Origin of the sequence: Blautia sp. OM07-19 (assembly GCF_003481595.1) — a bacterium.
Classification (GTDB): domain Bacteria; phylum Bacillota; class Clostridia; order Lachnospirales; family Lachnospiraceae; genus Blautia_A; species Blautia_A intestinihominis.
This window is the reverse complement of sequence record NZ_QULA01000023.1, coordinates 1-57,671: the sequence shown is the minus strand read 5'-3', so window position 1 is coordinate 57,671 and position 57,671 is coordinate 1. Positions and strand designations below refer to the sequence as shown.

49 protein-coding genes, 7 tRNA genes, 2 pseudogenes and 1 riboswitch (1 of these 59 running past the window's edge) are annotated in these 57,671 nt (G+C 45.3%); of the genes and pseudogenes, 15 read left to right on the top strand and 43 right to left on the bottom strand.

Annotation, left to right across the window (positions count from 1 at the left end; translation table 11 throughout):
• From DXC01_RS14435 to DXC01_RS14390, 11 genes are all read right to left on the bottom strand, one after another.
• On the bottom strand, positions 1–1,720 hold the 5' portion of the coding sequence (locus tag DXC01_RS14435) for a DNA internalization-related competence protein ComEC/Rec2 (RefSeq protein ID WP_227222804.1). The gene continues 473 nt to the left of window position 1, outside the view; the window shows 1,720 of its 2,193 coding nt (coding positions 1–1,720); it begins with the start codon at positions 1,718–1,720; its stop codon lies beyond the left edge, outside the window.
• 66 nt (positions 1,721–1,786) lie between these two features.
• Positions 1,787–2,731, bottom strand: coding sequence for a GerMN domain-containing protein (locus tag DXC01_RS14430; RefSeq protein ID WP_118699143.1), 945 nt, complete (start codon positions 2,729–2,731; stop codon positions 1,787–1,789).
• Positions 2,732–2,741: 10 nt separating this feature from the next.
• Positions 2,742–4,169 (bottom strand): sensor histidine kinase, encoded by a 1,428-nt coding sequence (locus DXC01_RS14425; RefSeq protein WP_022213617.1) that lies wholly within the window; start codon positions 4,167–4,169, stop codon positions 2,742–2,744.
• A 3-nt stretch (positions 4,170–4,172) separates the two neighbouring features.
• Positions 4,173–4,862 (bottom strand): response regulator transcription factor, encoded by a 690-nt coding sequence (locus DXC01_RS14420; RefSeq protein WP_022213616.1) that lies wholly within the window; start codon positions 4,860–4,862, stop codon positions 4,173–4,175.
• Positions 4,863–4,872: 10 nt separating this feature from the next.
• A complete protein-coding gene (locus DXC01_RS14415; RefSeq protein ID WP_227222800.1) occupies positions 4,873–5,496 on the bottom strand; it encodes a helix-hairpin-helix domain-containing protein in 624 nt (207 codons plus the stop codon).
• A 153-nt stretch (positions 5,497–5,649) separates the two neighbouring features.
• A complete protein-coding gene (locus DXC01_RS14410; protein ID WP_022213614.1) occupies positions 5,650–6,084 on the bottom strand; it encodes a DMT family transporter in 435 nt (144 codons plus the stop codon).
• Between the two features lie 125 nt (positions 6,085–6,209).
• Positions 6,210–6,359, bottom strand: coding sequence for a hypothetical protein (locus tag DXC01_RS20330; RefSeq protein ID WP_022213613.1), 150 nt, complete (start codon positions 6,357–6,359; stop codon positions 6,210–6,212).
• Positions 6,360–6,369: 10 nt separating this feature from the next.
• The gene (locus tag DXC01_RS14405; RefSeq protein ID WP_022213612.1) at positions 6,370–6,567 is read right to left on the bottom strand and encodes a FeoB-associated Cys-rich membrane protein; all 198 of its coding nucleotides are present in this window, start codon (positions 6,565–6,567) and stop codon (positions 6,370–6,372) included.
• Between the two features lie 98 nt (positions 6,568–6,665).
• Positions 6,666–8,846 carry a ferrous iron transport protein B gene (gene feoB, locus DXC01_RS14400; protein ID WP_022213611.1) on the bottom strand — a complete coding sequence of 727 codons (2,181 nt, stop codon included), beginning with the start codon at positions 8,844–8,846 and terminating at the stop codon, positions 6,666–6,668.
• Positions 8,847–8,950: 104 nt separating this feature from the next.
• Complete coding sequence (locus DXC01_RS14395; protein WP_022213610.1) at positions 8,951–9,169, bottom strand: FeoA family protein; 219 nt, start codon at positions 9,167–9,169, stop codon at positions 8,951–8,953.
• Between the two features lie 213 nt (positions 9,170–9,382).
• Positions 9,383–9,592, bottom strand: coding sequence for a FeoA family protein (locus DXC01_RS14390; RefSeq protein ID WP_118252927.1), 210 nt, complete (start codon positions 9,590–9,592; stop codon positions 9,383–9,385).
• Positions 9,593–10,049: 457 nt separating this feature from the next.
• Here DXC01_RS14390 and DXC01_RS14385 point away from each other — a divergent pair, with 457 nt between their 5' ends.
• Complete coding sequence (locus tag DXC01_RS14385) at positions 10,050–10,424, top strand: metal-dependent transcriptional regulator (protein ID WP_022213608.1); 375 nt, start codon at positions 10,050–10,052, stop codon at positions 10,422–10,424.
• A gap of 58 nt (positions 10,425–10,482) precedes the next feature.
• Here the strand turns inward: DXC01_RS14385 and DXC01_RS14380 are convergent, their stop codons facing one another.
• The 4 genes from DXC01_RS14380 to argC are packed head-to-tail and all read right to left on the bottom strand — an operon-like array spanning position 10,483 to position 14,896.
• Positions 10,483–11,679 (bottom strand): aspartate aminotransferase family protein, encoded by a 1,197-nt coding sequence (locus DXC01_RS14380; protein WP_118699142.1) that lies wholly within the window; start codon positions 11,677–11,679, stop codon positions 10,483–10,485.
• The gene (argB, locus tag DXC01_RS14375) at positions 11,666–12,562 is read right to left on the bottom strand and encodes an acetylglutamate kinase (RefSeq protein ID WP_118252904.1); all 897 of its coding nucleotides are present in this window, start codon (positions 12,560–12,562) and stop codon (positions 11,666–11,668) included. Before argB ends, DXC01_RS14380 begins: the two co-directional genes overlap by 14 nt.
• A 29-nt stretch (positions 12,563–12,591) precedes the next feature.
• A complete protein-coding gene (gene argJ / locus DXC01_RS14370; protein ID WP_022213605.1) occupies positions 12,592–13,815 on the bottom strand; it encodes a bifunctional glutamate N-acetyltransferase/amino-acid acetyltransferase ArgJ in 1,224 nt (407 codons plus the stop codon).
• Positions 13,816–13,855: 40 nt separating this feature from the next.
• A complete protein-coding gene (gene argC / locus DXC01_RS14365) occupies positions 13,856–14,896 on the bottom strand; it encodes an N-acetyl-gamma-glutamyl-phosphate reductase (protein ID WP_022213604.1) in 1,041 nt (346 codons plus the stop codon).
• A 387-nt stretch (positions 14,897–15,283) separates the two neighbouring features.
• Here argC and DXC01_RS14360 point away from each other — a divergent pair, with 387 nt between their 5' ends.
• The 4 genes from DXC01_RS14360 to DXC01_RS14345 all read left to right on the top strand — a co-directional run bounded on the left by DXC01_RS14360 (position 15,284) and on the right by DXC01_RS14345 (position 20,714).
• Complete coding sequence (locus tag DXC01_RS14360) at positions 15,284–16,516, top strand: argininosuccinate synthase (RefSeq protein ID WP_022213603.1); 1,233 nt, start codon at positions 15,284–15,286, stop codon at positions 16,514–16,516.
• Positions 16,517–16,659: 143 nt separating this feature from the next.
• Positions 16,660–16,755, top strand: a riboswitch (purine riboswitch).
• A 79-nt stretch (positions 16,756–16,834) separates the two neighbouring features.
• On the top strand, positions 16,835–18,115 hold the full coding sequence (locus DXC01_RS14355; protein WP_118699141.1) for an amidohydrolase family protein: 1,281 nt from the start codon (positions 16,835–16,837) through the stop codon (positions 18,113–18,115).
• A gap of 36 nt (positions 18,116–18,151) precedes the next feature.
• Positions 18,152–19,528, top strand: a complete 1,377-nt coding sequence (locus DXC01_RS14350; protein WP_022213601.1) for an NCS2 family permease — start codon at positions 18,152–18,154, stop codon at positions 19,526–19,528.
• A gap of 283 nt (positions 19,529–19,811) precedes the next feature.
• A complete protein-coding gene (locus DXC01_RS14345; RefSeq protein ID WP_118252906.1) occupies positions 19,812–20,714 on the top strand; it encodes a DMT family transporter in 903 nt (300 codons plus the stop codon).
• 101 nt (positions 20,715–20,815) lie between these two features.
• Here the strand turns inward: DXC01_RS14345 and DXC01_RS14340 are convergent, their stop codons facing one another.
• Together DXC01_RS14340 and DXC01_RS14335 are read right to left on the bottom strand one after the other, a co-directional pair.
• A complete protein-coding gene (locus tag DXC01_RS14340) occupies positions 20,816–21,190 on the bottom strand; it encodes a metal-dependent transcriptional regulator (protein WP_022213599.1) in 375 nt (124 codons plus the stop codon).
• Between the two features lie 180 nt (positions 21,191–21,370).
• Positions 21,371–22,105: an RNA polymerase sigma factor region1.1 domain-containing protein gene (locus DXC01_RS14335; protein ID WP_118699140.1), complete on the bottom strand. Its 735-nt coding sequence runs from the start codon at positions 22,103–22,105 to the stop codon at positions 21,371–21,373.
• 308 nt (positions 22,106–22,413) lie between these two features.
• Between DXC01_RS14335 and DXC01_RS14330 the strand changes: the two genes are divergently transcribed.
• The 7 genes from DXC01_RS14330 to DXC01_RS14300 all read left to right on the top strand — a co-directional run bounded on the left by DXC01_RS14330 (position 22,414) and on the right by DXC01_RS14300 (position 23,086).
• A tRNA-Pro gene (locus DXC01_RS14330) sits at positions 22,414–22,488 on the top strand.
• 33 nt (positions 22,489–22,521) lie between these two features.
• Positions 22,522–22,592 (top strand) — tRNA-Gly (locus tag DXC01_RS14325).
• 24 nt (positions 22,593–22,616) lie between these two features.
• Positions 22,617–22,690: transfer RNA gene (locus tag DXC01_RS14320), tRNA-Arg, on the top strand.
• Between the two features lie 5 nt (positions 22,691–22,695).
• Positions 22,696–22,769: transfer RNA gene (locus DXC01_RS14315), tRNA-His, on the top strand.
• Positions 22,770–22,779: 10 nt separating this feature from the next.
• A tRNA-Gln gene (locus DXC01_RS14310) sits at positions 22,780–22,851 on the top strand.
• An 11-nt stretch (positions 22,852–22,862) separates the two neighbouring features.
• Positions 22,863–22,935 (top strand) — tRNA-Lys (locus DXC01_RS14305).
• 69 nt (positions 22,936–23,004) lie between these two features.
• A tRNA-Leu gene (locus tag DXC01_RS14300) sits at positions 23,005–23,086 on the top strand.
• Between the two features lie 293 nt (positions 23,087–23,379).
• Here the strand turns inward: DXC01_RS14300 and DXC01_RS14295 are convergent.
• The 8 genes and pseudogenes from DXC01_RS14295 to DXC01_RS14260 form a co-directional block, all read right to left on the bottom strand.
• The gene (locus tag DXC01_RS14295) at positions 23,380–23,859 is read right to left on the bottom strand and encodes a metallophosphoesterase family protein (protein ID WP_118252908.1); all 480 of its coding nucleotides are present in this window, start codon (positions 23,857–23,859) and stop codon (positions 23,380–23,382) included.
• A complete protein-coding gene (locus DXC01_RS14290; RefSeq protein ID WP_118252909.1) occupies positions 23,856–24,440 on the bottom strand; it encodes an XTP/dITP diphosphatase in 585 nt (194 codons plus the stop codon). Before DXC01_RS14290 ends, DXC01_RS14295 begins: the two co-directional genes overlap by 4 nt.
• Positions 24,437–25,591 (bottom strand): THUMP domain-containing class I SAM-dependent RNA methyltransferase, encoded by a 1,155-nt coding sequence (locus tag DXC01_RS14285; protein ID WP_118252910.1) that lies wholly within the window; start codon positions 25,589–25,591, stop codon positions 24,437–24,439. The genes DXC01_RS14290 and DXC01_RS14285 overlap by 4 nt, the downstream gene beginning before the upstream one ends.
• Positions 25,588–26,133, bottom strand: a complete 546-nt coding sequence (gene yfcE, locus DXC01_RS14280) for a phosphodiesterase (protein ID WP_118252911.1) — start codon at positions 26,131–26,133, stop codon at positions 25,588–25,590. Before yfcE ends, DXC01_RS14285 begins: the two co-directional genes overlap by 4 nt.
• 162 nt (positions 26,134–26,295) lie before the next feature.
• The gene (gene tnpB / locus DXC01_RS14275; protein ID WP_022213669.1) at positions 26,296–27,399 is read right to left on the bottom strand and encodes an IS200/IS605 family element RNA-guided endonuclease TnpB; all 1,104 of its coding nucleotides are present in this window, start codon (positions 27,397–27,399) and stop codon (positions 26,296–26,298) included.
• A gap of 18 nt (positions 27,400–27,417) precedes the next feature.
• A pseudogene (gene tnpA / locus DXC01_RS21500) lies at positions 27,418–27,707 on the bottom strand (IS200/IS605 family transposase); the annotation flags it as partial.
• A 108-nt stretch (positions 27,708–27,815) separates the two neighbouring features.
• Positions 27,816–28,127 carry a rhodanese-like domain-containing protein gene (locus DXC01_RS14265; protein ID WP_022213667.1) on the bottom strand — a complete coding sequence of 104 codons (312 nt, stop codon included), beginning with the start codon at positions 28,125–28,127 and terminating at the stop codon, positions 27,816–27,818.
• A gap of 169 nt (positions 28,128–28,296) precedes the next feature.
• Positions 28,297–28,485 carry a hypothetical protein gene (locus tag DXC01_RS14260; protein WP_118252912.1) on the bottom strand — a complete coding sequence of 63 codons (189 nt, stop codon included), beginning with the start codon at positions 28,483–28,485 and terminating at the stop codon, positions 28,297–28,299.
• Positions 28,486–28,901: 416 nt separating this feature from the next.
• On the opposite strand from DXC01_RS14260, the gene DXC01_RS14255 reads away from it, so the two are divergent.
• A complete protein-coding gene (locus DXC01_RS14255; protein WP_118699139.1) occupies positions 28,902–31,310 on the top strand; it encodes a CDP-glycerol glycerophosphotransferase family protein in 2,409 nt (802 codons plus the stop codon).
• Between the two features lie 42 nt (positions 31,311–31,352).
• On the top strand, positions 31,353–33,485 hold the full coding sequence (locus DXC01_RS14250; protein WP_022213664.1) for a glycogen debranching protein: 2,133 nt from the start codon (positions 31,353–31,355) through the stop codon (positions 33,483–33,485).
• 82 nt (positions 33,486–33,567) lie between these two features.
• Here DXC01_RS14250 and DXC01_RS14245 read toward each other — a convergent pair whose 3' ends face one another.
• The 17 genes from DXC01_RS14245 to DXC01_RS14165 form a co-directional block, all read right to left on the bottom strand.
• The gene (locus DXC01_RS14245) at positions 33,568–34,263 is read right to left on the bottom strand and encodes an L-ribulose-5-phosphate 4-epimerase (protein ID WP_022213663.1); all 696 of its coding nucleotides are present in this window, start codon (positions 34,261–34,263) and stop codon (positions 33,568–33,570) included.
• A 67-nt stretch (positions 34,264–34,330) separates the two neighbouring features.
• Complete coding sequence (locus tag DXC01_RS14240; RefSeq protein WP_118699138.1) at positions 34,331–35,929, bottom strand: xylulokinase; 1,599 nt, start codon at positions 35,927–35,929, stop codon at positions 34,331–34,333.
• A 39-nt stretch (positions 35,930–35,968) separates the two neighbouring features.
• A complete protein-coding gene (araA, locus tag DXC01_RS14235) occupies positions 35,969–37,468 on the bottom strand; it encodes an L-arabinose isomerase (protein WP_118699137.1) in 1,500 nt (499 codons plus the stop codon).
• Positions 37,469–37,516: 48 nt separating this feature from the next.
• On the bottom strand, positions 37,517–38,527 hold the full coding sequence (locus tag DXC01_RS14230; protein ID WP_022213660.1) for an ABC transporter permease subunit: 1,011 nt from the start codon (positions 38,525–38,527) through the stop codon (positions 37,517–37,519).
• Positions 38,527–39,585, bottom strand: coding sequence for an ABC transporter permease (locus DXC01_RS14225; RefSeq protein WP_022213659.1), 1,059 nt, complete (start codon positions 39,583–39,585; stop codon positions 38,527–38,529). Before DXC01_RS14225 ends, DXC01_RS14230 begins: the two co-directional genes overlap by 1 nt.
• Complete coding sequence (locus DXC01_RS14220) at positions 39,582–41,105, bottom strand: sugar ABC transporter ATP-binding protein (RefSeq protein ID WP_022213658.1); 1,524 nt, start codon at positions 41,103–41,105, stop codon at positions 39,582–39,584. Before DXC01_RS14220 ends, DXC01_RS14225 begins: the two co-directional genes overlap by 4 nt.
• A gap of 156 nt (positions 41,106–41,261) precedes the next feature.
• Positions 41,262–42,305 (bottom strand): ABC transporter substrate-binding protein, encoded by a 1,044-nt coding sequence (locus DXC01_RS14215; protein WP_022213657.1) that lies wholly within the window; start codon positions 42,303–42,305, stop codon positions 41,262–41,264.
• Positions 42,306–42,454: 149 nt separating this feature from the next.
• Positions 42,455–43,882: a sensor histidine kinase gene (locus tag DXC01_RS14210; RefSeq protein WP_118699136.1), complete on the bottom strand. Its 1,428-nt coding sequence runs from the start codon at positions 43,880–43,882 to the stop codon at positions 42,455–42,457.
• On the bottom strand, positions 43,879–45,522 hold the full coding sequence (locus DXC01_RS14205) for a response regulator (protein WP_118699135.1): 1,644 nt from the start codon (positions 45,520–45,522) through the stop codon (positions 43,879–43,881). The genes DXC01_RS14210 and DXC01_RS14205 overlap by 4 nt, the downstream gene beginning before the upstream one ends.
• Positions 45,523–45,684: 162 nt before the next feature.
• A complete protein-coding gene (locus DXC01_RS14200) occupies positions 45,685–46,119 on the bottom strand; it encodes a DUF1700 domain-containing protein (RefSeq protein ID WP_118252919.1) in 435 nt (144 codons plus the stop codon).
• A 97-nt stretch (positions 46,120–46,216) separates the two neighbouring features.
• Complete coding sequence (locus DXC01_RS14195; protein WP_022213653.1) at positions 46,217–47,176, bottom strand: ABC transporter permease; 960 nt, start codon at positions 47,174–47,176, stop codon at positions 46,217–46,219.
• A gap of 12 nt (positions 47,177–47,188) precedes the next feature.
• On the bottom strand, positions 47,189–48,685 hold the full coding sequence (locus tag DXC01_RS14190) for a sugar ABC transporter ATP-binding protein (protein ID WP_118252920.1): 1,497 nt from the start codon (positions 48,683–48,685) through the stop codon (positions 47,189–47,191).
• A gap of 10 nt (positions 48,686–48,695) precedes the next feature.
• The gene (locus DXC01_RS14185) at positions 48,696–49,634 is read right to left on the bottom strand and encodes an ABC transporter permease (RefSeq protein WP_022213651.1); all 939 of its coding nucleotides are present in this window, start codon (positions 49,632–49,634) and stop codon (positions 48,696–48,698) included.
• A gap of 152 nt (positions 49,635–49,786) precedes the next feature.
• On the bottom strand, positions 49,787–50,929 hold the full coding sequence (locus DXC01_RS14180) for a sugar ABC transporter substrate-binding protein (protein ID WP_022213650.1): 1,143 nt from the start codon (positions 50,927–50,929) through the stop codon (positions 49,787–49,789).
• A 146-nt stretch (positions 50,930–51,075) separates the two neighbouring features.
• Entirely contained in the window at positions 51,076–52,680 is a 1,605-nt protein-coding gene (locus DXC01_RS14175) for a response regulator transcription factor (protein ID WP_243111628.1), read from the bottom strand.
• Positions 52,670–54,508, bottom strand: a complete 1,839-nt coding sequence (locus DXC01_RS14170; RefSeq protein ID WP_118699133.1) for a cache domain-containing sensor histidine kinase — start codon at positions 54,506–54,508, stop codon at positions 52,670–52,672. The genes DXC01_RS14175 and DXC01_RS14170 overlap by 11 nt, the downstream gene beginning before the upstream one ends.
• A 207-nt stretch (positions 54,509–54,715) precedes the next feature.
• Positions 54,716–55,966 carry a serine hydrolase gene (locus tag DXC01_RS14165; protein ID WP_118699132.1) on the bottom strand — a complete coding sequence of 417 codons (1,251 nt, stop codon included), beginning with the start codon at positions 55,964–55,966 and terminating at the stop codon, positions 54,716–54,718.
• A gap of 257 nt (positions 55,967–56,223) precedes the next feature.
• Between DXC01_RS14165 and DXC01_RS14160 the strand changes: the two are divergent.
• Positions 56,224–56,829, top strand: a pseudogene (locus tag DXC01_RS14160) (transposase); the annotation flags it as partial.
• A gap of 77 nt (positions 56,830–56,906) precedes the next feature.
• Here the strand turns inward: DXC01_RS14160 and DXC01_RS14155 are convergent.
• Positions 56,907–57,416 (bottom strand): alpha-L-rhamnosidase-related protein, encoded by a 510-nt coding sequence (locus DXC01_RS14155; RefSeq protein WP_158583637.1) that lies wholly within the window; start codon positions 57,414–57,416, stop codon positions 56,907–56,909.
• Positions 57,417–57,671 lie beyond the last annotated feature (255 nt).

Here is a 57,671-nt window from a genome sequence, read left to right as displayed (position 1 = left end):
TCTTCGCCTGCTCCTCCAGTTCATAATAGACCTCCTCCGGTGCCTTCCAGTCCGGGAGGAGCAGATTTTTTATACGCAGTGTTGTGAGATGTTTTTCCTTCAACGTCAGCAGTTCCTGTACGCCACTGATATGATCAAGGTCTGTATGTGAGATCAGCATGGCATCCACCACCGAAATCCCCTGATTTTTCAGATATGGAAGGATCTGATACGACGCAACCTTTTTCTTACTGCTGCTTCCACCATCCACCATGACCGTTTTGCCGCCCGGAAGCTGTATCACGATCCCGTCCCCCTGTCCGATATCCAGACAGGTGATCGAAATCAGATTTTTCTGTCGGAATCCCAGAATAAAAATGCTCACACAGACAACAGCAACACAAATCCCTCTCGACAGGACTCTCCACACACGGTACGCTCCTTTTTCCTTCAGGAACAAAGCGATCTGTATCCCGCCAAACAGAAGGACATAATACACCACGCACTGCCATATCTCCGGCGCGCCGCCGATCCATGTACAAAACGGAACGGCCCCTGCCAGCACGCAAAGTTTCTCGTAAAGCATCAGCAGGATTTTTCCCGGAATCAGACAGATCCCGGCAGCGGAAATACTCATAAATCCAACAGCCACACAACACAATCCGCAGATCAGCACCACACTTACCGTAGGAAGCACGGCCAGATTCAAAACGATTCCCAGAACTGATACCTCACCATACATCCGAAGAAGCACCGGCAGCGTTGTAAGCTGCACGGCAAAGGATGACAGAAGTGTTTTGACCCACGCACGCTCACTGCCCACCAGACGGTTCAGGGCAGGTGCCACGATTCCCAGACCTGTCACTGCCCCGAATGAAAGCAGGAAGCTGCTGCTGTACAGGTACGCCGGTGTATCGAGCAGCAAAAGTATCGCAGACACAGCCAGTGCAGTCAGAAAATCATAGCTTCTCCCCAGAATCCGCGCTCCGACTGCCAGCACAAACATGCAGACAGCGCGCATTGCGGACACACTGCTTCCTGTCAGCATCCCATACTGAAGGATCACACTCAGTGAAAGAAATCCTGCCCATCCATTGCCAAATGAAAGCTTCTTGAGTAACGAAAACAGTCCCATTCCGAGTACGCTGATGTGTAGTCCGGAAATAGCCAGGATATGCACCATCCCCGCCATCTGATACCGCAGCCTCACCTCCTCATCCAGACCGCTTTTTTCTCCCAGCAGCATCGCCTGGTAGATTCCCGCATCCTCTCCCGCTGTTTCCTGCAGGATTTCGCCGATTCGCCCCCGAAGTTCTGTCAGGAACTGTCCATACTTTGAATAATTCCTGCCTTTTTTCTGTATAATTCCATTTTTCAGGAAATAATAAATCCCCTGGCAGGCATAGTACTGCTGCGAATCAAATTCGCCTGGATTTCTGGGTGCAGAAACCCGCTCCAGCTCACCACCGACCTGGATAACCATACCTGTTTTCAAATTTTCTTTTGCATTTTTCTCCAAAAACACTCTTATATTTCTGATGGGAATTCGCTCTGACTGACAGAGCAGAAAGACTTGTTTAAGATAGACAGAAAGAGAATATTCCGTGTCCTGGCACCGCTGTACTTCCCCGCAGATCACAGCCGATGGATGTGACTCTATATATTCCCGGACCTCACGCGGCAGCGGATTCCCTCTTATAACAGGAATCCCTGCCAGGTCCAGAATACACAGACACAACATCAGGAACACGCACGCACAACACACTGGTCTTTTACGCATTCCCTGTCCTTTCTGTATAGAAATGCCTTATGATTCCTCGTCCTCATCCGGAATTACAAGGTCTTTGTTTTTTTCATAAAATTTGTAGAGCGGCAGATTCTTCTGGAAGTTTCCTCCACTGTTTCCTTCAATGGAAATCTGTACCTTATCCGCCTCACAGGAATCCACAATGGAATTCACCACCGAATAAACAGAAATATTTTCTGCCACATCCAATGCTGCATCCTGGAACTCACTGTTCAGGTCAAGATAACAGATTCTGTCTGCCGTAATCACATTGATCGCCATAGTATTCTCTGGAATCGTTGCATAATGTCCGTCCTCCAGAGGTCCCTTGGCAAGCTGTTCCAGAACAACACGCTCTTTTGGGAGCGTCCTTCTGTAATAAACATTTCTTGTTTCTTTCAGAAGTCTCTTACCGCTCTTGTCTGCAAAATACAAGGTAAACGTATCGTATCGATAGTTGTCCTCATTTTTCTTTGATACTTCCACAAATGTACTGTCCGTCATATCCCCGATCTCCTGGTTTCTGGAGTCTTTAAGCGGCTGACCTGCCACTGTAAAACGGATCTTCGCAATATCCGGTATCTGCAGAAATGTCTGGACAATTCCATCTCTGGTAAGAACTTCCCTTACTTTGCTCATTTCTGAATATTCTTTGCTGAAATCTATGATCAGCAGATTATCCTGCAGATCATAAGAACTTACAGAAACATTTTCCGGAAGAAGACTGATTCCGTCTTCCGGTACTTCTCCGTTCCCTAATTTCTGTAACAGAGCTTTTACCATGTATTCTTTTGTTTCTTCTTTTGGCTCATAGGGTTCACTCTTGAGCGCAGTCTCATTTGTATTGAGATAATAAAAATTATATTTACTGTCTTCTTTCTTTGACTGTATGGTTTCTATGCTGCATCCTGCAAACAAGGTACAGACCATCAGCGCCAGAAGAAGCACTTTTGATATTCTCTTCATCCGGCACCTCCTACGGAATATATGACAGTGGGACACGAACGGAAAAAGTAGTTCCTTCCCCTTCTTTGCTGAATACCTTGATCACTCCATGATGCATGCCGATCGTACTTCTCGTGATCGCAAGGCCAAGTCCTGTTCCTCCGATCTCTCTGGAATGAGACTTATCCACCCTGTAAAATCTCTCAAAGATACGGCTCAGAGAATCCTCCGGAATACCCATTCCGGAATCAGCAACTGTCACATAGAAGAACTTGTGATCCGCATCCAGCGACACTCTTACCCATCCGTCGTCTACATTGTACTTGATCGCATTTTCTACCAGGTTACTGATCGCAGATGTAAATTTCAGCTCGTCCACATCTGCCTCCACCGGGCGGAAACTGTCAAGAATCAGATCGATGTTTCTCTTGTCCGCGATCGGACGCAGGCGCTTCAGGATATCCTCCAGCAGCTGGTTGATCGACATATGCTGGATCTGAAGATCTGCGTTTTTCTTATCCATCTTGACCAGCGTCAGAAGGTCAGTGATGATCCTGTTCTCACGGTCGATCTCCGCTGTGATGTCACGCATAAACTCCTGATACAGATCCTCCGGGACACCCTGCTGTCCTACCAGGGAATCTGCGAGGACTTTCATGGAAGTCATCGGAGTCTTGAGTTCATGAGAGACATTTGATACAAACTCCGATCGTGACTCATCCAGAACTTTCATTCTGGCAAGCATCTTGTTAAAGGCATCTGTGATAAGTTCTGTCTCTGTATAGTCCGGCACACTGATCTCGTCCTGCTGATAGCCATCTGTCAGGTCTTCAATTGCCTTGGTAACTCTCGCAAGCGGTTTTACCAGGACAGTCGACAGGATATACGCCAGAAACAGCGATAATACAATAATAATACAGATGATCAGGATTCCTTTCTGCTCCAGATCTCCTGCTATGGCAGCGATCTCACTTCCGGAAATATTCACCAGCATGGCTCCCTGAACCTGAGACACATCTGCACTTTTGACCGGAACTACCAGTTCGATCATCTGTCCGATCTTTTTAAACTCGTCAGAATCACCATTCTTAAAACAGCGTATCACCTTGGACGAAACAAGAGTTCTACCCTCTTCCACATGATAGGTATCTCTGACTATCTTGAAATCTCTGTCAACCACAAGGATTCTGCCGCCATAGACATTAGACAATAACTCCAGCTTGCTGTTGACAGCCTCGGAGCTGGAGTCATTGAGATAATTTTCCTTGATGATCTGGTCGCAGAGAATCGCGCATTCTGTGCGTACTGCACTCACACTTACTTCCACTGCCTGATTTTCGTAATAGTGTATCATCAGTTGTGTCACGATAATTCCCGGCACGATTCCCAGAATAATAAGGATAATAAAGATACGAAAACGCAGACTTTTAAAAAATTTTGTCTTTTTTTTCGTTACCATGGGTTATGCCTGGAAATAGTATCCTACGCCCCATTTGGTGTGTACATACTTCGGCTCACTGGGATTCGCCTCAATTTTTTCACGAAGACGGCGGATATGTACATCGACAGTACGGACATCACCCGGATATTCATATCCCCATACGATATTCAGAAGATTCTCACGGCTGTAAACCTTGTTCGGGTTGAATACCAGAAGTTCCAGCACATCAAATTCCTTCGCTGTCAGATTGATCTCTCTGTCTGCAATAAATACACGACGGCTCTCGCAGTCCAGCTTAAGGTCACCTGCCTGGATTGTCTTTGCTTTTTCTTTCTCTTCATGTTCAGAACGGGCACGACGCATAATGGCTTTGATACGTGCCTTGACCTCAAGGATGTTGAACGGTTTGGTGATATAATCATCTGCACCGTAGTCCAGTCCCAGGATCTTGTCCATGTCTTCGCCTTTGGCAGTAAGCATAACGATCGGCACATTGGAAAATTCCCGGATCTGCTGGCATACTTCCAGCCCGTCCATCTTCGGCAGCATCAGGTCCAGAAGGATAATGTCGTATTTATTCTCCTTCGCCTTCTCCACCGCTTCTTCTCCATCGTAAGCACAGTCCACTTCCATTCCGTCCTGTTCCAGATTAAAGCGGATTCCTTTTACGATCAGTTTTTCGTCATCTACTACTAAAACTTTTCTGCTCATTCCATTCTCCTTATTTTACTGCAATCTTATCCTTTATCATTGAAAAGGTACTTTCTTTGATTCCGGGGACCTGCATGATCTCCTCGATGCTGGAAAAACCTCCGTGTTCCTCCCTGTATGCAAGGATCGCCTGTGCCTTGGAATCTCCAATGCCTGACAGTGTCTTGAGCGTCTCGGCATCTGCTGTATTCAGATTGACAATTCCATCTTCTGTACCCATGCTTTCTCCCGTTCCTGTAGTCTCAGGTACCGCCGGAACAAAACTGCCCTCCTCTGCTTCCTGAACAGTCGGTACATAAACCTGCTGTCCGTCACTGAGTGGCTGTGCCTGATTGACAGAAATTCCGGAAGCCTCTTCCGTCATTCCTCCCGCTGCCTCGATCGCCTGAAAAACACGGCTGTCCGGATCCATCTCATAGACTCCCGGCTGATTCACAGCGCCACAGACATCCACAAAAATTTCCTGCGGTTCAGGTGTCACTGACGGAATTTCGTCAGTCATCTCTCTTTCCTCCTGCTCTGTTTCTTCTACAGTATCAGAAGTATCTTCCTGGCTTTCAAGCAATATCTCATCACTTCTCGCGCCACATCCCGCACAGAAAATCCCTGTAAAAAGCGCGATCGACAAAAGCACTGTACAGTATTTTCTTATTGATTTTGTGATAATACCGGTTCACTCCCTTCTATATTAAGGCAGTCTCCCCCCGGTATATACTTGACCATGTCTTATTTTACCCAATTCCCCTGTGTTTTACAATAGGAAACTTCTATTCTTCCAGGATTACCCTTATTTCTGCCATTTAAAGATCACGATCCCGGCGATCGCGATCAGCATTCCCAGGACTTTTCTCCACTCAAAAGGCTCTTTATCCACGCCAAAAAGCCCCATCAGTTCGATCAGATATGCAACGATCAGCTGCGAGATCACGATCAGCATGGCTGCTTTTGCAGGACCGAGTGCGCCCATGCTCTGGATCACGGTGATCGTGATAAATGCTCCGATCACGCCTCCAAGAAGTGTGTATTTATTCTCCACCTGCCATAACGCAGAAACGCTCTGCCGCCCTGTAAAAAGCCACGCGGCAACGCAGACTGCAAAAGCCGAGAGCTGCACCCAGCCCGTCGATACCCACAGGCTGCTCTGTTTCGTCACTTCCGTATTAAAAACTCCCTGAATACTCATCAATGCACCTGAGATCAGTGCTGCAAGAAATCCCCACATAGTAATATCCCTCCGCAATATGCAATGCAATAAAAAGAGACTGGTTTATCAATTCCAGTCTCTTTATCCTGTTTAATATCAGCATATACGGATCTCGGTATTTTTATACACTTTAATATCTGCTGTTATTTTTCACTGTTTCTGAACTCTTCGTCCTTTTTCTGTGCTCTTTTTTTCTTGATCCACTGAAATCCCTGATAGAGCAGCATTCCTACAATGTAGATAACAATGACTGCACCGAACATATACATCGTGGATCCTGTTGAATTTCCCATACAGCACCTCCTATTTCAGACGTTTTTTAGAAGACTGCGCAGTACTTTTGTTGAAAGCAGCCCCGCTGCATCCGCCGCAGCTTCCACAGTTGCCGCTGCATCCACTGCAGCCCATGTGTTTACCTTCTTTAGCATTTTTTACATTTTTGTAGATTATGTATGCACAATATCCAAGGATCAAAGCCATGATAATAATATTTGCCAGCATTTCACTCATCCTCTCTTTAAATACTGCCAGTCATATAAAGTGAAAACAGAGGCCGGACACATCAACTGCATCCAGCCCCTTTATTATTTCATAATTTCTTATGCCTGTACAGAACGTTTGGAATAAACTTTCTGATCTTTGTATGGATCTGGTCTGAACAGCAGGAACAGCATTGCGATAAGTACTACGAATCCTACTACAGTACCGATACCAAATGCTCCACCAGTTACGAAAGAACCGATCTGATAGAAGCAGAGGCAAACGATGTAAGCGAATACGTTCTGGAAGAGAATTGCGAACCAGAACCATTTCTTGTCGTTCATTTCTTTTGCCATTGTTGCGATAGCTGCAAGGCAAGGAGAATCAAGAAGGTTGAACATCAGGAAGGAGAAAGCTGCGATTCCTGTCGGGAACCAGCTTGCAACACCTGCTGCAACGTTTACTGCATCTTCTGTATCACCAGCTACGTTAGCCAGGACACCCATTGTAGATACGATAGCTTCTTTTGCTGTGAAACCGGAGATAGAAGCTGCTACCGGCTGCCACTCGCCAAATCCAAGTGGTGCGAAGATCGGAGCGATCACACCGCCGATTGCTGCCATAAGGCTGTCTGCGCTGTCTTCTACCATACCGAATCCACCATCTGTGAATCCAAATCCACCAAGGAACCACATTACTACACAAGCAAGGAACAGGATTGTACCAGCTTTGATGATGAAGCCTTTCAGTCTTTCCCATACGTGAAGGAGAACTGTCTTAGCCTGCGGAATATGATACTGCGGAAGCTCCATTACGAACGGAGCCGGTTTACCGGAGAACGGTTTTGTTTTCTTAAGGATGATCGCTGCTACAAGTACAGCTACGATTCCGATAAAGTACATCAGAGGAGCGATAAAGGAGCTCTCTGCATATCCTGCGGTCTCACCAGCAATTACACCACCCATAAGAGCGATAACCGGAAGTTTTGCACCACAAGGAATAAATGTTGCTGTCATGATAGTAAGACGTCTGTCATTATCCTGCTCGATGGTCTTGGAAGCCATGATTCCAGGGATACCGCATCCAGAAGAAATAAGGAGCGGAATGAAGCTCTTACCGGAAAGTCCGAAGTGACGGAATACACGGTCCATAACAAATGCGATACGTACCATGTAACCACAGTCTTCAAGGATGGACAGGAACAGGAACAGGATTGCCATCTGAGGAACGAATCCAAGTACTGCACCAAGACCACCGATGATACCGTCAACTACAAGTCCCATTACCATATCGCCAGCGCCGATGCTGCCGAGGATATTGCTTGCGAAGTCCTGAATAGCTACTACGAATACATCATTTGTCCAGTCTGTTACGAATGTACCAACTGTTGTTACAGATACATAATATACTAACCACATGATCGCGATGAAGATCGGGATACCAAGGATACGGTTGGTAACGATACGGTCGATCTTATCGGATACGGTAAGTTTGTCTTTACCTTTCTTAACAGTTGTGTTTACGATCTTCTGGATGAAAGTATATCTCTCATCTGTTACGATACTTTCCATATCATCGTCATGTTTCTTTTCGATCGCCTGACGTTTGCTGTCTACAGTAGACTGTGCGGAAGCGGAAAGTTTGATGGATTCCTTTACTTTCTCATCGTTTTCAAGGAATTTGATCGCATACCATCTCTTCTTGTCTTCTGTGATAGATTCCGGAAGGACATCCTTCACATCAGCGATAGCTGCTTCCATTTCTTTGGAGAAGACTTCTTTTGGAAGATCAGCGCTGCTCTTCTTTGCTGTTTTGATTGCTTCGTCGATCAGTTTGTCAAGACCTTCGCCCTTCAGTGCGGATGTCTCAACGATCGGGCAGTCAAGCAGCATGGAAAGACGCTTAACATCGATCTTGATTCCTCTTTTTTCAAGAAGGTCTGCCATGTTCAGCGCGATGACAACCGGAACACCGGTCTCAACAAGCTGAGTGGTCAGATACAGGTTACGCTCGATGTTTGTTGCATCGACAAGATCGATGATAACATCTGGGTTCTCTTTCAGGACATAGTCACGGCTGACTACTTCTTCCAGAGTGTATGGTGACATGGAATAGATACCAGGAAGGTCAGTTACGATAACATCCTCGCCTTTTCCTCTTTTGCCTTTTAATTTACCTTCTTTTTTCTCTACAGTAACTCCCGGCCAGTTTCCTACATACTGGTTAGCGCCCGTTAATGCGTTGAACATTGTTGTTTTACCACAGTTCGGGTTGCCGGCAAGTGCAATCTTAATTGCCATTTTTTCTTACCTCCTTAATCCCTCTTTGTTGCAGCCATAAGGCCGCTCAACAAAACTTTAATTCTTATGTACAGAACATGATTCATTGCTGGGAACAGCAATCCTTATTTTACCTGTACGCACTGAGCATCGTTCTTTCTTACGGATAACTCATAGCCTCTTACAGTGATCTCAACAGGATCTCCAAGCGGAGCGACTTTTCTGATGTAGATTTCGCTTCCTTTGGTGATTCCCATATCCATAATGCGTCGTTTGTAAGCGCCGTCTCCCTCAATCTTAGTTACAACAACGGTACTTCCGACTTTTGCCTCACCTAAAGTCATTGTTCTGTCTCCTTTCCTCTTGTTGATTTATTATATATACTTGACGCCCCTGACGAAGTGCTCCATTGCTTCGCAATTCCACACTTCTACAGACATTCGGAATCCGCTGATTTTCTTCGAAAATCGCTACTTCCTCATGTTTGGCGGGTTTCAAATTCATCCGCTAATGTATGCAAGCATACAACGTGGCTGCAATTTTAAACCCTGGGGCTGTCAGATCATAATATGCTTTGCCATATCTGAGTTGACTGCTACACGGGCATCTTTGACGTTAACGATTACATTGCCGCCGATCGCAGACACTACTGAAATCTCTGTACCTGTTACAAATCCAAGGTTTGCGAGAAATCTTCTTGTTTCTTCATTTCCACCGATCTTGAGAATTGTATTTACTTCGCCGATTCCGGCCATTGTAAGTGGCATCATGGTATCTACTCTTCTTTCTCTAATGATAATTTTTTTCGTTTAAAAAGACCGCAGTCACAGACCACTTCCTTTTTCTACTAAGTTAGTATATTCTAACGTTGGTAAGCTGTCAAGTACTTTTTTTCGTTCTATATAACCTGCATTCGTTAATCATAACCATAATTTGCATCATAAAACTTTTATTTGTCGCAAGTGACTCTTGTTTGTTATATGCAATATTCGTTCGTTTTGCATAACTATTGTGCAAATTTGTATAAAAAAATTCCTGCCTTTCCGGGCAGGAGTCTCTGTTTGTGCCAAAATATGCAATTATAAAAAACATTGGATTTTTGCGGTTTTCTCTGCATTCATCTTGTTCCGGACGCGAAAATATGATATGATATCAATAATACAAAGCAATACGAGATTATGCAAACAAACGCATGATTTCTTTCAGCAGAATTGGGGTGTAAGAATGCATACAAACGAATCCGCCGAAAACTATCTGGAAACGATTCTTATCTTAAGCAAATCCCATCCGGTCGTTCGCTCCGTAGATGTTGCCTCTGAACTTGGATTCAAGAAATCCAGCGTCAGCGTTGCCATGAAGAAGCTTCGTGAGACCGATCAGATCACCGTATCACCTGAGGGATACCTTTACCTGACCGAATCAGGACGTGCAACCGCAGAGAAAATTTACGAGCGTCATCTCTTTCTTTCTGAGTGGCTTGAGAAACTGGGTGTTGACCCGGTTGTTGCAGCAAGTGATGCCTGCAAGATCGAGCACGTGATCAGTACCGAGAGCTTTGCCGCGATCAAGAAACACATTGATCTTAACAGTATGGAATAATATATTTCTATCAGATATCAGATTTGTACAGTAGTTTCAAAAGGCAGGAGCCTGGCAGTTACGCCAGGCTCTTTTCTAATTTCTCGATCATTTCATCGATATTTTCTTTTGTGATAACAAGCGGAGGTACAAGACGGAGTACGTCGCTTCCTGCTGAGATCACAAGAAGCCCGTTCTCAAGTGCCTTTGTCACAACACTTCCCACAGTCGCTCCTTCGATCACCAGTCCCTGCATGAAACCTTTTCCACGACGTGCTGCGACGATCGGGTATTTTTCCACAAGTGTGTCGAGTTTTTCCTCTAAATATGGGGTTAATTCCTGTACATGTGCCAGGATACCGGCCTGCTCAAAGATATCAAACACCTTGCTGACAGCTGCACATACAAACGGGTTTCCACCATAAGTTGTGCCATGATCTCCCGGTACGAGAGATGCTGCTGCAGCTTTTTCCCCGAGGACAAATGCCCCGACCGGGACACCGCAGCCAAGTGCTTTGGCACAGGTCATCACATCCGGTTTGACACCGTAGGACTGCCATGCGAAGTAATATCCGGTACGTCCCATACCGCACTGGATCTCGTCAAAGATCAGGATAATATCATTTTCGTCACAGAGTGCGCGAAGTCCCTCAAGGAATTCCTTCTGTGCCGGATAGATGCCGCCCTCTCCCTGTACGACCTCTGTGATGATCGCGCAGGTCTTGTCTGTGATCTGTGCTTTGACGCTCTCAAGATCATTGAAATCCGCAAATTTAACACCGCCGATCAGTGGTTCGAACGGCTCTCTGTAATGCTCTGTTCCTGTGACAGAAAGAGCTCCCATGCTTCTTCCGTGGAAAGAATGGTTCATTGCGATGATCTCATATTTCTGTGATTCTTTGCCATATTTGGTATAGGCGTATTTACGTGCAGCTTTGAGTGCACCCTCGATTGCCTCTGTTCCACTGTTTGTGAAGAACGCTTTGGCAAGTCCGCTGGCTTTGACCAGTTTTTCTCCTGCTTCGCTCATCGGCTCATTGTAATAAAGATTGGAAATATGAGTCAGCTTGTCGATCTGTGCTTTTAAAGCCTCGTCATATCCCGGATAATGATATCCCAGTGCATTTACTGCGATCCCGGCAGCAAAGTCGAGATATTTTTTGCCCTCTGTATCATAGAGATAGCATCCTTCCCCATGGTCAAACATGACCGGGAAACGATTATATGTATGCAGAATACTTTCTTCTGCATGATTCATCTGTTCATTCATGCTCATTGTAATATTTCTCCCCGTCTTCTCTTAAAATAGCAGTACCGATACCTTTGTTTGTAAAAATCTCCAGAAGGAGGCTGTGCGGAATACGTCCGTCCAGGATATGTACTCTGTTTACGCCTTCCTCGATCGCATCGATGCAGTTCTGCAGTTTCGGAATCATTCCACCGCCTACATAACCGTCGCTGATCAGTTTTTCTGCTTCGTGTACATGTAACTCGGAGATCAGAGAACTCGGATCATCTTTGTCCTTGTATACACCCTCAATATCAGAAAGGAATACAAGTTTTTCTGCATGGACAGCCTCTGCGATCGCACATGCTGCATCATCTGCATTAATATTATAAGAATCAAAGTTTGTGTCAAATCCGATCGGAAATACGATCGGAAGGAAGTCTTTTTCGAGAAGATCCTGCAGAACCTTCGGATTGACTTTCTCGATATCGCCTACATATCCGATATCTTCGCCCTTGGAAAGTTTCTTGTGGCACTGGAGAAGTCCACCGTCCTTGCCGCTGATACCAACGGCCTGTACACCGAGAGATTCCACCAGTGTAACCAGTTCTTTGTTGACTTTTGCGAGAACCATCTCTGCGATCTCCATAGTGTCTTTGTCTGTTACGCGGAGACCGTTTACAAAACGTGGTTCCATGCCGACTTTGTTGACCCAGCGGCTGATTTCCTTACCGCCTCCGTGAACGATGATCGGTTTGAAACCGATCAGTTTCAGAAGTACAACGTCCTTGATGACATTTGCTTTGAGTTCTTCGTCCAGCATGGCACTTCCGCCGTACTTTACTACTACGATCTTACGATTAAAACGCTGTATATAAGGAAGAGCCTCGATAAGAGTTTCTGCCTTGTCCAGATATTTCTGATTTACCATTTTTTCATTTCTCCTCGATTTTAAATTTTTTATGAACGATAATCCGCATTGATCTTGACATAATCATAGGTAAGGTCACATCCCCATGCGGTTGCGGTGCAGTCGCCCATCTTGATGTCTGCGATCGCAGTTACCGCTTCTTCGGAAAGGATCTTTGTCGCTTCTTCTTCGCTGTAATCTACAGCCACACCGTTTTCGATGATCTGGATCTTACCTGCCTTGCTCTCAAAGTAGAGGTCTACTTTTTCCGGATCAAACTGTGCACCTGAGTAGCCCATCGCACAGAGGATCCTTCCCCAGTTTGCATCATGTCCGTAGATCGCTGCTTTTGTAAGGGAGGAAGTAACAACGGATTTACTCAAAGTCACTGCCTGTTCCTTGCTCTCTGCACCGATGATCTTTACTTCAAACAGTGCAGTCGCACCCTCACCGTCGCCTGCAATCTTCTTGGCAAGTGTGGTGTTGATGTAATTCAGTGCCTCGCAGAATTTCTGATAGTCTTCGTTTTTCTCATTGATCTCCGGGTTCTCTGCCATTCCGTTTGCCAGCAGGAGAACAGTATCGTTTGTGGAGGTATCGCCGTCAACAGATACCATATTATAAGTATCTTTGACATCCTGGCTCAGAGCTTCCTGGAGAAGCTGCTTGGAAATGCATACGTCTGTTGTGACAAAACCAAGCATCGTGCACATGTTCGGATGGATCATTCCGGATCCCTTGCACATGCCGCCGATTGTAACTGTCTTGCCGCCGATCTCGATTTCTACGGCAACTTCTTTCTCTACGGTATCCGTTGTCATGATTGCTTTGGCTGCTTCGTTTCCGGCTTCCAGAGTTCCCTTGAGCTTCGGAGCCATTGCCTTGACACCGTCGGAAAGTTTCTCGATCGGAAGCTGCATGCCGATAACGCCCGTAGATGCGACCAGTACGCTGTTTTCGTCTACGTTCAGAGTCTCTGCTGCTGCTTTTGCTGTTGCCCGGCAGTAGCTGAATCCCTCTTCTCCTGTACACGCATTGGCGATACCGCTGTTGCAGACGATCACCTGTGCACTTGGATGTTTATAAACGATCTCCTGGTCCCATTTGACCGGAGCTGCCTTTACGATATTTGTGGTAAAAGTTCCTGCTGCCACGCATGGTTTCTCGCTGTAGACCATTGCCATGTCAGTTCTTCCCTGATATTTGATCCCTGCTGCTGTGGATGCCGCCTGGAATCCTTTTGCCGCTGTAACTCCACCTGTAATAACCTTCATAATCTATACTCCTCCTTGGTACAAAAATCTCCGTTTTTATTTACGGAAGCATTGGAATCTGATGAAGTCCTTCTGCCTCGTCGAATCCGAACATCAGGTTCATGTTCTGTACAGCCTGTCCTGCTGCACCTTTTACAAGGTTGTCGATCGCGCCCATCATGATAACACGTTTGGTCCTCGGGTCGATCTTGAAGTTGACATCTACATAGTTGCTGCCTTCGACGCATTTAGTCTGCGGGCATACGTCTTTGTCAAGGACACGGATGAATGTTTCATCTGCATAATATTTATCGTAAGCTGCTCTTACTTCTTCATAGGAAACTTCTTTCTTGAGAGAAGCGTATGCAGTTACCAGGATTCCTCTGTTCATCGGGATCAGGTGAGGTGTGAAGTTGATCATCACTTCCTGTCCGCATGCATAACCAAGCTGGTCCTCGATCTCCGGTGTATGGCGGTGAGTTGCTACGCCGTATGCTTTGATATTCTCATTTACTTCGCAGTAAAGGTTCGGAACTTTTGCTCCTCTTCCTGCTCCTGAAGTGCCGGATTTTGCATCGATGATGATAGTGTTCGGATCGATCAGGCCTTCTTTGAGAAGCGGGTAAATGGATAAAGTGGAACAGGTCGGATAGCATCCCGGGTTCGCGATCAGTCTTGCTTTCTTGATGTCCTCACGGTTGATCTCGCACAGTCCGTAAACTGCCTCGTCGATAAACTGCGGTGATTTGTGCTCGATGCCGTACCATTTCTCATATTTCTTTACATCTTTGATACGGAAATCTGCACTCAGGTCGATGACCTTTGCTTTGGAAAGGATCTCTTCATTAACAAGAGATGCACAAAGCCCCTGCGGTGTTGCGGTAAAGATCACATCTACTTCGTCTGCAAGTGCAGCCATATTGTCGTCCATACACTTCGCATCTACCAGTTTAAAAAAGTTCTGGTATACATCTGCATATTTCTGATCGATATAGCTTCTTGAGCCGTACCATGCAACTTCTACTTCTTTATGTCCAAGGAGCAGTCTTGCCAGTTCATTTCCTGCATAACCGGTTGCTCCGATGATTCCTGCTTTGATCATTTCTCATTCCTCCTAGAATCACAAATTAGCAGTTACATAATGTGCAACTGCTTAAAACTGTTGTAATTATACATCCAACCTGCATAATATGCAATACAAAATTTTACCATTTTCGCATCCGCATTCCGCGATTTTATGTATTTTTATATGTTATTTCCTATTTAATGATGCATTTTTATGCAAAAATTTCTTTTATTTTTTTGCATATTGGTATTGCATATTTATAAAAATTGTTGTATATTAACTCTTGTCGAAACACGACAGGGCTTAAGATTCACTGCTTTATCATACAATCACACTAAAGCGCAGGAATCTTTGCCTTTTATAATATCAAATATTCATGTATCTGCCAAGTGCAGGACATTAAATTTTCAGGAGGAATACATTATGAAAGAAAAAGTTGTACTTGCATACTCAGGTGGTCTTGATACCACAGCACTGATCCCGTGGCTGAAAGAAACATTTGATTACGAAGTTGTCTGCTGCTGTGTAAACTGCGGACAGGGAAACGAACTGGATGGTCTGGATGAGAGAGCGAAACTTTCCGGAGCTTCCAAATTATACATCGAAGACATCGTTGATGATTTCAGCGACAACTACATCATGCCATGCGTACAGGCAGGCGCTGTATACGAACACAAATATCTGCTCGGAACTTCCATGGCCCGTCCGGCGATCGCCAAGAAACTCGTTGAGATCGCACGTAAAGAAAACGCTGTTGCTATCTGCCACGGTGCTACCGGTAAAGGTAACGACCAGATCCGTTTCGAACTTGGTATCAAAGCACTTGCTCCGGACATCAAGATCATCGCTCCTTGGAGAATGACAGATGTATGGACCATGCAGTCCCGTGATGATGAGCTCGCATTCTGCCAGGCTCATGGAATCAACCTTCCATTCGATGCAAGCCACAGCTACAGCCGTGACCGTAACTTATGGCATATCAGCCATGAAGGACTTGAACTCGAAGATCCTTCCCAGGCTCCGAACTATGACGACATGCTCGTTTTAAGTGTAACTCCTGAAAAAGCACCAGATAAAGAAACAGAAGTAACCATGACATTTGAGGAAGGTGTTCCGAAGACTCTCAACGGCAAAGCAATGAAAGTTTCCGAGATCATCACAGAGCTCAACCGTCTTGGCGGCGAGAACGGTATCGGTATCGTTGATATCGTAGAAAACCGTGTTGTTGGTATGAAATCCCGTGGTGTATATGAGACTCCTGGCGGAACTATCCTGATGGCAGCTCATGAGCAGCTCGAGGAACTGATCCTTGACCGTGACACCATGGAAGCCAAGAAAAAGATCGGCAGCCAGTTCGCTCAGGTCGTATACGAAGGAAAATGGTTCACACCACTCCGCGAGGCACTCCAGGCATTCGTAGAGTCCACTCAGAAATATGTAACCGGTGAAGTTAAATTCAAACTTTACAAAGGAAACATCATCAAAGCTGGTACAACTTCTCCATACAGCCTGTACAACGAATCTCTTGCATCCTTCACAACAGGTGACATGTATGACCACCACGATGCAGACGGATTCATCACTCTGTTCGGTCTTCCGCTCAAAGTTCGTGCAATGAAATTACTGGAAGTTGAGAAGAACAAAAACAACAAATAATCATAGCTTTTATTTTCCGGCGGTCTGTTTTCAGACTGCCGGATTTTTTATACCAAATTTTATGCAATTTTTTTGTACAATATTATACATAGAAGTTTTCATTTTATATTTGACAGAAAACACTTCCTATTTTATAATAATTTCATAAACAATAGTGTAAAACTTATATAGGTCCATAATTGGTTGGACGTCTCTACCAACTACCGTAATAGTTGCCTATAAGTGTTACTGTTTACTTTGTTTACAGTAACTTTTCGGGCAAAATATCCGGTATTTTTTTTGCCCGGAAGGTTCCAGACCAAAAAGGAGGTAGCTTATATGAAACCAACCACTTTTGCCATCAGAGGAACGGTATGTTTCAGCACAGACTCACAGAACCTGACCTGCCTTGAGAATGCATTTATCGTCTGTCAGGACGGACGTACTGTCGGTGTTTTCCCGGAGCTTCCGGCTCAGTTTGAAGGAATTCCTGTTGAAGATGTGGGCGATCAGCTTATCATTCCGGGAATGAACGATCTCCACCTTCACGCTCCGCAGTATGCATTTCACGGCATGTATATGGATCTGGAACTGCTGGAATGGCTGAATCAGGTTACTTTCCCGGAGGAAGCCCGCTATGCAGATCTCAGTTACGCCGAGAAAGCCTATTCTATCTTTGCAGAGGATCTGCGCCAGAGTGCCACGACACGTGCTTCCATCTTTGCAACCCTGCATGTAGAGGCAACCGAACTTCTGATGGATCTCATGGAAAAAACAGGTCTCAAAACCTATATCGGAAAGGTCAATATGGACCGCAATGGAACTGCTGACCTTCAGGAAAAAAGCGCTGTTGTTTCTGCGGGAGATACTGTCCGCTGGCTCACTGACACTGCCGGAAAATATGAGAACGTCAAGCCGATTCTCACACCACGTTTCACCCCTTCCTGCACAGATGAGCTTATGAATGCGCTGGCAGAACTCCAGAGAACTTACCGTCTTCCGGTACAGTCCCATCTTTCCGAGAACCAGAGTGAAATTGCCTGGGTACACGAACTGTGCCCTAATACTTCTTTTTATGGAGAGGCATACGATCAGTTTGGTCTTTTTGGCAGTCCTGACTGCCCTGCGATCATGGCACACTGTGTCTACAGTTCAGATGCTGAGATCGCCCTTATGAAAAAGCGGGGAGTTTTTGTCGCCCACTGTCCTCAGTCCAACACGAATCTTTCTTCCGGCATCGCCCCTGTACGGCGTTATCTCGAAGAAGATCTTCACATCGGACTTGGCACGGATATTGCGGGTGGTCATTCCCTGTCCATGCTCCGCGCGATCGCTGATGCCATTCAGGTATCCAAGCTTCGATGGAGGCTTGTGGATGATTTCCTGAAGCCGCTTTCCCTGGAAGAAGCTTTCTATATGGCAACCATGGGCGGTGGAGCTTTCTTTGGAAAGGTCGGAACTTTTTTGGAAGACTATGAGTTTGATGCTCTGATCCTGGATGATCGGGGTCTCCGTCATCCTCAGCCACTGACGGCACGTGAAAGACTTGAGAGACTGATCTATCTTTCGGATGACAGATGCATCACCGGAAAATATGTTTCCGGAAACAAAATCTTTTAGTGCACAGGCTGTGCACCATACGAAGGGGGTACTTATATGAATCTCGACAAACTTTTCCACCTCAAAGAAAACCACACAGACGTCAAAACTGAGGTCATGGCAGGAATCACAACCTTTATGACAATGGCCTATATCCTGGCTGTCAACCCGAATATCCTGTCTGCATCCGGCATGGACCGCGGATCTGTCTTTACAGCAACCGCACTGTCCGCATTTATCGCAAGCTGTCTGATGGCACTTCTGTCCAACTATCCATTCGTTCTTGCTCCTGGAATGGGTCTGAACGCATACTTTACCTACACCGTAGTCCTTGGTATGGGATATTCCTGGCAGCAGGCACTTGCAGCAGTATTTGCAGAGGGTATCATCTTTATCCTGCTTTCCCTCACCAATGTTCGTGAAGCGATCTTCAACTCCATTCCGATGAACCTGAAACACGCCGTATCTGTAGGTATCGGCCTCTTTATCGCATTTATCGGACTCCAGAACGCCAAGATCGTTGTTGGAAATGACTCTACACTGGTAAGCATCTTTTCCTTCAAATCCTCTGTTGCAGAAGGAACTTTTTCCTCACAGGGCATTACTGTTCTCCTTGCGCTGATCGGTATCCTGGTTACAGCCATCCTTCTTGCCAAGGACGTTAAAGGCAGCATCCTCTGGGGCATCCTGATCACCTGGGTTCTCGGGATCATCTGTCAGCTTACACATCTGTATGTACCGAATGCTGACCTCGGATATTACAGCCTGCTTCCTGATTTTTCAAGCGGAATCTCTGTGCCAAGCATGGCTCCGACCTTTATGAAGATGGATTTTTCCATTGTATTTTCACTGGATTTCGTAGTCATCATGTTTGCATTCCTGTTTGTAGATATGTTTGATACTCTTGGAACCCTGATCGGTGTGGCTTCCAAAGCTGACATGCTCGATAAGGACGGCAAGCTTCCGAATATCAAAGGTGCCCTGCTCTCTGACGCTGTCGGAACAACTGTAGGTGCTATGTGCGGTACTTCCACTGTTACCACCTTTGTCGAAAGTGCCTCCGGTGTTGCAGAAGGCGGACGTACAGGACTCACCTCCATAGTAGCAGGTATCCTGTTTGCACTTTCTCTTCTGCTTTCCCCGATCTTCCTGGCAATTCCTTCCTTTGCGACAGCACCGGCTCTGATCGTCGTAGGTTACCTGATGCTGACCTCTGTCACCAAGATTGATTTCAGTGACATGACAGAAGCGATCCCGTGCTTTATCGCGATCATCGCAATGCCATTCATGTACAGTATTTCCGAAGGTATCTCCATGGGAGTTATCTCCTACGTAGTGATCAACCTGATCACCGGCAAAGCCAAAGAAAAGAAGATCAGTGCATTGATGTACGTTCTCGCCGTATTATTTGTACTGAAATATATCTTCATCTAAATAGTTATAATTATTCATAAGGGCTCTGCACATGCGGAGCTCTTATTTTTTTATTTTCACTCTTTATCAATGCATAGTTATGCAGTATACTAGTGATACCAGGGTTTCAAACGGATATGACTTTCATGCTTGCATGAAAGGGCATATCCATTTGAAACCCGCCAAATATGAGGAAGTAGTGATTTACGCAGTAAATCTACGGATTCCGAATATTTGCAGAATCACGGAAGATGCAGAGCATCGGAGTGATTCGTAAGTATCTTACACTACGAGGAGAAATATTATGAAAAAAGAATCTGTTCCGGTCAGGAATTCGCTTTTGCTTTTGCTGACCGCCACCATCTGGGGTGTGGCTTTTGTCGCACAGAGCGTCAGCATGGACTATATTGGAGGCTTTACCTTCAATGCCGTTCGAAATATCATCGGTGCGATCGCACTGCTGCCTGTCATCTGGGGACTTGGTAAGACCAGATCTGCCAGTGAACAGACACCTTCTGACCGCAAAACTCTGATCACCGGCGGTATCTGCTGCGGTATCCTGCTCTGCCTTGCAAGCAACTTCCAGCAATTCGGTATCAAATACACCACCGTCGGCAAAGCCGGATTCATCACCGCCTGCTACATCATCATCGTTCCGGTCATCGGTATCTTCCTTAAGAAAAAATGCAGCCCGTTTATCTGGATCGCCGTAATCCTTTCCTTATGCGGTCTGTACCTTCTCTGCCTGACACCGGGCGAGGGATTTGCCATTGGCAAGGGAGAGCTGCTCGTGCTGATCTGTGCAGTACTTTTTTCCCTGCATATCCTGGTGATCGACCATTTCTCACCTCTGGTAGACGGCGTAAAAATGTCCTGCATCCAGTTCCTGGTCTGCGGTATCCTCTCCGGGCTCCCTGCCTTGCTCTTTGAAAGTCCGGATCTCGCAGGCATCCTTGCAGCCAAAGTTCCGATCCTCTATGCCGGAGTTATGTCCTGCGGAGTTGCCTACACCCTGCAGATCGTCGGTCAGAAAGGCATGAACCCGACCGTAGCCTCCCTGATCCTCAGCCTGGAATCCTGCATTTCCGTGCTCGCCGGCTGGCTGATCCTTGGACAAAACTTAAGCGGCCGTGAGATTTTTGGCTGTGTGCTGATGTTCGGTGCGATCATCCTTGCACAGCTCCCGCAGAAAAATCCTGCCGCATAAATAATCTCAACGTTATTTCCACGCAACAAAAAAGGTCATCACTTTCAGAAAACTCTGATCGTGATGACCTTCTGTATTTCGTTATTGTATTTCATATACTGTCAGATCTCGCCCTTGGCTGTCAGATGCTCCTTGATCTTCTCGAAGCTCTCGTCGCTGACATCATGCTCCATCTTGCAGGCATCTGCCCTTGCAACCTCCGGTGAAACACCAAGTCCCTCAAGCATCTTGGTCAAAACAGTATGTCTCTCATAAATCCTGTGTGCGATCTCTGAACCCTTGTCCATCAATGTGACCGTGCCATAACGGTCCATTGCGATATAACCGTCTTCTCTTAATAATTTCATTGCATGGCTTACGCTCGGTTTGGAAACTCCCAGCATAGATGCAATGTCAACAGAGCGCACCCCGCCGCCTTTTTTGGATAAAACCAGAATCGCTTCCAGATAATCCTCCGCTGATTCTCTAATCTGCATAAAAATACCTCCCGTATGTTGTTTATAGTATCATAAAAATCGACATATTTCAACAGTTATGGGCGTTATCGCGGCGATTGTTTTTCTCAACTAACTGTGAGCATCTAGTGTACTGTATCATTGACATTTCGCGTTATTTAACTGAAAGTCAATGAGACAGCACACTAGGGGAAAACTTTTTTATTTATCGTCACCGGTCAGGCGGAGGACATCGCGGATCTCATCTACTTTCATGTCAAGAATGATCGCAAGCTCATCAATGCTGAAAGCATTCTTATCATCTTCATCGTCATTCAGTTCGCGGACTGCACTTTCAAGCTTCTCTACACGGGCTACCAGGCTGTCGTCTGCGAATTTTCTCTGGGTCTGTTCTTCCAGAACTGCGATGATCCCTTTACGGACTTCATTCATGAGCCATTTTTCATCTCTGACTTCGTTTCCGGCGCTTCCAAGCGCCTGGATCAGTGCCAGATTTGCCTCCTGGATCAGATCTGCAAGAAAAATCTCCTCTGCATTCATGTCTGCTGCCATCTTCGCTGTTTCTTTCATATAATAAGAAGTAAGGGACTGCAGCGCATCCTGATCTCCGTTTGCAAGTGCGGCAAAAGCCTGGGCAGTATCTATGGAAAGTTCCGGAAGTTCTTCAAGATAATTCCTGAGGTAAGTTTCTTCTTCCGGGGTCAGCGGGATTTTCTTTCGTTCTGGCTCTTTGGTTTCCTCTGTGGCACTGTCTTCCATTCCTTCGATCTGGATTCCCTGGGAGGTTAAATATTTGAGTACTCCAAGGAGCTGTGTCTTGTCGAGTTCCATTCCTGCGAAGGTATCGCGGATCTGGATCGCGGTAAGGGAATTGCCATTTGCTTTGGCGATGGTCTGTATTTCTTTTAATTTGTTCTGAAATTCCTGTACGTTCATTTTAGGTCTCCTTCTATAAAATTAAGTATGGATTGTGTAAAAACATGGTTGATGTTTTGTTTTTTCTGAAATTATTTTTTGTTGTATCATTGTATCATATTTTATCATTTTCTTGTGATTTTTCCAACCAGAAGCGTATTTAACGTAATTTTTTTGCCCGGAAACCCGCATAAAATAAGGCTTTGCGGCATTTTTAAAATTTTTTTCAATTTTTTTCAAAAAAGTTGTTGACATTTGGATATGCCTAATATATAATATGTCTTGCGTTGAGCGACATAGCAAAAACGCAAACAACTAAATACCGTTAACGGGGTGTGGCTCAGCTTGGCTAGAGCGCCTGGTTTGGGACCAGGAGGCCGCAGGTTCGAATCCTGTCACCCCGATGCTGTAAACAACTTTTACCGTTTCAGCGAATTGCGGGTGTAGTTCAATGGTAGAACACCAGCCTTCCAAGCTGGATACGTGGGTTCGATTCCCATCACCCGCTTCTCTGTAAGCGAAGCAGAGAAATGTGTCTGTAGCTCAGCTGGATAGAGCAACGGCCTTCTAAGCCGTGGGTCGGGGGTTCGAATCCCTTCAGGCACGCTGTGGTGGGTATAGCGCAGTTGGTTAGCGCGCCAGATTGTGGCTCTGGAGGCCCAGGGTTCGAATCCCTGTATCCACCCTTTCGCCTTTGGGCTATCGCCAAGCGGTAAGGCACAGCACTTTGACTGCTGCATTCGCTGGTTCGAATCCAGCTAGCCCAGTCTTATATTATGGGATATTAGCTCAGTTGGTAGAGCACTTGACTTTTAATCAAGTTGTCCGGGGTTCGAATCCCCGATGTCTCACTTGAAACACTATCGTTTAGATAGTGTTTTTTATTATTTTATTAGGAAGTTTGGATGCTATCCTATCCTGCGGATATGGCGGAATTGGCAGACGCGCCAGATTTAGGTTCTGGTGTTGAACGACGTGCAGGTTCAAGTCCTGTTATCCGCATTTTTTATAAGGCTTGGAAGCCTTATGATCCAGTTTCCCACTGCGTGGGGATATTTCGCAAAGGGACTTCGCCAGTCCCTCTGCACACCCTGGGCTTTTTTGGAAGCATGAGCCTTGGGGTTTCAGATTTGTAATGTGTAGAAGAAAGACCGGATTCCTGGTTGCCGTGTGGGCAAGGGGAATCTGGTCTTTTTTCAGATTGTTGGTGGCGAAAGCCCATAAATAAGAGGTGCGTTGCGGTCTTATTTATGGGCTTTCTTTTGTACAGTTTTGTTTAGCTTATTAAATAATTGTTATAGGTGTTTTAGTTCGGCGGTTAGGTGACCGGTTTGGTCTAGGTTTACGATGGCGTAGCTTGGCCGCCGGCCTCTTTGGCGGGGGTAGGTCAGGCTTCCGGGATTTAGGGCTAGGACACCGTCTATGGTTTCCAAAAGGGGTTTGTGGGTGTGGCCGAAGAAGACGGCGTTACAGCCGCGGTCTTTGGCTTCGTCGATGACACCTGTGATATCCATGGAAACGCCGTAGTAGTGGCCGTGGGTGACGAAGATCCGGTTGTTGCCTGCTTCTACTATTTCTTCTCTTGGAAGGTCTGAGAAGAAGTCGTTGTTTCCTGAAACGATATGGCAGGGGCACTCGGTGAGGGCTTCTATGAAGATTTCTCTGCCTTCTACGTCACCGCAGTGGATCAGCATGTCGAAGGGAGCTTCCTGCATGACTGCCTGTTCGAAGTTTTCGTCTCTGCCGTGGGTGTCGCTGACTACGAGGATTTTCATCGGAGTGCGTCCTTGATGGCGCGCAGAGCCTTCCCTCTGTGGCTGATCTTGTTTTTTTCTTCCATGGAGAGTTCTGCTGAGGTGCAGCCGTACTCCGGGAGATAAAAGATCGGGTCGTAGCCGAAGCCGTTGGCTCCGCTTTCTTCGTAGCCGATCCTGCCCTCCATTGCCTCTCTTACGGTCTTGACGCTTCCATCAGGAAAAGCCGCTGCGATCGCACAGACGAATCTGGCGGTTCTTTTTTCATCCGGGACTCCTTCGAGGCGTTCGATCAGTTTGGCGTTCTTGATATGATAGGAGGTATCCTCTCCCATATATCGCGCAGAATAGATTCCCGGCTCTTTGTTGAGATAGTCGATCTCCAGACCAGAATCGTCTGCAAGAACGATCTCTCCTGTCAGGTCGCGGATCGCTTTTGCCTTGATCTGGGCGTTTTCTTCGAATGTTTTTCCATCTTCTACGATGTCGGCGTGAATTCCGGCATCTTTTAAGGAAAGAAGTTCGATGTCAAGATCTCCGAGGATCTCACGTATCTCTTTCATCTTGCCTTCATTTCCTGTTGCAAAAATCACTTTTTTCATGAATCTTTTCTCCTCTTCGGCGGCTTCGGACCAAGGAACTGATAGTAGTAAGTCTTCAGCATACCATTATAGATCTTACGGTTTTTGTCCGCTTTTTTGCCAATATCGTTTTCTGTATGATCGTAGGATGTGATCAGGTACATGGACCACTTGTCCAGACGGCTGAAACTCTCTCCGATCTCTCTGTAAAGTGCCGGAAGGGCTTCTTTTTCTTCCAGACGCTCGCCATATGGCGGGTTCGTGATGATAAATCCATACGGCTTCGGATGGCTCAGATCCCTGACTGCTCTCTGCTGGAAATGGATCAGCTTGTCCACTCCTGCCATCTTTGCATTGGAACGTGCTGCCTTGAGGGCTTCCGGATCGATATCGTAACCCTGGATGTCTGTCTCAATATCGAGATTTACACGGTCCTGCGCTTCTTCCAGAGCATCATACCAGCATTTACGTGGAACCAGATGCTTCCAGTCTTCTGCAAGGAAAGAACGGTTCATTCCCGGTGCCATGTCTGCTGCCATCATCGCAGCCTCGATCGGGAAAGTTCCACTTCCGCAGAAAGGATCGACAAGGATCCTGTCTTTGTTCCACGGAGTCAACATGATCAGCGCGGAAGCCAGTGTCTCTGTGATCGGCGCCTTGACGGTCATCTGACGGTATCCTCGTTTGTGCAGGGAGACGCCGGAAGTGTCGATCCCAATTGTTGCCACATCCTTCATAAAAGCAACACGAATCGGGAAACTTGCTCCATCTTCCGGGAACCAGGAGATCCCATAGACGCTCTTGAGTCGTTCTACGATCGCCTTTTTCATGATCGACTGGATATCAGACGGGCTGAACAGAGCACTTTTTACGGAGTTTGCCTTTGCCACCCAGAATTTACCATCCTTCGGGATATATTCTTCCCACGGGATCGCCTTGGTCTTCTCAAACAGTTCGTCAAAAGTCACTGCCTTGAACTCTCCTGTCTTGAGAAGGATACGCTCTGTGGTGCGGAGGAACATGTTTGCCTGTGCGATGCCCTCTGCATCTGCCAGAAAAGTAACTTTTCCGTCTTCTACTTTGCTGATCTCATATCCCAGATCCAGGATCTCACGTTTCAGAACCGCTTCCATACCAAAGTGACAGGGTGCGATCAGTTCCATATATTTCATGCAAGCCTCATTTCCTTGATGATATTTCCATCAAAATCTTTAATTGTGAATACTTTGTCTTCCAGTACTGCGTAGGTCGGCGGATTTCCTTCCTTCGGAATGGAAACAGAACCCGGATTCAGAAGGATGTAGCCCTCTCTCTGCTCTGCCTTGAGCACATGTGTATGTCCGTGGATCAGGATGTCCCCTTCACGGAACGGCGGAAGGTTGTTTTCGTTATAGACATGTCCATGTGTGGCATAAAAAGTCAGCCCGTCGATCGCCAGAATGCAGTAATCTGCCATCACCGGGAAATTCAGTACCATCTGGTCTACTTCTGCCTCACAGTTGCCTCGAACTGCATAGATCTCATTTTTCATTTCGTTGAGCATTGCGATCACTTCCTTCGGAGCATATTCCTTCGGAAGATCGTTTCTTGGTCCATGATAGAGCAGGTCGCCCAGCAGAACCAGACGCTCTGCGCCCTCTTCTCTGTATGCTTCCAGCATTTTACGGCAGTAAAAGGCGGAACCATGTACATCTGATGCAAACATATATTTCATAGCAAGTTTCTCCTATCAGTTTTTTTCCAGTATATCATTCTTTTATTCTACTGTGAATTACCCATTGTCTAAAGCCAATGGGCTTCCTGCTTCATCGTCCTCGTAACCTACTAACTCCACAGGCGTTAATTCGGGCAATTCCTGCCCTATTATTTGATTTTCTTATGCTGTTTTTCTTAATCCCTCTGCCAATATATTCTTTGCAGCATTAATATCTCTGTCATGCTTCGTCCCGCAAACAGGACATATCCATTCCCTTACTGACAGATCTTTCGTCTCTGTATTTTGATATCCACATGCAGAGCACAACTGGCTGCTTGCATAAAATGTATCTGTTTTTACATATTCCCTTCCATTCCACTTTGCCTTATATTCTAACTGCCTTGTCAGCTCATACCACGATACATCACTTATAGATTTTGCCAGATGATGATTTTTTACCATATTTTTTATCTGTAGATCTTCTGAAACTATCACTTGGTTTTCGCTGATGAGCTCATGTGAGATCTTGTGCAGATAATCTTTTCTGGTATTTGTTATCTTCTCATGGCATAACGCTATCTTTTTCCTGATCTTATAGTAATTTTGGCTTCTCTTTTCTTTATGTGCTAACTGCCTTTGCAATTTTATCAGTTTCTTCTCATGTTTCCTGATAATTTGGGGATTTATGTATTTCTTTCCAGCAGAAGTAATACATAAATCTTTAATTCCCAAGTCTAAACCTATACTATGACTGGTATGCTGCAGTTCCTCATGTTCCGTTTCCACCAATAATGATACATAGTACTTTCCACTTGGTACCTGAGATACGGCTGCTGACTTTATCTGCCCGCTAAAGTTTCTATGCAGCTTTGCTTTTACTTCCTTTAGTTTAGGCAGTTTTACTTTATTTCTCTCAAAATCTGCTGCTATATTGCCATTTGTAAAATTTGTTGTGTATGATCTGTGACTGTCATGTTTGCTCTTAAACTTCGGATAACCTGCATGTTCTTTGAAAAATTTCTGATATGCAGAATCCATATTATAAATGGCATTCGTCAGTGCAAATTTATCTACTTCCTTCAGCCATTCATTTTCTTTCTTTAATTCTCTGTTACAGTAATTATTGCAGTCTGTTTTGCTGACAGACTTTTTCTCTTTTTCGTACATTTCTTTCCGATATGCCAATGTACGGTTATAGACAAAACGGCAGCAGCCAAATGTTTTTGCTATCTGTACTCTCTGCTCCATATTAGGATATATTCTATATTTATATGCTTTTAACATTTACTGCCACCTTCTTTCTCATCCCTGACCATCGATATATTTTTTAGCATTTCTTCTGATACATTTCCTACACTACATACAAAATACCCATCTGTCCAAAATGTATGTTCTTTCCAAAAATGTTTGCGCAGATAATCCGGATATCTCTTCCAAATATAATATGTTGTATAACTTTTCATCAGATCCACAATCTTCCTGACAGACATTGTCGGTTATGTTTCTATCATATAATGGATATGATCTTTATCCGTTTCCATATATTTGATAATAACTTTGTGCCTTTGGCATATCTCAAGTATATAACATTTTTTTACTTTTGGCTACCTTAACCCACCGTCTAAAGCCAGGGGGATTGCGGTAGCCTTATTTCAAAAAATCCTCTGGCTAAGCTCTTTCCATAGTCAGAGGATTCCTGTTTATCCGGAAAACGTGCGATTTCTTCCCCTGTATGCCCCAAATCCTCCTATAACGGATCTTGTTCTGTATCCCCGCCGCACATAATCACGTGCCGCAGCCATACTTGCCCCGCCCCTGTCGCAGTAAAAGATAAGAAGTTTTTCTTTCGGAAGCGGCGGACTTTCGCTTAATTCTTCATAAGGAATGTTTACCGCTCCTCTGATATGGCTCTTTCGGTAACTCTCCGGTTCCCGGAGATCTATGATCAGTGTGTCCGGACGGTCCACATAATAATCCAGCATTTTTGCAGAAATGGTTTCGATAGGAAACATATGATTCTTCCTTTTTTATTTATATTATATGTAGGATCCTGCTTTCCGGAACCTCCCGCTGTCCATCCCTGGCACCACATAACGCAGAACAGGCTCCGCCTATCTGGCGAAGCCTGCTCTTTATTTTTTACATAAGAAGAAGGGAGAAAATTTGCCTGAAGTTTTCGCTTTAGTATCTGTCGGAATAGTCATCCTGTTCTTTATTATATGCGTTAGATGTCTTATTGCGGGACGCATTTTTTGAAGAATTTCTGGAAGCATTTTTGCTGCTGTCCTGGCTGCCCATCGCATTTTTTGAAGTTGCTTTGTCAGTGCTGTAGTTGCTTGTTTTGTTCTCATTTTCATAATTTTTTGCCATTTGAAAATTCCTCCTGTAGTTCATGTTACTGTGAACAGTAACAATCTTTATTTCTTATTACATCAGGTAGTATGTCTTCCTGAGGCAAAAATTATGCAGGTTTTGCAGCAAAATTTATTATATAAAAGGAAATCCCCGGTAGGGGAGCTACCAGGGATTTCCAGGGGAGTATAAATAATTAAATAAGGGGTTATGTAAAAAAAATTTTTGAAGGGTAAATTCTTTTTACAAGTACGATTATAATATAATCCAGCCAAAAAAGCAATAACTTTCGTGAAATCTGCCCTGTTATTCGCCCCGAGGAAGGCTTTTTATATTAATCCCTGTTCATGTTTATTTATTCGTGATAAAATATAAAAACACTGTATATAAACAGTCCATTGATAACTATAAATTTTTTTACAGGGTAAAATATTATGGCAGATTCAAACAATTCATTCAAAAATAAAGTGATACGCAAGCTCAAAAGCGGTACCTGGTATCCTTTTTATAATACCTTTTATGAAAAGGTGCCGATCGACCGCCGTGAGATCCTCCTTGCTTCCAGAAGCGGGATTTCCCTGGAAAGCAATATTCTTGCGATCTTTACAGAACTTTCCCGTCCGGAATACCGCAAATTCCGAAAAGTCCTGGCAGTTCAGAAGAGCTCCCGTGAACAGATTGAGAAAAAACTCGCTCATTATCACATTTCCGTGGATAAGATTGTTCATATGAGCACCCCGGACTACTATTACCATCTGGCAAAGGCCGGCTACCTCATCAACGACACCACCTTCCCGGGACGTTATATCAAGAAAAAAGGCCAGGTTTATCTCAACGTCTGGCACGGTACCCCGCTCAAACGCATGGGACAGGACAACGAGGAAGAACGCTATGACATGGGAAATATCATGCGAAATCTCCTGATGTCCGACTATCTCGTTTTTCCTAATTTATATATGGAAGAAAAAATGTCCGGAGCTTTTAACCTCAAAGAACTTTATCGGGGAACGATTCTCCGCGAGGGCTATCCGCGAAATTCTATTTTCTTCGACCAGGAACACGGCAGGCTCCTCAAGGAAGTCCTGGGCTACCAGGGATGTCAGCTCAGCGTCTATATGCCGACCTTCCGCGGACGTACCGATGATGTAGAAGGCGATACCTACGTAGAGCAGGTACGCAGTTATCTTGAGGTAATTGATAAGGGCATGCAGGACGATCAGATTCTTCTTCTCAAGCTGCATCCACTTGTGCAGAAAGGGCTCGATCTCGACAATTACAGGCACATCCGCCCGTTCCCGTCAGAACTTGACACCTACGATGTACTGAATGCCTGCGACGTACTGATCACAGATTATTCCAGCGTCATGTACGACTTTGCAAATACTGGTCGTAAGATCATCCTCTTTGCCTATGACCTTGAGGATTATATGGGACACCGTGGCATGTACGAAGACATCCGCTCCTACCCGTTCCCGATCGCAGTAACACCGGAGGAAGTCCTGTCTGAACTTCAGGAACCGGGCGGCGGTGCTGACAGAGAATTTCTTGACAAATACTGTACCTTTGACCGACAGAAAGCGACACGCAATATCTGCCGCCACGTACTTCTCGGCAAATATCTGTGTCAGGAACACAAAATGCCGGTCACAACGAAGAAAAAAGTCCTTCTCTACGCCGGCAGTCTCAAGCCAAACGGGATCACGACCGCATACTTCAGCATGCTCCGCCATCTCGATACGGATGCCTGCGACTATTATATTTCCTACCGTTCCCCGTCCCTCAAGGAGCATCCGGAACGGCTTAATGGAATGCCGGAGGGATACCATTACTACCCTCTCGCCACAGAAATGAACCTCGATGTCCTCACCGCTGTGGCACAGATCCTGTATCTGAAATGGGGGATCACTTCTTTTGGCATCCGGAAACGGCTTGAGAAAGCATACCGCCGGGAATGGCAGAAACATTTCGGAAACGCAGCCTTTGACCAGGTCGTTCACTATGACGGCTACGAGAATTACATGATCGCACTCTTTGAACAGGCTCCCTGCACCAGAACGATCTGGGTGCATAACGACATGGAACGTGAGATCCAGGCCAAGGGAAATCCAAGCCTGCCACTTCTTCGTCATGCTTATGCAGCATATGACCATGTTGTTCCGGTCGGCGAGGATATCCGTCCTGCCGTAGAGCGCATCGGTGGACGCACAGACAATGTACAGGTGATCGCCAACTACATGGATGTCGAAAATATCCGTTCCAGAGCAGAACTTCCACTGACCTTTGACCCGGAAACCCAGTCCAATGTCTCTCTTAGGAAACTCCAGAAAATCCTGGACTGCTCCGGTACGAAATTTATCAACATCGGAAGATACGCCCCGGAGAAAGGTCAGGAACGCCTGATCCGTGCCTTTGACACCTTCTGGCACAGCCATCCAAAGACATGGCTTATCATCATTGGCGGAATGGGTGACCTGTACGAAAGCCTTCGCCGTCTTGCCAGAAGCCTGGAATCCGGACGGCACATCGTACTTCTTAAATCCATGAGTAATCCGATGCCGGTGCTGAAACGCTGCGACTTTTTTATTCTCTCCTCTTTCTATGAGGGACAGGTTCTGGTCGTCCCGGAGGCAGATGTGCTCGGACTTCCTGTCGCAGCCTGTGATGTCAATGGAGCCAGATCTTTCCTCAAAGAATACGGCGGCACACTTCTGCCTGACAGTGAAGAAGGTGTGCTTCAGGGCATGGAAATGTATGCTTCCGGCAAGATTCATCCACTTCATGTCGACTACGAGACAAGAAATCAGCAGATCATCCAGAAATGTGAGAAACTTTTCCAGGAGTAAGCTGCTGATCCACTTTTATACTACAGGAACGGAGAAAACATCATGAAATCTTATCACCATAAATTTGTATCCGACCACCCGCTTGAATCAACACCTATGGCTGAAATCGACGGTTTTCCGGTACGGCCGGGTATTTTTGACCTGAATGGAGCTACCCCGCTTCAGAACGGTGTGAACTTTACCATTCACACCTGCGGAGGAACTTCCTGCGAACTCCTTCTCTTCCATCGTGCACAGGAGGAGCCTTTTGCCGTCCTTCCTTTCCCTGAGGCTTACAAGATCGGCGATGTCTATTCCATGATCGTCTATGGACTGAACATCGACGAATTCGAGTATGCTTACCGCGTAGACGGACCATACTGTCCGGAAAAAGGACTCTTATTCAACAAAAACAATGTTCTCCTCGACCCTTACGCCAAAGCTGTTGCCGGTCAGAGGACCTGGGGGATCCGCTGGGACCATACCTACCATGCACGAGTGGTCAAGGACACCTTCGACTGGGGCGATGTTCCGCAGTCCAAGAAGGAGCTCTGCGACCTTATCATCTACGAACTGCATGTAAGAAACTTCACACACCATCCTTCTTCCGGGGTTCAGCATCGAGGCACTTTTGCCGGACTGATGGAAAAGATCCCCTATCTCAAGGAACTCGGTATCAATGCGGTCGAGCTGATGCCGATCTTTGAGTTCGATGAGACCATGAACGCAAGGACAGTCGACGGAACACAGCTACTCGAATGCTGGGGCTACAATACCGTGAGCTTTTTTGCTCCGAACAGCAGCTACTCTTCTGCCAACGAGCACAACAGAGAAGGTACAGAACTCAAGACACTGATCCGTGAACTTCATGCAAACGGGATCGAAGTCATCCTCGACGTTGTATTCAATCATACCGCAGAGGGCAATGAGAAAGGACCTTCCTTCAGTTTCAAGGGATTCGACAATAACATTTACTATATGCTGACTCCGGACGGAAATTACTACAATTTCAGCGGCTGTGGAAACACTCTGAACTGCAACCATCCTGTCGTTCAGCAGCTGATCCTGGAATGCCTGCGTTACTGGACCATCAATTACCGTGTTGACGGCTTCCGCTTCGACCTCGCCAGCATCCTTGGACGAAATGAAGACGGTTCTCCGATGAACAACCCGCCGCTTCTGCGTACCCTCGCAGATGACCCGATCTTAAGCAATGTCAAGCTGATCGCGGAAGCATGGGATGCCGGCGGTCTTTACCAGGTTGGAAGTTTCCCGGCGAGCGGACGATGGGCAGAGTGGAACGGACGATACCGTGATTCTCTGCGAAGCTTCCTCAAGGGCGACTGCTGGCAGGCGTGGGATGCAGCCTGGAGTATTTCCGGCTCCGGTGACCTTTATGGCGGTTTCTATGGAAATAACAAGAGCAATTATGCAGGTTATAATTCCTGCGTCAACTTCCTCACCTGCCATGACGGATTTACGCTTTATGATCTTTATGCTTACAACGATAAGCACAATGAAGCAAATGGATGGGACAATGCAGACGGTGCAAACGACAACCGAAGCTGGAACTGTGGTGCCGAAGGTGAAACTGATGATCCGGAAGTTCTCGCACTTCGCTACCGCATGATCCGCAATGCCTGTGCCGTCCTGATGTGCAGCCGCGGAACACCGATGTTCCTCTCCGGCGATGAATTTGGAAATACCAAATACGGAAACAACAACAGCTACTGTCAGGACAGCAGGATCTCCTGGCTCGACTGGCGCATGCTTGACAAAAACCGCGATCTCTTTGAATTCTTCAAATTTATGATTGCATTCCGCAAGCAGCACACAGTTATCCACAAGAAGCTCCCGGATTCCGTCTGTGGCATGGACCCTATCCACACTCACAACATCAACGCAGACGAAGTGGATATCCCGAGAGATGCCCGCACCTTCTGCGTAAGCTTCACCGGCTATGACAAAGAAAAAGGCAGGGACGACCTCGTTTACGTGGCAGTCAACACCTACTGGGAGGATGTAACGATCACCCTTCCAAGTCTCAAAGGACACGGTGCATGGCACTTAAGCGTCAACACTTACGGCGACGAAAACGGCCGTTACTGCTACCCGGACGGCGAAGACCCGCGCATCGACCACAGCTTCATCATGCGCCCGAGAACGGTTGCGGTATTTACCGGAAAGGATTTTTAAGTTTCTGTTTGTGCACATAACAGATACAAAAACGAGCTGGCATTCTACACGACATGCCAGCTCGTTCGCTTTATCTGGTTATTTATTTCTTAATCTGTCCATAATAAGCATTTGCACCATGTTTGCGGTAATAATGCTTATCCTGTAATTCCTGTGGTGCCGGTTTTACCTGTGGGTTGATCTGTTCGCAGCGGCATGCCATCTTGGCTACTTCTTCAAGAACAACTGCGTTGTGGACTGCTTCATGGGCATCCTTGCCCCAGGTGAATGGTCCGTGGTTCTTGCAGAGGACTGCAGGTACTGCTTCGTAGTCGCTGTTTTTGAAATATTCTGCAATCAGGACGCCGGTGTTTTTCTCATAAGCTTCATCAATCTCTTCTTTTGTCAGGTTGCGTACACATGGAACTTCACCGTAGATGTAGTCTGCATGAGTGGTTCCGTAGCATGGAATGGATCTTCCTGCCTGTGCCCAGCTTGTTGCCCACGGAGAATGGGTATGTACGATTCCTCCGATATTCGGGAATTCATTATAGAGAACGACATGTGTTGCTGTATCGGAAGATGGATTATATTCACCCTCTACTTTGTTTCCCTGAAGGTCTACAACTACCATATCTTCCGGTCTGAGCTTATCATAATCTACCCCGCTCGGTTTGATGACAAACAATCCCTTTTCACGGTCAATGCCGCTGACATTTCCCCAGGTGAATGTGACCAGTCCGTATTTCGGAAGATCCATATTGGCTTTGTATACTTCTTCTTTTAATTTCTCAAGCATTATTTTCTCTCCTTTGCACAAAACGTAAGCCGTTGTTTCCAGCAGCTTACGTTTTATCTTTTTATTCTTACCAGATCTTGGACTCTACTGCTGCCCGTTCGATCGGCAGGCCTTTGAGATATCTGTCCATAAACTTATTGAATCCTTCTACACCTTCCGGTTTCGGATCGAGGGTGCTTCCTTCATTTCCGGCAAATACACGGTTGTCCAGGAATTCATCCAGAGTCTCTCCGTCTTTCTTATCAACAAGATAAGCAGCCAGAAGTGCGATTCCCCATGCACCGCCCTCACCTGCGGTTGACATAACAGATACCGGTGCATTCACTGCGTCCGCAAGGATCTGCTGTCCGACGCCTTTGGTCTTGAACAGTCCGCCGTGTCCTAAGAGTCTGTCGATCTTGACATGCTCCTGGTCGATCAGGATGTTTAAGCCCACGCGCATTGCTCCAAGGCAGGTGTAAAGATTGGTCCTCATAAAGTTTGCAAGTGTGAATTTACTTTCAGGAGAACGAACGAATAACGGACGTCCTTCTTCGAATCCTGTCATATGCTCTCCGGAGAAATAGCAGTAGGACAGAAGTCCGCCGCAGTCCGGATCACCTTCCAGTGCTTTGTTGTAAAGGGTTCCGAACAGTTTGTTCATATCCACTTCCATTCCCATTGCTTCTGCAAATTCCTTAAATACATTTACCCATGCATTCAGGTCAGAAGTACAGTTGTTGGAATGTGCCATGGCAACAGCATCACCGGCCGGTGTAGTTACCATATCGATCTCTTTGTATGGTTTGGAAAGTGCCTTTTCCAGAACGATCATTGCAAACACGGAAGTACCTGCGGATACGTTTCCTGTGCGCTGTTTTACGCTGTTGGTAGCTACCATACCGGTTCCTGCGTCACCTTCCGGCGGGCACATCGGGATTCCGGCTTTGAGCCTGCCTGACGGATCAAGGAACTTCGCGCCCTCTTCTGTCAGGGTTCCGGCATCCTGTCCTGCGACCAGGACTTCCGGCATGATGTCACGGAGTTTCCACTGGAATCCGTAAGGCTCTACCAGTTTGTCAAATTTCTCAACCATTTCCTGGTTGTAATCTTTTGTCTCAGAATCAACAGGGAACATTCCTGCTGCATCACCGATACCAAGAACACGTTTTCCTGTCAGCATACGGTGTACATAAGCTTCCAGTGTGCACATGTAGTCGATATCCTTCACATGCTCTTCTCCGTTCAGGATCGCCTGATACAGATGTGCGATGCTCCATCTCTGCGGGATATTGTACTGGAAAAGCTCCAGAAGTTTCTCAGAAGCTTCTCCTGTGATATTGTTTCTCCAGGTACGGAACGGAACCAGAAGCTTTCCACCCTTATCAAATGGCATATATCCATGCATCATGGCACTGATTCCAAGTGCACCGACACTTGTCAGCTCTACTCCATATTTCTCCTGAACATCCTTTACCAGATCGCTGTAGCTTCCCTGCAGACCGTTTCTGATATCATCCAGAGAGTAGGTCCATACTCCATTTTCATAACGGTTCTCCCACTCATAGCTTCCGGATGCAATCGGATTATATTTGTCATCTACCAGAACCGCTTTGATCCTGGTAGATCCGAACTCTATTCCAAGTGCTGTTTTGTTATTTAAAATAGCTGTCTTTGCTTCACTCATTATAAAATTCCTCCCGAATGTTGTACTCGTCACATCCGCTTATTTTCTGAATGCAAGTTCATTCCATCTCAGCTCATTCCTGAAGTTGCGGATGGTTGTGTCTTTGTCAATGTAGACAGCTTCGATTCCCATTGCTGCTGCCCAGTCACCCATCTGTTCAGCAGTCAGGTCATAAGAAAATGCAGTATGATGAGCGCCGCCTGCGAGGATCCATGCCTCTGCTCCTGTTGCCAGATCCGGCTGTGGAATCCAGAATGCGCTTCCTACCGGAAGTTTCGGCATCGGTTTCTCTGTCTTCTTGCACTCAACATCATTGATGATCAGACGGAATCTGTCGCCAAGATCCACCAGAGAAGTTGCGATCGCCGGGCCTGTCTTGGATGTAAATACAAGTCTTGCCGGGTCTTCTCTGTCACCCATGGAAAGCGGGCATACCTTGATGCCGATCTTGCCATCAGCGATGGTCGGGCAGACTTCCAGCATATGTGACTGAAGAATGCCTTCCTTACCTGGAACAAGATTGTATGTATAATCTTCCATGAAAGAAGTTCCCTTCGCATCCTTCACGTCTGCAGTCATGATCTTCATCAGACGTACCATTGCTGCTGTCTTCCAGTCACCTTCTGCGCCGAATCCATATCCCTTCTCCATAAGGCGCTGCATTGCCAGTCCCGGAAGCTGCTGTAAGCCGCCAAGATCACCGAAATGAGTAACAACTGCCTGGTAATTCTTTTCTTCCAGAAATCTCTCAAATCCGATCTCAATTGCTGCCTGTACTGCTACATGACGTTTGAATTCTTCCGGGTCTCTGCCCTCAAGAAGAATATCATATTTATTATAATATTCTTCAACCAAAACATCAATATCGCCTTTGGAAACATCCTTCACATAATCGCATACTTCATTGACCGGATAAGCGTCAACTTCCCATCCGAATTTGATCTGTGCCTCTACTTTATCGCCCTCGGTAACAGCTACGTTTCTCATGTTATCAGCGACACGGCATACACGGATATGGCTGCTCTCCATGATTCCGACTGCGGTACGCATCCAAGATGCCAGTCTCTCCTGTACTTTCTTGTCAGCCCAGTGTCCGACGATGACTTTTCTCTCGATTCCCATACGGGTAACGATATGTCCATACTCTCTTCCACCATGAGCAGACTGGTTCTCATTCATGAAATCCATGTCGATCGTGTCATATGGGATTTCTTCATTAAACTGTGTGTGCAGATGGCACAGCGGTTTTCTGTATTCTTTCAGACCAAGGATCCAGGATTTTGCCGGTGAGAAGGTATGCATCCATGTGATAACACCAGCGCATTCGTCGTCGTCATTTGCCTCGTTGAATGTTTTACGGATCAGTTCGTTTGTGATCAGTGTCGGTTTCCATACCAGTTCGAATGGAAGAACGCCGGATTTGTTCAGTTCTTCTACGATGATCCTGGAGTGCTCTGCTACTTTTCTTAAGCACTCATCTCCGTAAAGATCCTGTGAACCTGTGCAAAACCAGAATTTGTAATTTTTACCTGTGATCATGCTTCAAAAACCTCCATATATTTTTTCTTATATCTTATTATTAACCTGTTATTTTTTCTTCTTAGCAGATGCCAGTACAGACTGGATCACGATGAAGAAGCAGAGCAGTGCGGAAAGTACGATTCGTACCCACCAGCTTGATAAAGTACCCTGTGCAGTGATCAGACTGGAGATCGTTCCTTTGATCAGTACACCAAACATGGAACCGATCGGAGTTCCAACACCACCGGAAAGAAGTGTTCCACCGATAACGGCTGAGGAGATCGCATCCATCTCAAGACCTTTTGCCTGCTCTACGAAGCCTGCACAGCTGTTGAGGCAGAAAAGGAATCCGCCAAGTCCTGCAAGAAAGCCATCCAGTACATAAGCACGGAACATTGTTTTCTTGACATCAAGTCCCATCATCAGGGCACTCTGTCTGTTTCCACCGATCGCATACAGTTTACGTCCGAATTTGAAATATTTCAGAAGCACTGCGATAATGAGAACTACGATGATTGCGATCACTACTGTCGGCGGGATGTACGCCGGGATAAATTTACCTTTTTTGTTTGTAGAACCAAATGGCATGTAGAAACGGTAGTTTGCCCATTTCAGGAATACTTCGTTTTTGATGGAGATCATGTCTGTACTGATGATCGCTGTCATACCACGTCCGAAGAACATGCCGGCAAGTGTTACGATAAATGGCTGGATTCCCATGTAAGTTACCAGAAATCCCTGTACGATACCAAAAGCAAGGCCGATCAGAAGTGCAGCAAGGACTGCTACATATGCACTCACGCCTTTGTTTTCCATAAGGTCTGCCATTACCATGCAGACAAGAGCTGTTACAGAACCAACGGAGATATCAATACCACCGGTGATCATAACGATCGTCAGACCACAGGAAATAACGAGAAGACCTGCATTGGATACAAAAAGATTCAGAAACATCTGTGGTTTTGCAAAACCTTTATCTGCAAAAATCACCATACCTGCTGCATACATTACAAAGAACAGGACGATCGTGATCAGCAGCAGAAATCCGGTACTTGTCATTTTCTTTTTCTGTTTCATTATTTCTGACCTCCCTCTGCTGCAACGGAAACTTTTTTGCTTCTGTGGCTTTCTACAAATTTCTTGAATACATCACTCTGTAAGGTAACGATGATGATAACGACGATTGCTTTGTAAACAGGAAGCTGATCGGCTTTTACATTCATTGCATACAGAGTTGTTGTCAGTGCCTGAATGGTATAAGCTCCGATCACGGAACCGATCAGGCTGAATTTACCACCACCGAGGAAGTTGCCGCCAAGTGCAACTGCAAGGATGGCATCCATCTCAAGGTTCAGACCGATGTTATTTGCATCTGCGGAATAGATACGGCTGGATGCTACCAGTCCGGCGATTCCGGCAAGGACACCACAGATCACATAGGTCAGGAACTTGATCATGGTAGAATTAAGGCCTACCAGTCGTGCTGCTTTTCCATTGATACCTACACTCTCAATATAAAGTCCAAGAGCTGTTTTCTTAAGGATAATTGCTACGATCACTACTGTTACGATCGCAAAGAGTACCGGAGTCGGAACCGGTGATTTACCGATATATCCACCTGCCATCTGGAAAGATTCCACACGGATGTAGGTGATCTGACCATTTGTGACAAGCTGTGCAATACCACGGCCTGCTGTATAAAGGATCAGGGTTGCAACCATCGGCTGAATGTTAAGCTTCGCTACCAGAAGTCCATTGAACGCACCGCACAGTGCTGATGCAAGAAGTGCTGCGATAACTGCAAGAACAAGTGAATTCTGATATGCTGTTACAGAAGATGCACCGCCGGATAAGATCTGGCAGCAAACTGCTGCAGCAACTGCCATGACTGCACCGACACTGATATCCTGTCCACCGGATGCCGCTGTGACAAGTGTCATGCCGACTGCAAGGATTACCAGCTCAGATGCACGGTTGATAACGTCGATAACATATCCATAAAGGACACCATTTCGAATTGTGATATTAAAGAAGTCCGGAGTCTTGATCACATTGATCAGAAGAACTGCGATCAGACACACGATAGGAAGAAAAAGTCTCGCGCTTGTGATCTTTTTTAATTTGCTGTTACTCATTTCTCGTCACCTCCTGCAATCGCTTTCATGATGTTAGCCTGTGAAAGCTCGCTCTCTTCCAGTTCTCCAACTTTTTCGCCATCTCGAAGGACTGCCATTCTTGAACAGGTACGGAGCATTTCTTCTACTTCTGAGGAAATGAAAGTTACTGCCATTCCCTGGTCTGCCAGATCCAGAACGATCTTCTGGATCTCTGTCTTGGTACCGATATCAATGCCTCGTGTCGGCTCATCCAGGATCAGGTATTCCGGATTTGTCAGAAGCCAGCGGCCAAGGATAACTTTCTGCTGATTACCACCGGAAAGACTCTTGATAGGAGTCTCGCGGCTCGCTGTTTTGATCTGGAGCATTTCGATGTATTTGTCTGCTGCTTCTTCCATTTCTTTACGGCTTAACGGATGGAACATACCTTTCTTCGCCTGAAGTGCGATGATGATATTTTCTCTTACAGAAAGATCTGCGATGATTCCTTCTGCCTTACGGTCTTCTGGAAGATATGCCATACCAAGTTTCATGGCATCCAGAGGACTGCCTATCTTTGCTTCTTTTCCATTTACTTTGAGTGTACCGCTATCGGCTTTGTCCGCACCGTAGATGGAACGAACCAGTTCGGAACGTCCAGAACCAAGAAGTCCGGTAAGTCCGATAACCTCACCTTTGTTGATCTTGAGATCAAACGGCTTGATCGTTCCTTTATGTCCAAGTCCGCTCGCCTCGATTACCGGTGTATCTGAGAAGGCTTTCTTATCTTTGTGATCGCCCTTGATATCTGCCAGGTCATCAAAATCTTTACCCATCATCTTCGCAACCAGCATAACTCGTGGAAGATCCTTTGTTTCATATTCGCCTACCAGTTCACCGTTTCGAAGGACTGTGATCCTGTCACAGACTGCATATACCTGCTCCAGGAAATGGGTTACAAAGATAATTCCTACTCCCTCGCCACGAAGTCTCCGCATCAGCACAAACAGTTTCTCAACTTCTTCATCATCCAGAGAGGAAGTCGGCTCGTCCAGAATCAGAACCTTACATTTCATATCAACCGCACGTGCGATCGCGATCATCTGCTGAATCGCCACCGAACACTCGTCCAGCATCTGAGTTGGCGGAACATTGATGTTCAGGCTTTCCAGAAGCTTCGCAGAACGTGCATTCATTTCTTTCCAGTTGATCATTCCCAGCTTATTGCGAGGCTCACGGCCAATAAACAGATTTTCTGCCACCGTCAGGTTCGGACAGAGGTTTACTTCCTGATACACGGTACTGATGCCATTGGCCTGTGCCTCCTGTGGAGAGTGATTGATAATCTCTTTATTTTCACCATTCATATGAATGGAACCGCTTTCGAATTCATGTACACCGGTCAGAACTTTGATCAGTGTTGATTTTCCGGCTCCGTTTTCTCCCATCAGTGCATGGATCTCACCTTTTCGAAGTGTAAAATCCACATGGGAAAGAGCACGGACACCGGTGAAATTTTTACTTATGTCACGCATTTCCAAAACAATATTCTGTTCCATTTTCTTTCCTCCATTCCCTTATTTTTCCTTGATTTTCCCTGTTTTTGAGCGCAAAAGGGGCGTGGCCCATAAAATCCATCTCATCTGGATCCTGTTCCACGCCCCGGGCTCATTTCTTATAATCCGTTTCAGTTGGAAATTTCAGTTTACTGATAATTAATATGCACGTCCGTCGATGATTTCCTGAGTGATCGGAGTAATGTCATAATCTGTTCCATCGATAGTAACCTTTGTTACGGTATCGTCTGCTGCGAATGCAACTTCATCTACATATGCCTGTTTGTCAACATCTTCGCCAGCTTCCAGTTTCTGGATGATCTCTTCTACACGTGGTCCGTGGAGCGGGTTACACTCTGTATCACATGTGATCTCTCCGGAAAGTGTCTGGGTAAGACCTGCGTTTGTAGTATCGAAGGACATTACAAGAATCTGACCTTCTTCGCCGCCTACTTCGTATCCAGCTGCTTTGATCGCATCGATAGCACCGAATGCTTCGTTATCGTTCTCGCAATATACAACGTCGATATCATCACCGCTCTGTTTCAGGATAGATTCCATAACTTCCTGTCCTTTAGCCTGTGTAAACTCACCAGACTGCTGAGCAAGTGTTGTCCAGTTGTCATGAGCTTCTACAGCTTCGTCAAATCCTTCGGTACGTCCGATCTGAGCAGATGCTCCGATGGTTCCCTGGATATCAACAAGGTTGATCTCTTCGTCGCCACGACCTTTGGCTTCCAGATATGCATCCAGCCATGCCATTGCTTTCTGACCTTCCAGTTTGAAGTTTGATCCTACCCATGCGGTGTAGAGGCTGTCGTCAGATACATCTACCATACGGTCAACGATGATAACCGGGATTCCTGCGTCTTTTGCTTCCTGAAGTACTGTGTCCCAACCTGTCTCAGTTACAGGTGCAAGTACGATATAGTCAACTTCCTGCTGGATAAAGTTACGGATCGCTGTCAGCTGATTTTCCTGTTTCTGCTGCGCATCGTCAAAGATCAGCTCATATCCGTTCTCTTCTGAGAAAGTGGATTTCATGGACTCTGTGTTTGCAGTACGCCAGTCAGATTCTGCACCTACCTGTGAAAAACCAACTGTGATCGTGTCGCCGCCATCATCCGCTGCCATAACGTTCACTGCAGAAAGTCCTGCTAACATAGATACTGCTAAGAGTGCGGTCACCATTTTTTTCTTCATTTTGTAATCCTCCCTTTACATTTGTTTTTCGCGTTTTTTAAGATGGTTTTATTATAGCAATTTCAGAAAAAAACTCCATGGATTATTTTCGGAAAAAAGGGTACTCTTTTATTCGTTTTTATACAACGATATCCCGGAAGTTGATTTTTTTACGATTTTGGTTGAATATTTTTTCCAAGGCGTATTTCTACAGTAGTTCCCTTGCCTTCTTCGGAGAAAATCTTCATTCCATAACCCGGTCCGTAGTACAGTGCGATTCGTTCCGCAACCGCCGCAAGACCAAATCCGGCACGTTCCCCGGTCCGGATCGCCTCCTGTACTTCATGAAGGCGCTCCGGTGTCATTCCCTGACCGTTGTCGCTGACCGTAAGGACAAGTGCATCCTCTTCTTCCCTTCCTTCGATCAGGATTTTGCCTTTGCCGCGGCGGTTCTTGATCCCGTGATAAAGTGCATTCTCAGCCAGCGGCTGGATGGAAAGCTTCGGAACCGGGATCCCGCTGAGTTCTTTTGGTATATTGATCTCAAATTCCAGGATATCCCGGTAGCGGTACTGCTGGATCTCCAGATAACTCAATGTATGACGTTCTTCTTCCGAGAGCGGGATGATATCGTTTCCTTTGGAAAGTGAAGTACGGAAAAAAATAGAAAGGCTGGAGATCATCTCCACCGCATCGTCTGTCATCCCGCCCTCGATCAGCCAGACGATCGTGTCCAGGGTATTGTACAGAAAGTGCGGATTTACCTGTGCCTGGATCAGCTGTAATTCTGTCAGGTGCTGCATTTCTTTTTCCTGACGGACATTTTCCAGAAGAGCACTGATCTTTCGTGCCATCTTGTTGATGCCCTCATCCAGTTCTTCGATCTCCTCTATTTCAGCCTCGATCGGGATCATGTCGAATTTGCCTCTGCCGACTTTTTTGACCTTATCAAGCATAATATTTACCGGCTGGATGATCCCATCTGTCAGACGGAAGGAACGCCGCATAAGAATCCCAAGTGTCGCGATCAGAAGCACCGCCATCCCGGAGATCAGGAGCTTCACTCTATGTGTCAGGCTTTTTTCTACTTGTACAAGATACATGGATTCATTATAGATATAATTCTGCATCTCCTGCATGATCAGACCTGTGATGATACGGATGTTACTGTCCATGAATTCCATCCGCTTGTCATATTCCTTGATCTCTACAAGCTGGAGCATTCTCTGCCTGAGATTCTCCAGGTACGAATCAAGGCTGTTCAGGGATTTAACCCCATTATTATTATAAGTATTCCTTCGCAGTTTCTGCATGATCTCCTGCGCATCTTCCACCTGCTCAAGAACATCCTCCAGATTGCTGCTCTCCTTGGAACCGATCGCGATATAGTACATTTCCAGATCCAGATCATCCTTAAAACGGAGATTGAATTCACTGCTGACCGCCAGGTTCTCCGAAAGCTTATTGTACTGTCCTGTATACTGCCAGAAAATAAAAAGCAGAATGATCATCAGACACGCCATTGGGATCATAGTACTGAAAAGGACTTTTCGCATACGTTCTTCCAGTTCCATCCGCTTCTTTGTACCTGACCTCATGCCTTATCCTCCCGCGCTTTACGGTAGTCGCTTGGTGTCATTCCCTGTGTCTTTTTGAACAGGTAGCTGAAATAGTGTGCATCTTTGTAACCAATCTCACCCGCGATCTCACTGGATCGCATACTCGTGCACCGCAGGTATTCCTTGGCTTTGTTCATGCGCAGATTCGTGAGATATTCGATGAATGTCTGACCCATGTTCTGGCTGAACAGGGCACTGAAATGGTTCGCGCTGACATTTGCAGCGTTTGCCGCTTTATTCAGGGACATATCCTCTTCCATGTAGTGACTGTCGATAAAATCAACCGCTGTCTTCAGAATGCTGCGGTTTTTGTTTCCGGAATTCTGATCGCGGAGCGCAATCGCCTGGGAGATTATTTTTTCCGCATAGGCAATCGCATTCTCCAGGCTTTTACTGCTTTCTGAAAGCACATCCTCTGTATCTTCCTGCTCCAGAGTTCTGGTGTCACATCCGATCTCCTTGAGGAAAGACATAACAGAAAAGCGAACATTCAACGTCACATAGTTACGAAAAACAAGTGACTCCAGCGGTTCCTGCCCGATCGCATAAAAATAATCCTTTACAAAGTTCTCTGTTTCTTCCAGAAGTCCGTTGCTCAGGAATTTCTGAAGGATCGCCGGATTCAGTGCATTGACATCTACTTTCTGGAGATAGGTGCTGTCATCCTCTGTTACATTCTTTTTCTCCATGGATGCCATCTCATCATAGTACAGGATATTTTCATCATACAGATATCTCTGTGAAAAAGCTCTCGATGCGCTGTAATAGCTTTTCTGGATCTGGCTTAAGCGCTCTACCGGCTCGCCGGCCGCAACAAACCACTGTCTTTTTTGTTCTTTGCGATCAAGGATCCTCTGGATCTCGCTCACACAGCTTCTGGTATTTTCTCCGATAGTCTCTTTCTGTCCTTTTATCAGGACACCATAGGAAAAAATATTGCAGCGGAACAGCATTGCCGAAGTATTTTCGGAGAAAAATTCCTCCAGCAGTTTTAGCGATTCTGCCTCCCACTCGGAATAACCTTCTCTCTGTCCGGAAAAATCTTCCTCGCAGTTCATCGTAAAGATCAGAACATTGTAGGCTTCTGCCACAATGTCCAGCCCCAGTTTCTCAGACCTTCGATAGATCTCCATCATATCCATAGAACCACTTACAAGTGCCTCAAAGAAATCCCGGCTGCTGTTCTTCTCATATGCCTGCATTTCTCTGTGGAACTTCTCGTAGTATTCTTTCTGCGTCTTTTCATGCTCATAACGGCTTCGGATCTCGGTAAGCCGTTCAATCAGTGCATTCTTTGTGATCGGTTTGAGCAGATAATCCTCCACTCCGATGTTGATCGCCTGTTTCGCATAATTGAAATCATCATAGCCGCTCAGGATCACAACCTTGAGTCCCGGGATTTCTTTCTTTGCCACTTTTGCCAGTGTCAGCCCGTCCATGAACGGCATCTTGATGTCCGTGATCAGAAGATCCGGCTTCTGTCGGAGCAGAAGCGGCAGTGCCATCTCTCCATCCGCAGCCTCGCCAACAAGTTCAAACCCCAGATCCTCCCATGGGATCATCCTCTTGATCGTTTCCCGAACGATCACCTCATCTTCTGCCAGAAAAATCTTTAACATCTCTCCACCCCTTTTTTATGTCTCGTATTGTCAAGTAAATCTTTTGATATATACTATACCAGTTGTGCTATTTTCAGACAAGTTGGATTTTTACCCAAAAAACAGGCAGTAAAACGGAAGTTTCATTTTCTCCGTTTTACTGCCTATCTGTAAATTTGTAAGTTATTGTCTGGGGCGAAAACGCACCAGATAAATAATGATTCCTGCGATCACCATGATCGGAATAAGGATTCCAAGCAATACAAACAGGATGACCAGAACGATCGCAGCGATCAGGATCGCGAGCAACTTGCCATACCAGGTCGAAAAGTCCAGTTTGAATGACTTCTGTTTCACACGCTCACTGCCGGATTTCTGTTCATAAGCAGAACCTGCGTCCGAATACGGTGCATTCGCCCCCGTCTCTGTATCCAGAAGCGTCCTTGCGATCAGTCTGGGATCTCCCAGTTCTCTCATCACCTCAGACTCACTGTTGCCTGACTGCATCCTCTCTTCAATATAATTGCGATAATACTGGATATGTGTATTGATCTGTCCCTCCGGCATCTGTCCGGAAAGCTGACTACGTAAAATATCAAGAAATTCATTTTTGTCCATAGCATTTCTCCATATACATCGGTAGATATTGTGACCATTTTACCACACATATACTGTCAGGCAAAGATATTGAAGTATTAAATTTTCATAAAACCGCTTATTTAACGATCATACCAGTCTTTCTGTCACTGAACAGTGCAACTTCGATCAGGAAGATCACACCAAGGATCAGCTGCTGAAGCTGTGTCGGCATCATCAGCATGACCAGACCACTGGAAAGAACTTTGTAAGTCATAACACCAAGTATGATATTGTAGAATTTTACTTTTGCACCACCATTGACAGGCATTCCACCAAGTACCAGAGCGATCATGATCTGTGTCTCAAGCTGGTTTCCTGCTGTGGATGTTACAGATCCAACCTTGATCGCATTTACAAATGCTGCCAGGCCTGTGATGCATCCTGCTGCCATGAAAATAAGAATCTTGGTACGTTCTACGCGGATACCTGCATATCTCGCTGCAGTCTCTCCTGCACCGATCGCTTTGAGTCTGTATCCAAGACCTGTATATGTAAAGATAAGATATGCAGCTACAAAGATGATAACTGTGAAGGTCAGCATAAATGGCAGTGTATTGTATTTGGAAATATCACTTACTGCATAAACCGGAGAATTTGTTGTTGCATAAGCGCAGACTCCACGGAACAGATACATGGTACAGATCGTAACGATAAAACTTGTGATCTTTCTCTTTACATTAAAGTATCCATTGATCAGTCCGATCAGACCGCCGGTTACAATTCCACCAAGTGCTGCCAGGACCATGTTGTAATGAGACAGCCAGCATACTACGATGGAAGCCACACCAAGCATGGAGCCCTGTGAAAAGTCAAGACCACCCATGGTCATGACCATAAATACACCGATTGATGAGATCAGAAGCATATAAGACTGGCTGAGGAGCAGTGAAAGGTTTTTCGGCTGAAACAGTCTTCCGTCAGTCAGAACTGCAAATAATACACAGATAATAACAAATCCCGCGATAGGAAGGATCGTACGCACAATGGGACGTTCCAGAAATGGTACTTGTTCAGATGATTTTTTTGTTGTATCCATTTTTTTACCCCCTTAAATCATATTGTCAATCAGATCTGTATCTTTCAGATCCGGAGAGCGGAAAAATTCACCATTGATCTTACCGTCTTTCATGATAAGGATACGGTCAGCCATACCAAGAAGCTCCATGATCTCCTCTGAGATCATTATGATGGATTTTCCATTTTTTCTCATATCGTTCATCATGGCATAGATATCTGCTTTTACCTTGACATCAATACCACGGGTAGGGGAATCAAGGATGATCAGATCTGAATCCTTGCCGACCCAGCGTGCAAGAACAACCTTCTGTTTATTACCACCGGAAAGTGCGGAAACAAACTGGTCAACTCCCGTCATTTTGGTACTCATCTGTTTTGCATATTTATTGGCAAACTCTTTCATTGCCTTACCGCGGAGAAGCCCGTTTGTCTTGAGGTCTTCCAGGGATGGCAGACAGATATTGTTTCCGATCGTATCGTTAATGACAAGGGATTCATTATCTCTGTCCTTGGATGCATAGGCAATGCTGTGTTTGATCGCATCCGGAATAGAATTGATCGGAGTACCGTCTCCCAAAGTTACAGTTCCCTGACGGAAATAAGATGCACCAAAAAGTGCTTTTCCTACTTCGTGCATACCGCATTCAGAAAGTCCGCCGATTCCAAGGATCTCTCCCTTGTGAAGTTCCAGGTTCAGATCTTCGATCTGGCCTTTGACAGTAACATTCTTTGCGGAAAGAACAACTTCTTTTGAAATTTCTTCGCCATAATCGGTACGGTAATAGTTATCACCGATCTCACGTCCAACCATAAGGGCCTTCAGTCTGTCCGGTGTCGCTTCCTGTTTGCTGATGGAACCGATCTTTACACCGTCGCGGAGAACACTGATGTTATCAGACTGCTCGATGACTTCTTCCAGATCATGAGAAATAAAGATCACGCAGTTTCCTGTATCACGAACTCTGTGCATTACTTTGAACAGTTCCTCACGGCCTTTCTGTCCAAGTGCTGTCGTTGTCTCATCAACTACCAGAACCTTCGGATTGAAATAAGTTGCCTTTACGATCTCAACCAGCTTTCTGTCCTCGAAGTTATAATCGTCGATAACTTTGGTCGCATCAATGTAGTTGAAGCCATAGCTGTCCAGATATTCCTGTGCCTGTTTGTTCATGGCTGCTGTGTTCTTGATGCCGTGTCTTGTAAATTTATCTTCGTTTCCAAGAAAAATGTTTTCTGCTACTGTCAGACCGGAAAGTGTTCCGATCTCCTGTACGATGATCGCAACTCCCTGATGATTTGCCTCTACCTGGTTTGTAGCTGTGATCTCCTTGCCTTCCAGGATAAATTTACCGGAATCCTTCTGATAGATACCTGTCAGACAGGAAGTAAGTGTGGATTTACCGGAACCATTTTCACCGATCAGTGCATGGATCTCGCCTTTTTCGAAGGTAAAGGAAACGTTGTCCAGGGCATGTGTGATGCCAAAATGTTTATCAATATTTTCTGCTCTTAATAATATCTCACCCATAATCGTCCTCCTATTTCACTACAAGACCTTTGACCGGCTTGGTCGTCAGTGCAACGATCAGAAGCAGGGCAGCTCCGGTAACCACATTCTGGATCGTAGTCGGAGCACCAAGTGCAACAAATCCATTGAACATAAGCTGAATGATCATCTCACCAATTACAATTGCCACTACCGGGTGACCATATTTCTTAAATGCCAGTCCGAAGAAAGTTCCCATCAGAGGAGTAAAGTTACGGCTCATAGAAGAAAGGTTGGAAGCAGATGTCATGGAAGTACCAAAGCTGATCGTCAGGATTGCCTGAAGTCCGAAGAAAAATCCGGCAAGTGTAAATGCCACGATCTTATATTTGGAAACATTTACACCCATGTTCTTTGCAACAACTTCGTTGCTTCCGATCGCATAGGTATAAGTACCGATCTTGGTATATTTCAGAATAAATGCACAGAGACAATATGCGATCAGCGCAAGGATCAGGTTTACCGGATAATCACCAAAAGCTCTGTATTCTGTTGCGAGGATTACATTCTTTCCATTCGTCGCATAAACGCTCAGTGCTTCATAGATCAGTGAAAGCGCACAGGTAACGATCAGGGAAGAAATATGTAATTTGATATAGACGATTCCGTTGATCAGACCGATGATCGTACCGCAGATCAGAGGCGCGATGACAAGACCGGCATAGCCGAATTTCACGCTTGCGTTGCATGCAATAATAGAGGAAAGTACGATATTTGCACCAACACTCATATCAAAAGGTCCCATAACGCAGATAAAATAAAGACCGCAGCCGCCTACTGCATAGATCAGGGCTGATTTCATATAAGTTGCCAGTTTGTCCGGGGAACCGAAGGTAGTTGGAGCAAGTACCTTGAACACTGCCCAGAAAACTACAAGCATAAGTACCAGAATGCCAATTCCATAATACTGGCTTTGTTTGAGTTTTTTCATAACCATTCTCCTATTCATTTCTTCGCCCGCCAGAAGCAGGAGGCCAACACTCCTTACGGTTGGTCTTTTGCTTTTGGCGGGCGCATATTACTGCTTCTTTTTAAATTGCTGCCTCCTGGAAAGAAGGCAGCAGATTTTTGGAGTCGTGTCATTTAGTTGCTGTGACGGGAAATAACGTCGTCGATGGAAAGTGATGTTGCTGCTTTGTTCAGATCATCGAAGCTGTATCCAGCCATCTCAACGATTTCTTCGTCTGTGTACGGATCATCGTCAACGAAGTATTTCTGATAGTTTTCATAGTCGTCTGGAGAAGATACATACAGGTATGGGAATTCGATCTCATATCCGAAGGAACCTTCGTCTTTTGTATAGTTGCCTTTTACTGCATTGTAAGTCATAAGGAATGCAAATAACGGGTCACAGAAATGTCCGCCTGATTCTGCAAACATTCCGCCAGATTCGAGCTGTTCTTTCAGGTCATCAAGGAAGTCTGTGGAAACAACATCGATTTTGCCTGTAAGTCCTTCGTTTGCCAGAGCACCGATGGAACCAACCAGTGGGTCACCGCCGCCGCCTGCAACGATCAGGGCATCCATATCAGGATTGGAGTTGTACAGAGAAAGAGCTGCTGCAGCGCCTTCTTCAGAAGAAGTATTTGCATATACAGGCTCTGTCATAGTTGCCTGATCATCCGGGTTTGCTTCGTTCCATTCATCAACTGCTTTCTTGTATCCTGTCCATCTCTGCTGGAATGTAGCATCACCAACGGTCCATGCTTCCAGTCCGATGTTTCTGTCGCCATTTTCAAGAAGCAGATTTACAAGTGTATATCCGTTTGTAACCTCATCTTCGTGTACTGCACCAAGATAGTATGGGGAATTGCATGCTGTCTGGTATACTTCCGGGCTGTTTTCTTCGGAAATGATACGGAAGAACTGTGTCAGATAAACCTGGTTTGCTTCGCATGTCTGGATTGCAGAAGTCATTTCTGAATCAGCGGAGTTACAGATCACGATACCGTCGCATCCTGCTGCACAGAGCTGTTCAACAGAAGCTGTAACCTGCTCTGATACATGTCCCTGGTCTACATACATTACATTTACATCCAGTGCTGCAGCTGCTTTGTCGATGATCTTTTTGCACTGGCTTCCAAGTACGTCTGTGGAACTCCAGATAGAAACACCGATCGTAATGTCATCTCCTGCTGCGTAAGTTGTCACTGCACTTGCTGGTACAGAAGCGACCATTGCTGCTGTTGCTGCGATAGCAACCAACTTTTTCATTCTTTTTTTCATCTTGTAAAAACCCTCCTTAAAATTTTTGAGCCAGAGTATGTTTTTCGTTCCGTTTCCGTATCTGGCTTCGTTGTGATTTTATTAAAACATACTCTGGCTTTGTTCAGTTAGGACATATTTGGATTTTTTTGTTGCACATTTTTGACCTATTTGTACATATTATTGCGGTACTCTCTCGGACTTACTCCTACTTTTTTGCGGAAAACACGGCTGAAATAGTTGTAATCATCATAACCGACCAGGAAAGAGATCGTCTCCAGTTTCTTCTCTTCATCCTCCATGAGACGGATTGCCTGTTCCATCCGGACTCTGGTAAGACAGGCAATGATGGTCTCTCCGTAAGTCTGGCTGAACATCCTGGAAAGATAGCTCGCATCCATATGATACGCTGCGGCAAGTGCCGTCAATGTGATATTCTCATGGTAAGAAGTCAGTATATACTGACGGATCTGCTCCACCTGACTTCCCGCAGAATCCGTGCTGTTTTTGTCCGGATTGTTTTCCCACAGGCTGTCCAGCAGGATCCTGATCGATGCCATAACAGAAGGTGCATCCAGACATTTCATATAATAATCAATGTCATCCATCGCTTCTTCTGCCTGCGCGGTGAGCTCCGGATGCTGTTCCTGTACGTAACGGTAAAGAATTCCCGTGATCCTCCTTACATACTGTTTGACATCAAGGAAGGACCATTCTCCATTGTCACAGTGTTTAAAATCACAGGTTCGAAAGATCAGTTTTGCCGTATCACTCTTCTGTCCCGTATTCAAAAGATGGTACACTTCTTCTTCAATTCGATGGGACACCGTTTTTCCTACGGACTGACTGCCTTCCTCCTGCGAACATGCCAGAATACAATGACTGTGTGTAAAAGGCCGTGTCACCAGAACGGCAACCATATCTCTGTACATACTTCCAATGTCGTCCAGAGATCCTGTCTGTTCATGAAGGATCACAGAAACAGGGCCATACTCATCCAGCGGAAATTCTTCAAGGATGTTTTCTGCCAGGATCCTGAGTGAGTTGATTCTATAGGAAGTAAAGATAAGAAATTCACTCATTTTATTGCAGTTGTTAAAAATAATGGCCTCGGCATTGCAGCCGGTCAGATTTCTGAGCCTTGTCTTGATGCTTAACGACATCTGCAGATTATCGTATTCAAACTTCTCTGCGATCTCCGCAATATTATAAAATTTCACCAGCAGGGCTGCCACACCGGAAAATTCTTTTGTCGAAGAAACGTGCGGCTGTGCTGTGAACTGTCCGTACAACTTTCCTGACAGCAGTGCAGAATATTCACTGTCCTCCAGAAAAGAGGAGATTTTGTGTTCCTGGATCTGGTTTGTTTCTTTGTGTTTTCGCGCCATCTCTCTTTCTTCCAGGATTCCAAGAGCTTTGGTGAGGATCTTTACAAGTTCCTCTTTTCCTACCGGTTTGAGAATATAGTCCAGTCCCCCTGAGACAAAAACACCTTTTACTTTGTCAAAATCATCGTATCCGCTCACTGCGATCGTAATGATCTCCGGATGTTCTGTCTGAAGCTTCTGCAGAAGTTCCAGACCGCTTAAGAACGGCATATTGATGTCTGTCAGGATAATATCCGGTTTTTCTTCTTCAATACGTTCCAGTACTTCTTCGCCGTCACAGGCAGGATCCAGAAATTCAATAGAATAGTCCTCCCATGAGATCAGACTTCGGAGATTTTCCCTGCTCCAGTACTCATCATCCGCTGCCAGTACTTTATATTTCATCTTTTTCACAATGGGCACCTCCTGTTATATTTTCCCCATTCTCTTCCTCACTGGAAACGATCGGAACTGTGATCGTGACCGTTGTCCCCTCTCCGGCCTGACTTTCGATCCACAGCCCATATTCCGGTCCAAATAACTGTTTCAATCGTGCATTTACATTCAGGATTCCGATGGAAACGCCTGCCTCCACACGTTTCCGGTCATTTTTCTCAAGAAGTATATTCATGGCCTCCGCATCCATTCCTGTACCATTATCTGAGATTGTGACCACAAGATTTTCTCCGATATGCTCGGAGCGGATCAGAAGCTTCTTGTCTTTTCGCCTGGTATTTCTGAGTCCGTGTGTAAGCGCATTCTCCACCACCGGCTGAAGGCAGATCCTTGGAAGTCTGTCCTTCAGTGTTGCATTGTCGATCTGATATTCATATGCCACCGAAGATCCATTCCGCACATCCATGACATAAAGATAATTACGGACATGGTCCATCTCATTCTGAATGGTAGAAAGCTCATCCGTCATGTTCAGGCTGTAGCGGAAAATCGCCGACAGAGAATGACAGATTCCGCTTACGAGAAGACAGTTCTGTGCATTCGCAATCCCACTCATGGTATTTAATGTGTTATACAGAAAATGTGGATTGATCTGTGCCTGGAACATTTTGAACTCTGTCCTCTCCACCAGCATCTTATTCTGAAGTTCTTCTTCTGCCATCGCCTGGATACGATCCAGCATTTCGTTAAATTCTGTTCCAAGTACTGTCAGTTCTTCTGACCATCCGACCGGACTTACACGCAGAGATGACTCTCCGTTTTTGATACGGACAATGGTATTTCTCATTTCTTCTACCGGTTTGGTCATCCATCTGGACAACATAAATACAAGCAGAACGATCGCGCCGATCATGCCTGCCATAATGATCAGAAGTGTCCGTATCAGCGACTTCTGTGTTGCTGTCAAAAGAGACTGTGATACCAGGACAAATGCTTCCAGATTATAGTCTTCCTGTGAAACCTGTATCAGATAATTTCCATCATATTCCTGTTCAAGCTGATCTGAGTTGTAATAATTTTCGACCACTTTTGCAAGCTGTTTCTGGATTCTTTTCTGTGATACAGAAGCCTGTCCTGTTTTGGCTATCACCTGGTCTCCTACAGGCTGAAGCCACAGACAGACCTGTTCTACATCGACATACTTGGACATGATCGACGTAAATGCAGAACTGTTGATATCACATACCAGATATCCGATATTTTCTCTTTCCTCATCATAATTGTGAAGTTTCAGCACCAGGCGGACCACATTTCGTTTTGCAATGGGATTGTAATAGCCGGAGATCATAAAGTCTGTCCGTTTATCATGCACATAATCATAGAGCCTTTCTGTATTGGAATCATATTCCGTCTGATACAGATCTCTTGGAAAAGAAGACGCATTATATCGGTAGGCGCTGACAACTTTGTCCTGTGTATCGTACAGATACAGGGCAAGAAGCTGATCTTCTTTCGTAAAACGCTTTCTGGCAAAATACCAGCTCCTCCAGTAATAATCCTTGAGGCTGGTTCCTTCTTCTGCCGCTGACCGAAGATCACTGATCAGATCCTGCTCACTGTAGATCGTCAGCATTTCGGTACGTACATTATGAACAAAAGACGCGATGTCTGTCTGCATCTTGTTGAGCGAGATCTCATGATCCGAAATACTCTCCGCCCTGATCTGCCGCCTGAGTGTCTGATGAAACAAAAAAGTCTGCAAAAGAAGTGCAAATACCACACTCGTAATACAGAAGACAAGCAGTGCATTACGCATGGTAAATTTTTTATGATCCATATATGTTTCCTTTTCATACAAAATTAGGTGTGATTTTTCTGAAATTCTTCTATTGTTAATAATTATAAGCATGGCGTTTTTTCAGGTAAATACAGATTCTTACGAATAAAGTTGGTTTTTTTATTTCTGCCAAAAACAAAATCGGACTTCCAGTCAGTATCTTTTATCTGATACTGACTGAAAGTCCGATCCTGTGTTTTTTATTTTTCAGTGTTTATATGCGTAATTGAGAAGTATCCTGGAATCTCTCCAGCGTACATTGGAGTTCGGTCCACCCAGAACAACAGAAATATATGTATTTCCCTTCTGGGACTGGCACAGACCCACGAAACAATGTCCGGCTTTATTGGTATATCCTGTTTTCATGCCGATCACACCCGGCATATTTCCAAGGAGGGCATTTGTAGTACTTACGGTAAAACGGCGATTTGTATTAAGACTCCTGAAGGAGTAACTTTTGGTGCTGATGATTTTTCTGAATGCAGGTTTCTTAATCGCGTAACGCGCAATTTTAGCAAGGTCAGACGCGGTTGTATAATGAGTGTAACCGGCATCAAGACCATTTGGTGTTGCAAAATGCGTGTCAGTACAGCCAAGCTGCGCCGCTTTCTTATTCATAAGACTGACAAATTTACTTTGTGAACCACTGATATGCTCTGCGATTGCTGCCGCGGTATCGTTATGAGAAGGAACCATAAGAGAATAAAGAAGATCCCTCATATAAAATGTTTCGCCTGTTCTGGCGTATAATTTCGTTGGTTCCAGTGCTGTTGCTCTGGCAGAAAATTTCACAGTTTCGTTCATTTTACTGTTCTCAAGAGCAAGGATGCAGGTCATGATCTTGGTGGTACTGGCATTTGCATGCCGGAGGTTTTCGTTCTTTGCGTACAAAACTTTTCCTGTATCGGCATTGATAAGAAGTGCACAGTCCGATGCCAGATCATAATACAGACCTGAATGGTTCAGTGAACCATTGCTGTCAAAATAATAAGTAGTCTTGTTGATCGTTCTTTTTCCGGTGTATGCCCTGCCAGCAGAGTCAAAATAATATTTTTTCCCGGAAGGAAGCGTATACCAGCCACTGGTAACAAGAATTCCCTTCTGATTCGCATAATAATAATTCTTATTGTAGCGGAACAGGCGGCTTCTGTACATATATCCCTCTGAACGGGTTCCGAAATAATACTTCCTGCCGTTAATCGTATGCATTCCATACCAGGCTTTTCCTGAACTGTCAAAGTAATAGTTCTTTCCTTTGATCCTCAGATATTTGTTTCTGGCGTAATTTCTCTGGCCATAACGATAATACAGATTATTATTCTTGCTGACAATCTCTCCAGACGAGACCGCCTGCAGCCGTGGAAACGAAGATGCTGCTGATACTGCTGTACTTCCACCAAACAGAGATACAAACAAGACAGCCAGAATTAAAAGCAGTAGATTCTGTTTCTTTTTCATTTGATCCTCTCCTTATATAAATAAATCTGCCAAAATTCTAGCACGAAAATACATTTTTTTCCAGCTTGAATTTTGGCAGATGTTATTTTATCCTGAATTATTCACGGCTTTGTCGTGAAAGTGGCTGAAAGCCACATAGTTACTGTATTTTAATTGCACATTGCTTTTCACTTATTAAGTGAATGAAAAAAGAGCATCCATTTGTGGTAAAATTAAGGTGTTCAAAGTCTTAACAATCCCAAACAAAGGAGCCCTTTATGAGTATTGTAAACACCTTTTCACTTCAAAGCAATAGGCAAATTAAAATAAATTTTGATGGAGGTGATCTATCCTCCGATGCAGGTCTTCTTTTGATAAAAGAATTCGCTGCAAAGATCGGCTTTACAAAGCTGATCAAAAAGAAGTTTAAAACCAATGATAAGTCTATCCGGTTTCACAAAGACCATGAAAACTTATTACAGATGATCTATCAGATCATCTCTGCAGTAACTTATGGCGAATTTATGTATCAGGCAGGCTCATGGAAATATCCAAGACGTGTAGTTTTCAAAATTGAGAAACCGTACGGACAGCTGACACACATGTACACTTTTATTGTTACAAACATGGATATGGAACCTTATCAGATCATCCAGTTTTATTGTGGCAGGGGCAAGATGGAAAACTTCATTAAGGAAAGCAAAAGTGGATTTGACTTTGCTGCTGTCAGCAGTCATTCCAAAATAGTAAATGCAAACCGTATGAGACTTCATATGCTTGCCTACAACCTATTCAATTGGTTCAGGCGACTGGTACTGCCAGCCAGTATGCGGAAGCAACAGGTGGACACCATTCGCTTAAAGCTGATAAAGATTGCTGCAAGGGGTAGTCTGTACATTTTGGGGGATGATTCGATTGAATTCAAGGAAACTGTTTCAAGGCTTTGCAGTATTGAGCATTCTTATATGCTCATGAATAATTCAGGATAAGTATACAGAATCTGTGTTCTGGAATCCATCACATACTGCAGCTGCTCGTAATATGGGCAGTCCTCATAAGTCTCGTGCATGCATCTTCGCAGCGTTCTCTCGCTGATCTCCCAGATATCTGAGAGGCTTTCGTCAGAGGTTTTTACACTGGTACTTACTTCCAGAGGATATCCTGTTTCCTGATAATCAAAGCGCTGTAATGTAAGCGGCTCTGCTCCTGTTTTGATGTGAAGCTGTACAAAACGGAAAGTACGGAACCAGAATGGCTCGTAGATTTCCGGATCATCCTGTGTTCCCAGACCTGCTGCATGATAATTGTCCTGATAGCCTTCCAGATGTCCGTTTTTCTGATCCAGACGATCTTTTTTGAGTGCCACATGATCCTGTCCGACATGCTCTTCCTGCACATAAGCTTCTGCATAGGTCAGGGTAATATCTGCACTTTTTCCTGCGGATAAAACGAGAGAAATGTAGCCTGTCATCTCTTCACCGGCACTGATCTCTACGATTTCTTCTGTATCTGACGGGATCCAGATTCAGTTTGAATTTTCGAGAAATTTCATTTGTTTATGTTCCTTTCGTGTGATCGTTTGTATCAAAATCTTTGTTTAAGCTGCATTCATTTATTTCCTGTTTTCTGTCTGACAGGGCTTTCTTTACTTTGTTCTTTCTGCCTTAAGTGAATCAACAACTCTATCCTCACACGACTGAAGTCGCGTGCTTCCGGACGCTTTAGG

Excerpts from the sequence above, each read along its gene's own strand:
- DXC01_RS14430 (WP_118699143.1), bottom strand. The coding sequence starts at position 2,731 with ATGAAGAGAATATCAAAAGTGCTTCTTCTGGCGCTGATGGTCTGTACC.
- DXC01_RS14425 (WP_022213617.1), bottom strand. The coding sequence starts at position 4,169 with ATGGTAACGAAAAAAAAGACAAAATTTTTTAAAAGTCTGCGTTTTCGT.
- DXC01_RS14420 (WP_022213616.1), bottom strand. The coding sequence starts at position 4,862 with ATGAGCAGAAAAGTTTTAGTAGTAGATGACGAAAAACTGATCGTAAAA.
- DXC01_RS14410 (WP_022213614.1), bottom strand. The coding sequence starts at position 6,084 with ATGTGGGGATTTCTTGCAGCACTGATCTCAGGTGCATTGATGAGTATT.
- DXC01_RS20330 (WP_022213613.1), bottom strand. The coding sequence starts at position 6,359 with ATGGGAAATTCAACAGGATCCACGATGTATATGTTCGGTGCAGTCATT.
- DXC01_RS14405 (WP_022213612.1), bottom strand. The coding sequence starts at position 6,567 with ATGCTGGCAAATATTATTATCATGGCTTTGATCCTTGGATATTGTGCA.
- feoB (WP_022213611.1), bottom strand. The coding sequence starts at position 8,846 with ATGGCAATTAAGATTGCACTTGCCGGCAACCCGAACTGTGGTAAAACA.
- DXC01_RS14395 (WP_022213610.1), bottom strand. The coding sequence starts at position 9,169 with ATGACTTTAGGTGAGGCAAAAGTCGGAAGTACCGTTGTTGTAACTAAG.
- DXC01_RS14390 (WP_118252927.1), bottom strand. The coding sequence starts at position 9,592 with ATGCCACTTACAATGGCCGGAATCGGCGAAGTAAATACAATTCTCAAG.
- DXC01_RS14385 (WP_022213608.1), top strand. The coding sequence starts at position 10,050 with ATGCATACAAACGAATCCGCCGAAAACTATCTGGAAACGATTCTTATC.
- DXC01_RS14380 (WP_118699142.1), bottom strand. The coding sequence starts at position 11,679 with ATGAGCATGAATGAACAGATGAATCATGCAGAAGAAAGTATTCTGCAT.
- argB (WP_118252904.1), bottom strand. The coding sequence starts at position 12,562 with ATGGTAAATCAGAAATATCTGGACAAGGCAGAAACTCTTATCGAGGCT.
- argJ (WP_022213605.1), bottom strand. The coding sequence starts at position 13,815 with ATGAAGGTTATTACAGGTGGAGTTACAGCGGCAAAAGGATTCCAGGCG.
- argC (WP_022213604.1), bottom strand. The coding sequence starts at position 14,896 with ATGATCAAAGCAGGAATCATCGGAGCAACCGGTTATGCAGGAAATGAA.
- DXC01_RS14360 (WP_022213603.1), top strand. The coding sequence starts at position 15,284 with ATGAAAGAAAAAGTTGTACTTGCATACTCAGGTGGTCTTGATACCACA.
- DXC01_RS14355 (WP_118699141.1), top strand. The coding sequence starts at position 16,835 with ATGAAACCAACCACTTTTGCCATCAGAGGAACGGTATGTTTCAGCACA.
- DXC01_RS14350 (WP_022213601.1), top strand. The coding sequence starts at position 18,152 with ATGAATCTCGACAAACTTTTCCACCTCAAAGAAAACCACACAGACGTC.
- DXC01_RS14345 (WP_118252906.1), top strand. The coding sequence starts at position 19,812 with ATGAAAAAAGAATCTGTTCCGGTCAGGAATTCGCTTTTGCTTTTGCTG.
- DXC01_RS14340 (WP_022213599.1), bottom strand. The coding sequence starts at position 21,190 with ATGCAGATTAGAGAATCAGCGGAGGATTATCTGGAAGCGATTCTGGTT.
- DXC01_RS14335 (WP_118699140.1), bottom strand. The coding sequence starts at position 22,105 with ATGAACGTACAGGAATTTCAGAACAAATTAAAAGAAATACAGACCATC.
- DXC01_RS14295 (WP_118252908.1), bottom strand. The coding sequence starts at position 23,859 with ATGAAAATCCTCGTAGTCAGCGACACCCACGGCAGAGACGAAAACTTC.
- DXC01_RS14290 (WP_118252909.1), bottom strand. The coding sequence starts at position 24,440 with ATGAAAAAAGTGATTTTTGCAACAGGAAATGAAGGCAAGATGAAAGAG.
- DXC01_RS14285 (WP_118252910.1), bottom strand. The coding sequence starts at position 25,591 with ATGAAATATATGGAACTGATCGCACCCTGTCACTTTGGTATGGAAGCG.
- yfcE (WP_118252911.1), bottom strand. The coding sequence starts at position 26,133 with ATGAAATATATGTTTGCATCAGATGTACATGGTTCCGCCTTTTACTGC.
- tnpB (WP_022213669.1), bottom strand. The coding sequence starts at position 27,399 with ATGTTAAAAGCATATAAATATAGAATATATCCTAATATGGAGCAGAGA.
- DXC01_RS14265 (WP_022213667.1), bottom strand. The coding sequence starts at position 28,127 with ATGTTTCCTATCGAAACCATTTCTGCAAAAATGCTGGATTATTATGTG.
- DXC01_RS14260 (WP_118252912.1), bottom strand. The coding sequence starts at position 28,485 with ATGGCAAAAAATTATGAAAATGAGAACAAAACAAGCAACTACAGCACT.
- DXC01_RS14255 (WP_118699139.1), top strand. The coding sequence starts at position 28,902 with ATGGCAGATTCAAACAATTCATTCAAAAATAAAGTGATACGCAAGCTC.
- DXC01_RS14250 (WP_022213664.1), top strand. The coding sequence starts at position 31,353 with ATGAAATCTTATCACCATAAATTTGTATCCGACCACCCGCTTGAATCA.
- DXC01_RS14245 (WP_022213663.1), bottom strand. The coding sequence starts at position 34,263 with ATGCTTGAGAAATTAAAAGAAGAAGTATACAAAGCCAATATGGATCTT.
- DXC01_RS14240 (WP_118699138.1), bottom strand. The coding sequence starts at position 35,929 with ATGAGTGAAGCAAAGACAGCTATTTTAAATAACAAAACAGCACTTGGA.
- araA (WP_118699137.1), bottom strand. The coding sequence starts at position 37,468 with ATGATCACAGGTAAAAATTACAAATTCTGGTTTTGCACAGGTTCACAG.
- DXC01_RS14230 (WP_022213660.1), bottom strand. The coding sequence starts at position 38,527 with ATGAAACAGAAAAAGAAAATGACAAGTACCGGATTTCTGCTGCTGATC.
- DXC01_RS14225 (WP_022213659.1), bottom strand. The coding sequence starts at position 39,585 with ATGAGTAACAGCAAATTAAAAAAGATCACAAGCGCGAGACTTTTTCTT.
- DXC01_RS14220 (WP_022213658.1), bottom strand. The coding sequence starts at position 41,105 with ATGGAACAGAATATTGTTTTGGAAATGCGTGACATAAGTAAAAATTTC.
- DXC01_RS14215 (WP_022213657.1), bottom strand. The coding sequence starts at position 42,305 with ATGAAGAAAAAAATGGTGACCGCACTCTTAGCAGTATCTATGTTAGCA.
- DXC01_RS14210 (WP_118699136.1), bottom strand. The coding sequence starts at position 43,882 with ATGAGGTCAGGTACAAAGAAGCGGATGGAACTGGAAGAACGTATGCGA.
- DXC01_RS14205 (WP_118699135.1), bottom strand. The coding sequence starts at position 45,522 with ATGTTAAAGATTTTTCTGGCAGAAGATGAGGTGATCGTTCGGGAAACG.
- DXC01_RS14200 (WP_118252919.1), bottom strand. The coding sequence starts at position 46,119 with ATGGACAAAAATGAATTTCTTGATATTTTACGTAGTCAGCTTTCCGGA.
- DXC01_RS14195 (WP_022213653.1), bottom strand. The coding sequence starts at position 47,176 with ATGGATACAACAAAAAAATCATCTGAACAAGTACCATTTCTGGAACGT.
- DXC01_RS14190 (WP_118252920.1), bottom strand. The coding sequence starts at position 48,685 with ATGGGTGAGATATTATTAAGAGCAGAAAATATTGATAAACATTTTGGC.
- DXC01_RS14185 (WP_022213651.1), bottom strand. The coding sequence starts at position 49,634 with ATGAAAAAACTCAAACAAAGCCAGTATTATGGAATTGGCATTCTGGTA.
- DXC01_RS14180 (WP_022213650.1), bottom strand. The coding sequence starts at position 50,929 with ATGAAAAAAAGAATGAAAAAGTTGGTTGCTATCGCAGCAACAGCAGCA.
- DXC01_RS14175 (WP_243111628.1), bottom strand. The coding sequence starts at position 52,680 with ATGAAATATAAAGTACTGGCAGCGGATGATGAGTACTGGAGCAGGGAA.
- DXC01_RS14170 (WP_118699133.1), bottom strand. The coding sequence starts at position 54,508 with ATGGATCATAAAAAATTTACCATGCGTAATGCACTGCTTGTCTTCTGT.
- DXC01_RS14165 (WP_118699132.1), bottom strand. The coding sequence starts at position 55,966 with ATGAAAAAGAAACAGAATCTACTGCTTTTAATTCTGGCTGTCTTGTTT.
- DXC01_RS14155 (WP_158583637.1), bottom strand. The coding sequence starts at position 57,416 with ATGACAGGCTACATTTCTCTCGTTTTATCCGCAGGAAAAAGTGCAGAT.